We start from the raw sequence: 56864 nt of genomic DNA, 5'->3' as shown, positions 1-56864 counted from the left end.
CGCGGACCGGACGTACAAGCTGCCGAACCCGACGTACTTCGTCGGCTAGTCCTCGCAGCCCTCGTAGTCCTCGCAGCCCTCGCAGCCCTCGGACGGGGGACCGGTCCTCCTCGGGGTCGGTCCCCCGTCCAGCACGCCCGTTCCCCCAGCCCCCCAAAGCGTTGAATTCCGTTACCATCGGCTTCGCTTGACGCACAGGCGACGGGGGAGGCCGGTTATGCGCATCCGTATCGAAAGTGACGGCCACGCAAAGGATCTGACAGATCTTCAAGCGTGGCTGAGGCGCGACCCGGACGCCCGTCGGCTGCCCGTCGCCCCCGTCACCACCCCCGGCTCCACGATGGGCGCGCTCGACGCCCTCGACGTCGTGTTCAGCCACGGCCTGGACATCGCGAACTTCGCCGTCGCCTACGCCAGTTGGCGCACCGCCCGCGGCAGCACGGGCGCCCGGGGCGCTCGCACGCTGACGCACGGTTCCACGACCGTCGACATCAGCCACCTCAGCGTGGCGGAACTGACGGAACTGCTGCGCGGCCTGGAGAACGGGAGCTCGGACACCGGCACTCCCCGGTCATGACCGGGCAGCCGGCGCGCGGCTCCCGCGCGGTGTTCTTCGGCGTGCACGCCTTCAGCCACTTTCCCGAGCTCGCGGGCGTCAGCCTGAACATCCCGGCGCTGCATGCCCAGTTGACCGACCGGGACGTGGGGCCCCTCACCGCGGGGGACTGCGTCGTCCTGCCCGCGGACAGCGACCGCTCCCGTGTCCTCGACGCCGTGTACACCGCCGCGGAGGAGGCCGAGGACCTGCTCCTCGTCTACTACGCGGGGCACGGCCACTACGACCGCGACGGCCGTGAGCTGCTCCTCGCCACCGTGGACTCCAGCCACGCCCGCCGTGATCGCTCCGTCGAGTACGAGCGGATCCGCGAGGCCGTTGAGGCGTCCCCGGCCCAGCGGAAGGTCGTCATCGTGGACTGCTGCTACAGCGGTCTGGCGCTGCGCATGGGCGACGAGCCGTCGGACCGGGCCGCCGAGTCGTTGGCCATCGAGGGCGCCTGCGTCCTCACCTCGGCCGCCGACACCCAGGAGTCCCTGTGCGTCCCGGAGGGCAGCGTCTTCACGCTGGCCCTCGTCGAGGTGTTCCAGAAGGGCCTCGCAGGCGCCCTGCCGGACGGCCGCCGGGGCGAGGAGCAGCGCCACCTCAGCACCGCCGACGTCTTCGAGGGCATCCGCTCCCGGCTCAAGGGCCGCGTCGTGGAGAACCTGCGCGTCCCCGAGCCCCGGATCGCCACCCGCGGCGACGGACACAAGATCCCCCTCATCCGCAATCGGGCCTTCACCGGCATCCCGGTCCAGGTCACCGCCGACACCGCCGCCGAACGGACCCCGGCCCAGCCCGCCCCCGACCCGCTGGCCGCGGTCGTCGGCCAGCAGGACTTCGTCGACGGGCTCGGCGGCTTCAAGAAGAACCTCACCCCGGAGTGCCTGCCCTTCGTCTCCCCGGGCCAGGACCACAAGGCCGAACCCCACCGGCTGTTCGAGCGCCTGCGGAACACCGACGACCGCGGTGTCCTGCTGGTCGGCGCGGCCGGCACGGGCAAGACGCGCACCGGCCTCGAAGTCGGCCGGATCGCGCTGAGCGAGGGCTGGCGGGTGCTCCACGTCCGCCCCGGCCGGGAGTCGTCCGTCACCGGGCAGATCAGCCAGCAGGTCCTCACCCAGGGCGGACCGGTCCTCGTCGTCATCGACTACCTCAACGAGTACCTCAGGGACGACGACAACCACGACGCCCAGCTCGACCTGACCGCGCTGCGCCACCGCCTCCTGCCCGAGGCGCGCCGCCGGGGCATCCAGGTCGCCCTGCTCGCCTCGGTGCGCCCCGGCTGGCTGCAGAAGGCCGACCACGTCCCGCTGCACGACCTGTTCCACGAGGTCGTGCTGCGCCAGGACGAGGAGTTCCAGCGGCTCGTCGCTGACCACGCGCTCGCCACCGTGGCACCCCGGGCGATCGACAGCCTCGGCATCGACTGGATGCGGGAGATCTGCGGCCACCGCCCCATCATCACGCTGCTGATCGCCCGGGAACTGGAGCGCCGGGTCGTCGAGGAACTCCCGATCCCCGACGCGGCCGGGCTGCGGGCGAGCGGCGACCTCGCACCCTGGCTGCGCAACCGGCTGGAGGAGGACGACCTCGCCGTCCAGCGCGAGCAGGAGGGCCGTAAAAGGACCGCCTTCGACGAGGTCACCGTCTCCGACAGCCTGGTGGCGGCGGCCGCCGCGGCAGCCGCCTGCCCGCAGGGGCGGGACGAGGTGATCGCGTCGGCGGCCGCCGCACTGGCCGCCGGTACGCCGAGCGGGGCGTCGCGCGCCGAGCGGATCGTCGACACCCTGATCGACCTCGGCTGGCTGGAGCGCGAAGGGGACGGCGACGTCCTGACCACCGCCCACGACGTGGTGTGCGACCAGCTCGTCGAGTCCGTGATCCTCCCTGCCAACAGCCGTACCCCGGACCGCCGGGGCACCCGTGTCCTCCTCGACGGCTGCCTCACCGGCCCGCGCACGGTCGGCCGGTACGCGACCAACCTGGCCCGGCTCGTGAACGACCTCGCCCTGGCCCAGCGCGTGGAGGCGGTGTCCGCGGCCCTGGACGAGTGGTTCGCCGACCACGCCCAGGCCATAGGCGACGTCATGCGCCTCGACGCCGACACCGGCGGCTACGCCCTCGGCGCGATCTGCTCGGGGCAGCCCTGGTCCGACGCGGCCGTGCAGAACTGGCAGGAGATCGTCGGCCCCTGGCTGGACGAGTTCGGGGACGGTGTCAACGCCCGGCACGTGCTCTACCGCGGGCTGTGGAACCTGCACACCGACGGCGCCCTGCTGCTCGTCCCGGCGGCGCTGCGCTGGCTGGAGCTGCACGGCTGGCGGCGCGAGGCCAGCTACGTCCTGGGCCCCTTGCTCAGCCGGACCGACATACCGGCCGACGAGCAGAAGCCGGCCCTGCGCAACGCGATCGGCTGGCTGCGGCGCAACGGCGACGTCCTGGAGTCCCACTTCGTGCTGAGGTCGCTGCTCGCCCGCACCGACCTCACCGCCCACCAGACGCGGAAGGCCGTCGCCGCCGCGCTGCAGTGGTCGGAGCACGACGTCACCATGCGCCAGGTGGCCTTCGTCCTGGTCCCGTTGTTCGCCCGTACCGACCTCACCGAGGACGAGGTGCGGCGGGTGGTCGCGCTCGCCCTCGAGTGGCTGCGGCACCACCGGACCCTGTCCGAGCCGCACAAGGTCCTGCGCACCCTGCTGAGCCGCAAGGACCTCACCGAGAACGAGGCCCGCCAGACTGCCTCGGTCACCCTCAGATGGCTGGAGGAGCACGCCACCGCACTGCCCGCCACCTATGTTCTGCCCCGGCTTCTCGCCCGGACCGAACTGGCCAGGAGCCAGCGGCGCCGGGCCGTCGAGTTCGCCGTGCAGTGGCTGGAGCAGCACGCCGGGACGGTCGAGGCGGACTTCCTCATCCGTTCGCTGCTGGAGCGACGCGACCTGACGGAGGGCGAGAGTCGGCGCGCGGTCGGCTTCGCCGTGCAGTGGCTGGAGCACCACGCCCCCACCGTCGAGGCCGACTTCCTCATCCGCGCCCTGCTGGAGCGGCGCGACCTGACGGAGGAGGAGAGCCTTCGTGCGGTCGGCTTCGCCGGCCAGTGGCTGGTGAACCACGCCACCACCCCGGGCGCCACCTTCGCGCTGGGCGCCCTCCTCTCCCGCCCCGACCTCGCCGACGAGCAGGCACAGCAGGCCATCGCCTGGGCGACGGCCTGGCTCGGCCACCACGGCGACACCGAAGAGGCGGGCTACGTCCTCAGGGCGCTGCTCGGCCGGACCGAACTGCCCGCGTACGAGGCCGAGCTGGCCCGTGCCTTCGCCGTCGACTGGCTGGGCCCGCGCGCCGAGTCCCAGGCCGCCAGCTTCACCCTCAACAAGCTGCTGTCCCGCCCCGACCTCGCCGACGAGCAGGCGCGGCAGGCCATCGCCTGGGCGACGACCTGGCTCGGCCACTACGGCCGTGCCGACGTGGCGGACTACGTCCTGCGCGCGCTGCTCTTCCGCCCCGACCTCACGGCGGACCAGGCCCAGTACGCCATCGGCTGCACGACCCGCTGGCTGGGGCGCTACGGCTCCGGCCGGGCCGCCGGCTACGCCCTGGACGCGCTGCTCTCCCGCACCGACCTCACCCGCCCCCAGGCCCGGGGAGCGATCACCACGACGCTGACCTGGCTCACCGAGCACGGCCGCGTGTCGGAGGCCGACTTCGTCCTGCGGGCGCTGCTGGCCCGCACGGAACTGTCCGACGACGAGCGCGCACGGGCGGTCGCCGCCACCACCTGGCGGCTGCAGCAGAACGGCACCACCTCGCGCGAGGCGAAGGCCCTCTCCCGCCGGCTGACCACCCACGACGGCCCCGCGGACGAGCAGATGCGCCAGGACCTCGCCTGGGCGGTGACCTGGCTGGAGGAGAACACCGAGCGCCCCGAGGCCGTACAGGTCCTCAGGGCCGTGTTCACCCATCACGAGCTGAGCGAGGAGCAGTTCCGGCCGGCCGTCCGCGCGGCGATGGACTGGCTGGGCCACCACGCGGCCCAGCGCGACGCCTCGTACCTGCTGCAACCCCTGATGTCGCTCCACGGGCTCACTCACGAGGAGGTCGACCAGGCGGCCGCCTACGCCTTCCAGTGGCTGGAGCACCACTCGGACAGCGCCCAGGCCACCTACACGCTGGGCGCGCTGATCGCGAACAAGAGGATCGGTCCGGACAAGCTCGACCGCAGCATCTCCGTGGCCGCGGACTGGCTCCAGCGCCGCGTCGCCACGCCCGACGCCCGCTTCGTCCTGGACAAGCTGCTCGCCCGCCGGGAGATCAAGGGGGACCGGGCCCAGGCCGTCGTCGCCTTCGCCCACCTGTGGCTCACCGCGCACGTGTCCCGGCGCGAGGCGCGCTTCGTCCTGGAACCCCTGCTGGCCCGCACCGACCTCACCCCGGACGAGACCCGCCGGATCATGACCCACGCCCTGAGCTGGCTGGACGACTACGGCGTCCTCAACGAGGCGCGCCACGTCCTGGGTCCGATGAACGCGCAGGAGCGGCTCACCGCCGACGAGATCGACCAGGCCTTCGACCGCACCCGGACCTGGCTGGGACGCAACAGCCCGCGCCACGCCCCCCATGTCCTGGGGCCCCTCCTCAGGCGCACCGACCTGAGTCCCGAACAGGCCGGTCGCTTCGCCGACTTCGTCCTCCACTGGGTGGCCGGGCACGCGGCTCCGGATTCCTGGCGGGTGCTCAACCCCCTCGTGCTGCGCACCGACCTGGCTCCCGAGCAGACCCGTGAGGTCATCCGCCTGGTCGTCGACACCGTGCGGGCGGACCCCCTGGCGTACGACGTCAGTTTCCTCCTGGAGCCGTACCTCACCCGCCCCGACCTCACCGCGGCCCAGCGGGCGACGGCGGCCGCCTGGGCGCTGTCCTGGCTGGACGAACACGTGCCCGTCTGGCGGACGCGCTTCGTCCTGATGGCACTGCTCCCCATGACCGATCTCGCCCCCGCCGAGGTCCGCCAGGTCGTCGCGTTGACTCTGGCCTGGCTGGAGCACAACGTCGACGGCACCACGGAGGGCTTTTTCGTCTCGGCCGCCGAGGCGGTGCTGGAGCCGCTGCTCGCGCGCACGGACCTCACCGAGGACGAGCGCCGGCAGGCCGAGGCCTTCCTGCCGCCGACCGAGCGCCCGGCACCGGCACCGGCACCGCCATCGGCACCGGAACCGGCACTGCCATCGACACCGGAACCGATATCAGAGCCGGCGTCGGAACCGGCCCTGGACTGAATGCGATTCCGTAACACGGAGAAAACCTGAAACCGGCTGATCGCGGGAACAATCCAGCCAACATCCGCGAGGCGACGAGGAGTTCAGCCATGTCCGAGACGCAGAAGGCGGCCGCGCGGCCGCGTGTCCAACCCCCGGGGAGAAGCGGCGTCGACCGGTACTTCAGGATCTCCGAACGGGGCTCCACCTTCGGCCGGGAGATACGCGGCGGCTTCGCCACGTTCTTCACCATGGCGTACATCCTCGTCCTGAACCCGATCATCCTGGGCAGCGCCAAGGACAAGTTCGGCCACACGCTCGACACCGGTCAACTGGCCACCGCCACCGCGCTGGTGGCCTGTGTCATGACGGTCGCCATGGGCGTCGGCGGCAACCTGCCCCTCGCCATCGCCGCGGGCCTCGGCCTCAACGCCGTCGTCGCCTTCCAGTTGGCCCCGCTGATGAGCTGGGACGACGCGATGGGCCTCGTCGTCCTCGAGGGCATCCTCATCTGCGTCCTGGTGCTGACCGGCCTCCGGGAAGCGATCATGAACGCGATCCCGCAGCAGCTCAAGCAGGCCATCGGCGTCGGTATCGGCCTGTTCATCGCCTTCATCGGCTTCGTCGACGCCGGATTCGTCAGCCGTATCCCGGACGCGGCGCACACCACCGTGCCCGTGCAGCTCGGCATGACCGGCCGTCTGACCGGCTGGCCCGTGCTCGTCTTCTGCCTCGGCGTGCTGGTGACCGTCGCGCTGGTCGCGCGGCGGGTGAAGGGCGCGATCCTGATCAGCATCGTGGCGATGACGGTCGTCGCCATGGTCGTCAACGCCGTCGCCGACATCAAGAGCTGGGGGCTGACCACCCCCACCGTGCCCGACAAGGTCGTGGCCGCCCCCGACTTCGGACTCGTGGGCCACGTCGACCTGTTCGGCGGCTTCGCCGCGGCCGGGGTGCTCACCGCCGTGCTGCTGGTGTTCACCCTGGTGCTGTCGGACTTCTTCGACGCCATGGGCACCATCGTCGGCATCAGCGCGGAGGCCGGACTGCTCGACGAGCGGGGCCAGGTGCCGGGCATCGGCCGTGTCCTGTTCATCGACGGCGCCGCCGCGGTCGCCGGCGGTCTGGGCTCCGCCTCCTCCAACACCGCCTACATCGAGTCGGCGGCCGGTGTGGGCGAGGGCGCCCGCACCGGCTTCGCCAACCTGATCACCGGCGGTCTCTTCGGCCTCGCGCTGTTCCTGACCCCGCTGCTGACCATCGTCCCGCTCCAGGCGGCGGCGCCCGCGCTGATCGCGGTCGGCTTCCTGATGATGACCCACGTCAAGCACATCGACTGGGACAAGTACGAGATCGCCATCCCGGCCTTCCTCACCATCGCCGCGATGCCGTTCACGTACTCCATCACCGACGGCATCGGCGCCGGCTTCCTGGCGTACGTCGTCATCAAGACCGTGCTCGGCAAGGCCAGGGAGGTCAACTGGCTGCTGTGGGGCGTCTCCGCGCTGTTCCTCGTGTACTTCGCGATCGATCCGGTGGAGCAGATCCTCGGGGTGAAGTAAGGGCCAGGGGGCAGGGGATCGACCGTGTCGCCGCTCAGGCCCGGTCGCCCGGACGGTCCGTGAGACGGGAGCTGAGCGCGCAGGTCAGCGCGAACAGGGCCGCGCTGACGATCAGGCTCGCGCGCATGCCCGCCGTGAAGCCGCCGGAGACCAGCGCCCCGAACACGGCGATCCCCAGCCCGCCGGCCACCTGCCGCGCGGAGTTGAGCACCCCAGCGGCGAGTCCCGCGCGCTCGGCGGGCACGGCGTCCAGCATCACGGCCGTCAGCGGCGGGACCGTCAGCGCGCAGCCGAGGGCCATCGGTACGAGGTGGCCCGCGCGTGCGGTCTCGGTACGGCCGACTCGCTCCGTACCCATCTGGTCCGCCGTACCGGCCTGACGCCGAGCGCGTACCGGACACAGTTCGGCCGTCTCGCAACCGCCCCGGGCGCCGGCACGTCTTCCGCTGCATGATCAGAGCGCATCGGACCGTCGAGTCCCTCGTGATCAGGACGGCCCTGTCCGTCGAAGCCGAAACCGTCGCCGAGCTGATGGTGCGAGCCCGGTCCACCTACTACCCGGACGGCCTCCCGGACCCCGGGACCGACTGGCCGGCCGTGTGGCGGGCGGCCATCGAGCGCCCCGACGGCCAGGTGCTGTGCGCCGTCCGCGACGCCCGCGTGGTGGGCATCGCCTCCTTCCGCACCCCGGAGGGCGCCCCCGCCGACACGGTCGGTCTGCTGCAGTTCCACGTCGACCCGGGCCACTGGCGCGGTGGCATCGGCACCGCGCTGCACGCCGCCTGTCTGGAGCAGTGGCGGGCCGACGGCAGGCGGACGGCGGTGCTCGACGTGCACGCCGGTAACCGCCGGGCCCAGGCCTTCTACGCCCGCCAGGGCTGGCTGCCCGACCCGGACCGGCCGCGCGCCGAGGGCGACCATCACGTCCGTCTGCGATTGGCGGTGCCCGGGGAATGAAGCCCGCTGTTTGAACGTTCACGCGCCTGACGGAGAGAAGCCGCGGCAAGCCGCGAACCGCACGACCTGGAGAGAGCCGAGAACATGCGCGTCGAGATCTGGACCGATATCGCCTGCCCCTGGTGCTATGTCGGAAAGGCCCGCTTCGACAAGGCGCTGGACGCCTTCCCGCACCGTGACCAGGTCGAGGTCGTGCACCGGTCCTTCGAGCTGGACCCGGGCCGCGCCAAGGGCGATGTCCAGCCGGTGCTGACGATGCTCACCCGGAAGTACGGCATGAGCGAGGCGCAGGCCCAGGCGGGCGAGGACAACCTGGGCGCGCAGGCCGCCGCCGAGGGCCTCGACTACCGCACCCGGGGCCGCGACCACGGCAACACCTTCGACATGCACCGCCTGCTGCACTTCGCCAAGGAGCAGGGCAGGCAGGACGAGCTGATCCAGATCCTCTACCGGGCGAACTTCGCCGACGAGCGGTCCGTCTTCACCGAGGGCGACGAGCGGCTGGTGGAACTGGCCGCCGAGGCCGGCCTCGACGCCGACGCCGCCCGCGCGGTGCTCGCCGACCCGAAGGCCTACGCCGACGAGGTCCGCGCCGACGAGCGCGAGGCCGCGCAGCTCGGGGCCACCGGCGTACCGTTCTTCGTCATCGACCGCACGTACGGCGTGTCCGGCGCCCAGCCCGCCGAGGTCTTCACCCGGGCGCTGACCCAGGCGTGGGGCGAGCGCCCGGCGCTGAAGACGCTCGACGAGACGGACACCGACGGCGTCGGGGCCTGTGGGCCGGACGGGTGTGCGGTGCCGCAGGGCTGAGGCGGAGACACCCGGCGCGCGGACGGGCGGGAAGCGCGGCTCGGCGGGGACGTATAAGCGTTGCTTCGGAGCTCCACGCAAGAATGCGCAATGGACGGAGACTTCGCCGGGCCGCACAGTGGTCCCATGGAGACCTTCGAGAGCCTCGTCCGAGCCGAGTTCGCCCCGAAGAACACCTATCTGAACACCGCGAGCACCGGGCTGCTGCCGGCCCGGGTCGTCACCGCCCTGCACGAGGCCGTGGCGCTGCGGGCCGAGGGCAGGCCGCTGGACCCGCTGTTCGCCGACGTGGAGAGCGCCCGGGCGTCCTTCGCCCGGCTCGCCGGTGTCCCGGCCGGCCGGGTGGCGGCCGGCCCGTCGGTCGCCGCCCACATGGGGCTGGTCGCCGCCGCGCTGGCCCCGGGCGCCGAAGTCCTCACCGCCGAGGACGACTTCGCCTCCGTCGTGACCCCCTTCCACGCCCGCGGCGACCTGAAGGTGCGCGCCGTACCGCTGGAGCGGCTCGCCGAGTCCGTCCGCCCCGGCACCGCGCTCGTCGCGGTCAGCGCCGCGCAGTCCCTCGACGGGCGGATCGCCGACCTGCCCGCCCTGCGTGAGGCGGCCCGCACCCACGGGGCGCGTACCTGCGTCGACTACTCGCAGGCCGCCGGCTGGCTGCCGATGGAGGCCGACGCGTACGACTTCACGGTCGCCACCACCTTCAAGTGGCTGCTCGGCCCGCACGGGGCCGCCTTCCTCGTCGTACCGGAGAACTTCGGCGGGCTGACGCCGGTGCTGGCGGGCTGGGTCGCGGCGGAGCGCCCGTGGGACAGCTGCTACGGCCCGGTCGCCGAACTCGCCCACTCCGCCCGCCGGTTCGACGTGAGCCCCGCCCTCTTCACCTACGCCGGAGTGCGCCATGCGCTCGCGCTGATCGAGGAGCTCGGTGTCGACGCCGTCCGCGCCCACGACGTGGCCCTCGCCGACCGCTTCCGCGCGGGGCTCGCCGCGCTCGGCCACGAGGCGCTTCCCGCGCCCGGCTCGGCGATCGTCTCGGTGCCCGGACTCGACCACCGCAAGCCCGAGCTGGACCGCGCCGGCATCCAGGTCTCCGTCCGCGCGGGAAACCTGCGCGCCTCGTTCCACCTGTACAACACGCCCACCGACGTCGACCGCCTGCTGGACGTGCTGTCCGGCTGACGACGCGACCGGGCCGGGGCCTTCCGTCCCACGAGAAGGCCCCGGCCCGGTGCTCGGGGGTCATGCCGGAAGGCGGGTCACTTCACCGGGGTGAAGTCCCTCGCCCCGATGAACTCCGGCCGCCGTACCGGCGCCGCGAACGGCTCGACCGCGGCGTTCTCCACGCTGTTGAACACGATGAAGACGTTGCTGCGCGGGAACGGCGTGATGTTGTCGCCGGACCCGTGCATGGCGTTGCAGTCGAACCAGGTCGCCGACCCGGCCTTCCCGGTGAAGAGCTTGATGCCGTGCTCGCTCGCCAGCGCGGTCAGCGCCTCGTCGGACGGCGTGCCCGCGTCCTGCATCTGCAGCGACTGCTTGTAGTTGTCCTTGGGCGTGGCTCCCGCGCACCCGAGGAACGTCTTGTGCGAGCCCGGCATGATCATGAGCCCGCCGTTGGTGTCGTGGTTCTCGGTCAGCGCGATCGAGACGGACACCGTGCGCATGTTCGGCAGGCCGTCCTCGGCGTGCCAGGTCTCGAAGTCCGAGTGCCAGTAGAAGCCGCTGGCCCCGAAGCCCGGCTTGACGTTGATCCGCGACTGGTGGACGTACACGTCCGAGCCGAGGATCTGCCGGGCCCGCCCCACGACCCGCTCGTCACGGACCAGGGACGCGAACACCTCGCTGATCCGGTGCACCTCGAAGACGGAGCGGATCTCCTTCGACCGCGGTTCGATGATCGAGCGCTCGTCGGCACGGATCTCCGGGGCCTTGATCAGCCGGTCCAGCTCCTGCTGGTACACGGCGACCTCGTCATCCGTGATCAGCTGGTCGATGGCGAGGAACCCGTCCCGCTCGAACGACTGGAGGCCGGCGGCGTCGATCGGGCCGGGCGCGTCGGGCGACCCCCACAGGACGGGGTCCTGACGGGGTACGGCCACCTCGGTGGCGCCACGGCTGGGGTAGAGGTCGGTTGCGGTCATGGTGCTCAGACCTCCTCGGGCTCGGTGAGCAGGGGGTAGACGCCGTTCTCGTCGTGGTCCTCTCGTCCGGTCACGGGCGGGTTGAACACGCAGATGCAGCGGAAGTCCTCCTTGATGCGGAGCGTATGCCGCTCGTGCCCGTCGAGGAGGTACATCGTCCCGGGGGTGATCGTGTGGACCTTCCCGGTCTCGAGGTCGGTGAGCTCGGCCTCGCCCTCGACGCAGACGACGGCCTCGATGTGGTTGGCGTACCACATCGACGTCTCCGTCCCGGCGTACAGCACGGTCTCGTGCAGAGAGAAGCCGACCCGCTCCTTGGCGAGGACGATGCGCTTGCTCTCCCAGGTGCCCGACGCCGCCTTCACATGGCGGTCGGTGCCTTCAATCTCCTTGAACGAACGGACGATCACGGTGGTGCACTTCCTCCTTGCGGAATGGACGGCCGGCCGCCGGGCCGGCGACCGGCCTGCCGTACGGATCGCTAGGGATCGCTAGACGGTCTCGCGGACGGCGCGGGCGAGGACGCTCAGTCCCTCGTCCAGCTCCTCGGGGGTGATGGTGAGCGCGGGCAGCAGCTTGACGACCTCGCTCTCCGGTCCCGACGTCTCGATGAGCAGCCCGAGTTCGAAGGCGCGGCGCGCGACCCGGCCGGCCCGCTCCTTCTCGTGGAACTCCAGCCCCCACACGAGTCCCCGGCCGCGGTACTCCTTGATGTCGGCGAGGTTCTCCTCGGTGATGTTGATCAGCGCCTGCTCGACCTGCTCGCCACGGGCCCGCGTCTGCTTCTCCATGGCGGAGCCGTCGCTCCAGTATGTCTCCAGGGCGGCGGCGGCCGTCACGAACGCGGGGTTGTTGCCGCGGAAGGTGCCGTTGTGCTCGCCCGGCTCCCAGACGTCCAGCTCGGGCGTGAACAGGCACAGCGACATGGGCAGTCCGTAGCCGCTGATGGACTTCGACACCGTGACGATGTCGGGCACGATGCCGGACTCCTCGAAGGAGAAGAAGGCGCCGGTACGGCCGCAGCCCATCTGGATGTCGTCGACGATCAGCAGCATGTCCTGCCGCTCGCACAGCTCCTTGAGGGCGCGCAGCCATTCGGGCCGGGCGACGTTGATGCCGCCCTCGCCCTGCACGGTCTCCACGATCACCGCGGCCGGCTTGTTGAGACCGGAGCCCTGGTCCTCCAGCAGCCGCTCGAACCACAGGAAGTCCGGCACGGTGCCCTCGAAGTAGTTGTCGAAGGGCATCGGCGTGCCGTGCACCAGCGGAATCCCGGCCCCGGCCCGCTTGAAGGCGTTGCCGGTCACGGCCAGCGACCCGAGCGACATGCCGTGGAAGGCGTTGGTGAACGACACGATCGCCTCGCGCCCCTTCACCTTCCGCGCCAGCTTCAGCGCGGACTCCACGGCGTTGGTGCCGGTCGGCCCGGGGAACATGACCTTGTACGGCAGGTCGCGCGGCCTGAGCACCAGGTCCTGGAAGGCCTGGAGGAAGGAGCGCTTGGCCGTGGTCGACATGTCGAGCCCGTGGGTGACCCCGTCACGCTGCAGGTAGTCGATCAACGCTCGTTTGAGTACGGGGTTGTTGTGGCCGTAGTTGAGCGAGCCCGCGCCGGCGAAGAAGTCGAGGTACCGGTGCCCGTCCTCGTCGTACATCAGGCTGCCCTGTGCACGGTCGAAGACAGTGGGCCAGCCGCGGCAGTAGCTGCGCACCTCGGACTCAAGGGTCTCGAAGACGCTGAGGTCGGGCTGGGTGATGGTCACGGTGATTCGCTCCTCAATGCGACGGGCGGGCCGACGTGGGGGTCAACGGGCCGATGACGTACAGGACTTCGGGCTCGTGGGGGCCGTCCGGGAACAGCGCCGCGTCGAACAGCACCTCGCGGGTGACCGAGGCGCCGTGGCGGGCTGCGTACGAGGTGAACAGACGCGCGGACGCGGTGTTGTCCGGCGTGATGGTCGTCTCGACGTGCGTGATCTGCCGCTCGCCGCCGACCCGTTCGGTCAGTCCGTCGAGCAGTGCGGCCGCGATGCCGCGTCCCCGGTAGGCCGCGTCGACCGCCACCTGCCAGACCAGCAGGGTGTGCGGACGATCCGGCCGTACGTATCCGGTGACGAAGCCGACGGGCTCACCGTCCGCCGCACGTGCCACCACCGAGGTGGCCGCGAAGTCCCGGCACCACAGGAGATAGCTGTACGAGGAGTTCAGATCGAGCGTTCCGGAGTCCTTGGCGATACGCCAGAGCGCGGCGCCGTCGGTCACCGACGGGCGGTCGATGAGCAGGTCTGCTTGTGCGGCAGTCATGCGGATTGAATTTAGCGAGGCAAATTCAAAAATGCACGGGCGCAGGGACCGGCGCACTGGCGCGCGGCGGATGAATGTGGTGGTTTGTCCCACCATAAAAGGGACAAATAAGACGGTTATGTGGAGTACATCACATGATTGAAACCCGGGCGAAAAGTCATCTTGTTTAGTCCCGAAAAACGGGGGAAGAAGAACCAGGGAAAGCTATCCATGAAAGGAATTCCCGAATTTCCTTGAATTCAGGCTCCGGTCACCCCGTCGATACGCTCCCGCAGGATGTCGGCGTGGCCGTTGTGCCGCGCGTACTCCTCGATGAGGTGAAGGAGCACCCACCGCAGGCTGACCTCGCACCCGGCCATCGGCCCGTCGGGGATCCGTCCGGTGTCGTCCAGCGACCGCCCGGCGCACAGCTCCCGGCCCCGGGCGACCTCCCGCCGCCAGAACTCCAGAACCTCGTCGAGCCCCCGCTCCGGGTCCAGGGCGTACCCGGTCTCCTCCTCGAACAGCGGCGGCACGTCCAGCCCGCCGAACACCCGCTGGAACCAGTTCCGCTCGACCTCGGCGACGTGCTGGACCAGCCCCAGCAGCGTCAGCGTCGACGGCTCGGCGGGGGCGAGCCGCAGCTGCGCGTCGTCGAGCCCCGCGCACCGCTGCTCCAGCGTGGCCCGGTGAAAGGCCAGCCAGCTCTCCAGCATGGCCCGTTCGTCGCCCGTCATGAGCGGGACGGGGCGGCCGTCGGGGAGGGTACGGGGGGCTTCGGGGACGTCGGCGGTCGTCATGCCCGGAGGATGACACGGCGGCCGGGCCGCCGCATGTGACTTGCGCGTACCCGGCCGCTCACCGCTGACCGCCCTGCCGTTTACCGCCAGGCGGACTCCACGGCCCGGCGCGCGCCCTCGACGTCCACGCCCGCGTCGTTGCCGTCCAGGGCCTCGCCGAGTGCCGTCAGGGAAGCCCGCACCGCCTGCGCCGTCGCGTCCGCCCCGTAGTGGTTGACGCGGATCATCTCCTTCGCCAGGGCGCCCCCGCCCGCGGCCAGCGGCAGCGTGGGGTCGCTCTCCAGCGCCCGGGCGACCAGTTCCGACGCGACCACGCCGGACGGCACCCGCAGGGTCGTCGCGACCGGCGCCGCGTCCGCAGCCTCGTACACATACGGCTCCAGGCCCCCGCCCAGCGCGAGCGCGCCCGCCCGGGTGGCCAGCGCGGCGCTTCGGTGCCGGCTCATCACCGTGTCCAGGCCCACCGACTCGATCCGCTCCAGACACGCCTCCAGCGCCAGCATCTCCAGCTGGGCCGGCGCGTGCAGCAGCACCTTGCGGCCGCCGTCGACCCAGCGCTCCTTCCAGTCGAGCAGCGACAGGTACGACCGGCGCGGCGCCCGCGGGTTCGCGGCCATCCGGGCCCACGCCCGCTCGCTCACCGACACCGCCGAGACGCCCGCCGGGCCGCCCATCGCCTTCTGCGCCCCGATCACGCACAGGTCCACGCCCCATGCGTCCGGCAGCACCGGCTCGGCGCCGACGGAGGCGACCGCGTCCAGGTAGAACAGCGCGCCGTGCTCCCGCACCACCTCGCCGATCTCCGCGACCGGGTTGGTGTTGCCGGTCGCCGCCTCCGCGTGCACCAGGGACACGAAGTCGATCTCCGGGTGCTCGGCGAAGGCCTCCCGGACCTGGTCGGCGGTCACCGCCGTGTGGAAGGGCACCGACAGGTCGATCACCGTGGCGCCGCAGTCCCGCAGCCAGTCGCCGAAGGTCTGCCCGTACGGACCGGTGATCACGTTCAGTGCGGTCGTGCCCGGTCCCGCCGTGCCGCGGATCGCGCCCTCCAGCGGCAGCAGCGCCTCGCCCTGCATGATCACGACGTCCCGCCGGGTGTCGAGCAGCCGGGCCACCCGGTCCTCGACGGAGGCGAAGCGTGCGGCGCTCAGCGGGGGCAGTTCGAGGAAGGGGTGGGTCACGGCGGTGCTCTCTCCGGTCGGTCGCGTGGGTCGGCTCCGACGAGGGTATGACGAGGGCCTGCGCCGCCGGCGCGGCGGCCGACTTCGGAGGCCGTACGGCCCCTGGATCACGGGTTTGATTTGAGAGACTCAAACATCTCCTTATAATCGGAAGCCGCACAATCGGAATCCAATGCTCCTCACAGGAGGTCCCGTGACCACGCTCCTCGGGCGCCGGGCCCGTGTCCTGGCCGCCATCACCGCCGCGGCCGGGCTGGCTCTGGTAGCCGGCTGCTCGTCGAGCGACAGCGGCGGCGGCGCCAAGAAGACCGCCGCCGGCGGGGTCCAGCTCGTCAAGGCCGGCCAGCTCACCACCTGCACCCACCTGCCGTACCCGCCGTTCCAGTCGGAGATCGGCGGCAAGGTCCAGGGCTTCGACGTCTCCCTGATCGACCTGGTCGCCAAGGACCTCGGCGTGAAGCAGCAGATCCTGGACACGCCGTTCGAGAACTTCAAGACCGGCGCCTTCCTGAACTCCGGCCAGTGCGACCTGGCCGCCGCCGGCATGACCATCACGCCCGAGCGCAAGAAGAACGTCGACTTCTCGGTGCCGTACTTCAACGCCACCCAGGCCGTCCTGGTCGACAAGAAGAGCGGCATCAACTCGCTGGCCGACGTCAAGGCCAAGCACAAGAAGCTCGGCGCCCAGGCGCAGACGACCGGCGAGGACTACGTCAAGAGCAAGGGCTACGACCCGATCTCCTTCCACTCCTCCGACGCGGTCCTCAACGGCCTGCGCAGCGGGCAGGTCCAGGCCGTCGTCATCGACTACCCGGTCGTCCAGGGCTGGCTGAAGGACAAGGCCAACGCCGACGCCTTCAAGGTGGTCGGCAACCTCAACACCGGTGAGCAGTACGGCTTCACGGTGAAGAAGGGCAACACCAAGCTGCTCGCCGCCATCGACAAGGCGATCAAGGACGCCAAGGCCGACGGCACGTACAAGAAGATCTACGAGAAGTGGATCGGCCCGTACGACGAGTCGGCCGCGTCGCCGGCGGCCTCCTGACCTCATGACGACCGATACCGACGTAGCACTCCAGCCCCGCAAGAAGGGCCTGAGCCGCCGCCAGAAGCGCACCCTGTCGCGTGGCATCCAGTACGCCGTCTTCGTCGCCGCCGTGGCCGCCTTCGCGGCCTCGGCCGACTGGGGACGGCTGCAGAACCAGTTCGCACAGCTGGCCATCGCCAAGCAGATGTTCCCGGACGTCATCACGCTGGCGCTGAAGAACACCGTGCTGTACACGCTGTCCGGCTTCGTCGTCGGACTCGTCCTCGGCATGGTCGTCGCGCTGATGCGGCTGTCGTCCGTGGGGCCCTACCGCTGGATCGCGGGCATCTACATCGAGATCTTCCGCGGGCTGCCCGCCCTGCTGATCTTCATCTTCGTCGGCGTCGCCGTGCCGCTCGCCTTCCCGGGGGTCGAGTTCCCGGGTGGGACGTACGGCAAGGTCGCCGTCGCGCTCGGCCTGGTCGCGGCCGCCTACATGGCGGAGACGATCCGCGCGGGCATCCAGGCCGTGCCCAAGGGGCAGATGGAGGCGGCCCGTTCACTGGGCTTCTCCCCGGCCAAGGCCATGATCTCGATCATCCTGCCGCAGGCCTTCCGCATCATCCTGCCGCCGCTCACCAACGAACTCGTCCTGCTCTTCAAGGACTCCTCGCTGGTGCTGTTCCTCGGCGTCACCCTGGAGGAGCGCGAACTGTCCAAGTTCGGCAACGACCTGGCCAGCACGACCGCCAACTCCACGCCGATCCTGGTCGCGGGCCTGTGCTATCTCCTGGTCACCGTGCCGCTCAGCTTCGTCGTACGCCGCATGGAGTCCAGGAGCCAGGAGGCCGTCCGGTGACCCGCCCCGAGATCCAAGTCCGCGACCTGCACAAGTCGTTCGGCGACAACCAGGTGTTGCGCGGCATCGACCTGGAGATCAACCAGGGCGAGGTCGTCTGCGTCATCGGCCCGTCGGGCTCGGGCAAGTCGACCCTGCTGCGCTGTGTGAACCTCCTGGAGGAGCCCACCAAGGGCCAGGTCTTCGTCAGCGGTGCCGAGATCACCGACCCCGACGTCGACATCGACGCCGTACGCCGCCGCATCGGCATGGTCTTCCAGCAGTTCAACCTGTTCCCGCACCTGTCGGTGACCGAGAACCTCACCCTGCCCCAGCGCCGGGTGCTCGGCCGGGACAAGGCGACGGCCGCGAAGGTCGCCGCGGAGAACCTGGAGCGGGTCGGCCTCGCGGAGAAGGCGGACGCCTACCCGTCCTCCCTCTCCGGCGGCCAGCAGCAGCGCGTCGCCATCGCCCGCGCGCTGGCGATGGGGCCCGAGGTGATGCTCTTCGACGAGCCGACCTCGGCGCTCGACCCCGAGCTGGTGGGCGACGTCCTCGCCGTGATGCGCAGGCTCGCGAACGAGGGCATGACGATGATGGTCGTCACCCACGAGATGACCTTCGCCCGCGAGGTCGCCGACCGGGTCGTCTTCATGGACGGCGGCGTGATCGTCGAGGACGGCACCCCCGACCAGGTCATCACCAACCCCCAGCACGAACGCACCCGCCACTTCCTCTCCCGCCTCCTCGACCCGGCGATGGCCGAGGTGGAGGAGGAGACGTCGGAACAGGTGGGTGAGGGCGCGTAGTTCCCCGCTCGGTGAACGAGGACTCGAGGGCTGCGACGGCGAATGGTGTGGTGAGCGCCTGCGGGGACTCATGTCCACGTGGGTGAGGCGCCAGTTAAGGTGCGGGGCATGAGCGATCACGCGGTGCTGCACGTGAAGGGGCGGATCCTCGTGGGTCCGCAGGAGGTGCGCGACGAGCTGTGGGTCGTCGGGGGGCGGATCACCTACGACCGTCCCGCCGGTGCCCGTGACGTGCGGACCGTGGCGGGGTGGGCGCTGCCCGGTCTGGTCGACGCGCACTGTCATGTGGGACTCGGGGCGGACGGGCCGGTGGACGCGGACACCGCCGAGAAGCAGGCGCTGGCCGACCGCGAGGCGGGGACGCTGCTGATCCGTGACGCGGGCTCGCCCTCCGACACCCGCTGGGTCGACGACCGCGACGACCTGCCGAAGATCATCCGCGCCGGGCGGCACATCGCCCGAACCCGCCGCTACATAAGGAACTACGCCCACGAGGTCGAGCCGGACGAACTGGTCGCGTACGTCGCCCAGGAGGCGCGCCGCGGCGACGGCTGGGTCAAGCTCGTCGGTGACTGGATCGACCGCGGCCTCGGCGACCTGGCCGCCTGCTGGCCGCGCGAGGCCGTCGAGGCGGCCATCGCCGAGGCCCACCGGCTCGGCGCCCGCGTCACCGCGCACTGCTTCGCCCAGAGCTCCCTGCGGGACCTCGTCGAGGCCGGCATCGACTGCATCGAGCACGCCACGGGGCTGACCGACGATCTGATCCCCCTCTTCGCCGAGCGCGGTGTCGCGATCGTCCCCACCCTCGTCAACACCGCCACCTTCCCCGGCCTCGCCGCGGGCGGCGACGCCAAGTACCCCACCTGGTCGGCACACATGCGGCGGCTGTACGAGCGGCGCTACGACACGGTGCGCGGCGCCTACGACGCCGGGATCCCGGTGTACGTCGGCACCGATGCCGGGGGCCACCTCGCCCACGGCCTGGTCGCGGGCGAGGTCGCGGAACTGGTCACCGCCGGGATCCCTCCCGTCGACGCCGTGTCCGCGACCAGCTGGGGGGCGCGGGCCTGGCTCGGCCGACCCGGCCTGGAGGAGGGCGCGGCGGCCGACCTCGTGGTGTACGAGGGCGATCCGCGAGCGGACGTACGGGTCCTGGCGGCGCCCAGCCGCGTGGTGCTCAACGGGCAGGTCGTCCAGTAGCCAACGCCTCGTCGAGGGCCCGCAGGAAGGCGTCCGTCGTCCTTCTGTCCCGCACCGCCAGCCGCAGCCACTCCGCGTCGAGGCCGGGGAAGGTGTCCGCCCGCCGTACGGCGAAGCCGAGTTCGCGCAGGCGGCGCCGTACGGCCGCGGCATCCGGCATACGGACCAGGAGGAACGGGCCCTCGGCGGGCTCCGCCGCCCGTACTCCTCGGTCGGCGAACGAGGTCAGGCCCCCCAGCAGGTGGGCCCGGTCGGCCGCGACGCGGTGGGCCGCGTGGGCCGCCTCGGCCAGGGCGCGCGGGGCCACGCATGCCTCGGCGGCCGCGAGTGCGGGGGTGGACACCGGCCACAACGGCTGGGCCCGCTCCAGTGCGGCGATCGTCTCCGGGGCGGACAGTACGTAGCCGATCCGCAGGCCGGCCAGGCCCCACGTCTTCGTCAGGCTGCGCAGCACCACCAGGCCGGGGATGTCCGTGCGCCCGGCCAGCGTCTCGCGTTCACCGGGCACGGCGTCCATGAACGCCTCGTCCACCACCAACGTCCGCCCGGGGCGGGCCAGTTCGGCGATGGCCGCGGCCGGGTGCAGGACCGACGTGGGGTTCGTCGGGTTGCCGATCACCACCAGGTCGGCGTCCTCGGGAACGGCCGCCGGGTCCAGCCGGAAGCCGTCCGCCGCCCGCAGCAGCACCCGGTCGACCGTGTGCCCCGCGTCCCGCAGCGCCGCCTCCGGCTCCGTGAACTGCGGGTGCACCACGACCGGTTGCCGTATCTTCAGGGCGCGCGCCAGCAGCACGAACGCCTCGGCCGCACCCGCCGTCAGCAGCACCCGCTCCGCCGCGACCCCGTGCCGCGCCGCCACCGCAGCCCGCGCGGCACGGCCGTCCGGGTAGGCCGCGAGACGCGTCAGCGACTCGGCGATATGGTCGCGCAGCCAGGCCGGGGGAGTGTCGGCGCGGACGTTGACGGCCAGGTCGACCAGGGCCGAGCCGTCGTCACGGACCTCGGCGTCGCCGTGGTGGCGCAGGTCGTGCCCGTCCTCGCGGCTCTCCGGTCTCCCCGAGCCCTCAGTGCGCATGCGCGTGCCCGTCGTGGTGGTGATGCCCGTGGCCATGTCCGTGGCCGTGGGCGTGCCCCTCGTCGTCCGGGTGGAAGTGCGGCTGCTGCAGCAGGCCCACCTTGTCCTCGAAGCCCGGCAGCGCGATGCGGTACACACACGAGTCGCAGTTCATCCGCAGGTCGCCCCGGACGGCCTCCTCGTACCGTTCCCACACGAGGTCGAGCAGCTCCGGCTCGGGGCCGATCACGTCCGCCGAGCGCACCTCCACCTCGGGGTGCGCCCGCGCCCAGTCCTCGGTCTGCCGCCGCACCCGGTCCGGGAGGATGCCGGTGAAGAGGAAGTAGGGGAGCACGACGATCCGCTGCGCGCCCAGCCGGGCGCACCGCTCCAGCCCGCTCGGCACGTCCGGCGCCGCCAGCGACACGAACGCCGTCTCCACGCCCGCGTACCCGCGCCCCTCCCACAGCAGCCGCGCCGCCTTGTGCACCTCGGCGTTGGCGTCGGGATCGGTCGAGCCGCGGCCGACCAGCAGCACGGTCACGTCGGCCCGGTCCGCGGCACCCCCGAGCGCCTCGTCCAGCCGCCGCTCCAGCACGTTCAGCAGCGCCGGGTGCGGGCCCAGCGGGCGGCCGTACGTGTACGAGATACCGGGGTGCCGCTCCTTCTCGCGGGACAGGGCCGCCGGTATGTCGCCCTTGGCGTGCCCGGCGGACACCAGCATCAGCGGAACGGCGGCGAACCGGCGTACGCCCCGCTCCACCAGCTCGGCGACGGCCTCGCCGAGCGGCGGCGGGGACAGCTCGATGAAGCCGCCCGCGACGGGCAGTTCGGGGTGACGGCGCCCCAACTCCTGTACGAACGAGCGGAACGCCTCGGCTCCGGCGTCGTCCCGGGTGCCGTGGCCGGCGATGAGCAGGGCGGGCGGCGGGGTGGTCACGGGTTCTCCTCCGGTGACGGTGTCGGTGAAAGGGGTTGGTACAGCAGAGCGTTGAGCGCGGCGGCGGCGACCGCCGAGCCGCCCTTCTCGGACACGTTGCTGACGGCGGGCAGCCCGCTGTCGCGCAACGCGGCCTTGGACTCGGCCGCGCCGACGAAGCCGACGGGCAGGCCGATGACGAGTGCGGGCCGGGCGTCCAGCGTCAGCAGTTCCTCCAGGGCGGTCGGGGCACAGCCGATCACCCACAGCGCGCCGGATCCGACCTCCTCGTAGGCCAGCCGGATCGCGTGCGCCGAACGTGTCAGCCCGGGACCGGACCTGGCGTCCTTGAGGCGGCAGACGGTATCCCGCCGGGTGATCCCGGCCGCGACCATCTCGACGTCGACCACCACCGGCGCCCCGGCGTGCAGCGCCGCGTGCGCGGGCCTCAAGTGGGCCTCGTCCAGGACGAGATCGGTCGCGTACTCCAGATCGGCGGCGGAGTGGATGACCCGCTCCACCACCGCCCGGGTCAGCGGCGGGAGGTGCGAGGTGTCCAGGCGGGCGCGCAGCCGCCGGAAGGACTCCTGCTCGATCGGGTGGACCACGCGGGGCACCTCGGTCACTTCGGCTCCTCCTGCCAGCGGTAGCCGCGCGGCGTGACCATCCGCCCCGCGATCGTGCGGGTCGCCGTGTTGCCCACGGTCACGACCGTCATCATGTCGACCGTCGCCGGGTCCAGCGCGGTCAAGGTCGTCAGCCGGCTGGACTCGTCCGGCCGCGAGGCGTTGCGTACGACACCGACGGGCGTCGTCGGCGCGCGGTGCTCGGCGAGGACGGCGAGGGCCTTCGGCAACTGCCAGTCGCGGCCCCGCGAACGGGGGTTGTAGAAGGTGACCACGAGGTCCGCCTCGGCCGCCGCCCGTACCCGCCGCTCGATGACCTCCCACGGCGTGTGCAGGTCGGAGAGGCTGATCGACACATGGTCGTGCCCGAGCGGCGCACCCAGGATCGCCCCGGCGGCCAGCGCCGCCGTCACGCCGGGCACGCCGACCACGTCGATGTCGTCGGACGCCTCGGCGAGCGCGGGGGAGGCCATGGCGTACACGCCCGCGTCCCCGCTGCCGATCAGCGCGACCGCGTGCCCCTCGCGGGCCTCGGCGACCGCCGTCCGCGCCCGCTCCTCCTCGGCGCCGAGCCCGGACTCCAGGACCCGGGTGCCGGGCCGCAGCAGATCGCGGATCTGATCGACGTACTGGTCGAGCCCGACGAGCACGGAAGCGCGGCGCAGCTCCGCCTCGCCGCGCGGGGTGAGCAGATCGCGGGCGCCGGGACCGAGCCCGACCACCGCGAGCCGTCCGCGCCCCGGCCGCCGTACGACGGCACAGGTGGCCCTCGCGGGCTGCCCGTCCGCACGCACCGACTTCCGCTTGGGGACGAGGAGTTCGCCCCCGCGGACCAGGGCGGCGGCCTCCGCGACCGACGGGGTGCCGACGGCGGCCAGCGGCGCGTCGGAGGGGTTGGGCACCCCTACCGCCGCCAACTCCTCGGCGGAGTACGTCACCAGGGGCACGGCGAGGCGTGCGGCGGCCTCGACGATGCCCGGTTCGGCCGACTTGGCGTCCACCGTGGCCAGTTCGGCGAGCGACGCCACCGACAGACCGGCGTCCCGCAGCGCGGCCTCCACCAGCCCGAGCACCTCCTCGACGGGCGCCCCCTTGGAGGCGCCGACGCCGACGACGAGGGACGGCGGCCGCAGCAGCACCTCGCGCTCACCGGCCTCGACCACGCGGTCGGTCAGCCGGATGGTGTACGACCCCTGCGGAGCCGCGTTCGCCACGGGCAACGGCGGCAGCGGCCAGGGCAACTCGGCGTCCAGGGCGACGGGTTCGCCGTCGAGCAGCGCCCGCGAGACGCTCGCGACGGCGCCCTCGAGGGGGAACCCGAGCGTGTCCAGGCCGGGCAGCCCGACGCTGTCGGTCGCGGTCGTCACCACCGGCTCCGCGCCCAGCAACCCGCCCACCTCATGAGCCAGTTCGTTGGCGCCGCCGCCGTGGCCGCCCACCAGGGACACGGCGAACCGCCCGCCCTCGTCGACGCACACCACGCCCGGATCGCGGGTCTTGTCGCCGAGCAGCGGGGCCAGCAGCCGTACCACGGCCCCCGTGGCCAGGAAGCACACCAGCTGCTCGCACTCCGCGAACGCGGCCCGGACGGCGTCCCCGACCGGTCCGCCGTACACCCGCGTGCGCTCCGGCCAGGCCGCCGCCAGCCGGTCCCGCGCCGCCGCCCCCGCCGCGGTGGTGGATATCAGGCCGATCACTGTGCAACTCCTTCGGTACGGGCTCGGGGCCTCTCGCCCCACAGCAGGAAGACGGGATTGGTCGCCGCGAGCCGGGTCACGTCGCCCGGCAGCGGCGCCAGCCGCGACGACTGGAGCAGCACCCCGTCGCAGGAGAACCCGGCGCCGGTGAGCGCCTCGCGCGCCGCCGGCACCCGGTCCAGGGCGGCCACGGCGACCACCACAGTCCGCCGGGCGCGCCGTGCGCACGCCGTGACGACGGCGGGCAGTTCGGCCCCTCCGCCGCCCACGAACACCGCGTCGGGATCGTCCAGGCCGGACAGCGCCGCCGGCGCCGCCCCGTGCACCACGCGCACATCGACGCCGTGCGCCTCGGCGTTGGCGCGGATGCGCCCGACCCCGTCGGGGGTCTTCTCGACGGCGACGACGGCGGCGCCGAGCCGCGCGCACTCGACCGCCACCGACCCGGAGCCCGCCCCGACGTCCCAGACCAGGTCGCCCGGCCCGGGCCCGAGCCGGGCCAGTGCCAGCGCCCGCACCTCGAACTTGGTGATCATCGAGTCCCGGTGCGCGAACTCGCCCTCCTCCAGGGCCCAGCGAGCGGGCCGCTCGGGCACCCCGGCGACCGTCCGCACGGCGCCCACCGCCCGGGCCTCGTCCAGGCACAGCACCACGCTCACCGCCGTACCCCAGTCCCGGGCCGCGGCCTCGGCGGGCGTCACCCGCTCCACGCGCTCGTGCTCCGGATCGCCGAGCGCGCTCGCCACCACGAGGACCCGCCCGCCGTCGAGCGCGGCACCCAGCTCGGCCGGCCCCGCACCGGGCCCGGTCAAGACGGCGACCTTGGGATGCGCCCGGCAGACGTTGACGGCCGTGCGCAGGTCACGCCCGTGTGCGCTCACCACGACCGCGTCGTCCCAGGGCAGCCCGAGCCGCGCGAACGCCGTGGCGACCGACGACACACCCGGCCGCACGTCGAGACGCCCCGCCCCGAACCGCTCGGCCAGCGCCCGCACGATCCCGAAGAACCCGGGATCCCCGGAGGCCAGCACGACGACCGGCCGCTCCTTCTCGACGTACTCCGCGATGGTGTCGAGCGCGGGCGCCAGTGGGCCGAGTACCACGTGCTCCGCGGACTCCGGGAGCCGCGTGGCCGTCAGGTGCCGTCGGCCGCCGACGACCAGTTCGGCCGCCGCGAGGACATCCTCGGGGACCGGCGCCCCCGTGCCCGTACCGACGACCGTGATCACGTGCTCGCCCCCCGCTCGCGCAGGGCCCTGCGGGCCGCCGGGTCGGCCTTGCGGAAGCCGTGGAAGTGGCCCGGGTGGTAGAGGTGCGAGCGCGTACCGCGGGAATCCAGCGCCGGGCCGACCAGGAAGAGCGTGTGCTTCCAGAGCTTGTGCTCCTTGACCGTCTCCTCCAGCGTGCCGATCGTGCACGTCACGATCAGCTCCTCCGGCCAGGTCGCCTGGTACGCGACGACGACCGGCGTGGTCGTCGGGTAACCGCCCTCCAGCAGCTCCCGGACCAGCTGGCCGCTGCGGGCCGCGGACAGGAAGACCGCCATGGTGGTGCCGTGCCGGGCGAACTCGCGCACCTCCTCGCCGGGCGGCATCGGCGTCTTGCCGCCGCCGAGCCGGGTGAGGACGACGGACTGCGCCACCTCGGGGATGGTCAGCTCGCGCCGGGCGAGCGCGGCGACGGCCGAGAAGGAGGAGACGCCGGGCACGACCTCCGTCGCGATGCCGAGCTCGGCGCACCGGTCGAGCTGCTCCTGCGTGCCGCCCCACAGCGCCGGGTCGCCGGAGTGGATACGGGCGACGCGCAGCCCCGCCGCGCGGGCCCGCTCGTACACGGCGACGACGTCCTCCAGCGACATCGTCGCCGAGTCCAGGATCTCAGCGTCCTCGCGCGCGTGATCGAGGACCTCCGCCTGGACCAGGCTCGCCGCCCAGATCACCACGTCCGCCTCGGCGATGGCGCGCGCGGCACGGAACGTCAGCAGGTCGGCGGCGCCGGGGCCGGCACCGACGAAGGTCACCTTGCCGGTGGGGGCATCGGCCATGGGAAAGGTCCTCTCGTACGAAAACTCATGAAAAATCGCGGGGAGTACGGGCGAAGCACGGGCCGGCGCGTGGTCCGGGACGCGGCCTGAGGTGCGCGACCGGGGTCCGATCGGATAGCAAGGGCCCATGGCGGTCCTCATTGCGCTCGGCGCGTTCCTGATGACGTTGGCCGGCGGCTGGACGGCACAGCATGTGACCGACCGCCGCCACCTGGTCCTGGGCCTGGCCGGCGGGCTGATGCTCGGGGTGGTCGGCCTGGACCTGCTCCCGGAGGCGCTCAGAACGGCGGGCAAGGAGGTGTTCGGCGTACCGGCGGCCCTGCTGCTGTTCGTGGCCGGCTTCCTCATGGCCCATCTGGTGGAACGCCTGCTGGCCACCCGGCAGGCCGCCCACGGCGCCGAGGAACACGTCGACGCGTGCACGCACGGCGCCGACGACCACCGTCACCGGACACCTGAGGTGGGTCTCGTGGCGGCGGCCGCGATGGTCGGCCACAGCGCCATGGACGGCGTGGCGATCGGTGCGGCCGCCCAGGTGGGCGGCGGCATGGTCGCCTCGGTCGCGCTCGCCGTGATCGCGCACGACTTCGCGGACGGATTCAACACGTTCACCATCACGAGCCTGTACGGCAACGCGCGCCGCAAAGCCATCGCGATGCTCGTCGCCGACGCCTGCGCACCGGTCGTGGGCGCCGCCTCGACCGTCTTCGTCACCATCCCGGAGCCCCTGCTCGGCGGCTACCTCGGCCTCTTCGGCGGCGCGCTCCTCTACCTCGCCGCGGCCGAGATCCTCCCCGAGGCCCACCACCAGCACCCCGCCCGCTCGACCCTGCTGTGCACGGTGGCCGGGGCGGCGTTCATCTGGCTCGTGGTGGGCGTCGCCGGCTCCGGCTGACGCGGCCGAAGGACTCACAGCTTGCCGCCCCGCCCGCCCTCGCGCCGCGCGGGCGCGATGAGCGTGGACAGGTACGGCAACGCGGCCCCGTCCAGCTCGGCGGCCGGCCGGATGGACTCCTCCGCCAGCCCGAGCGCCGACCCCCACACCGCGTCCTCGATGCGCCCGCTCTCCCGCAGCGCCTCGGCGACCTCGCCCGCCTGCCGCCCGAACTTGTACGCGACGACCGTCCCCGGCCCCCCGAGCGCGTCCTTCAGCACGGTGGCCCCCGCGGTCACCGGCACGAGCGTGAGCGGCTCGGTCCCCTCCGTCAGCACCGCCCCGGAGCGCGCCGCGAGGTCCTGCATGGCGGTGATACCCGGCACCGTCTCCACTACGACGCCCGGCACCAGGGCGGCGATCGTCTGCGCGAGATACGTGAAGGTGGAGTACACGTTCGGATCGCCGATGGTCGCGAAGGCGACGCGGCCGTGCTCACGCAACAGCCCGGCGACCCGCTCACCGGCCGCGTCCCAGGCGGCCTCCCGCCGCGCCCGGTCGGACCGCTCGTTGAGCGCGAACACCACCCGGACGACCTTGTCCCCGGGCACGTAGTGCAGCACGGTCGCCTCGGCACGCCCCGGCTCCCCGCCGTCCGTCCCGTCCGCCCCGGCCATCACCGGTACGACGACGACATCGGCGCCGCGCAGGGCGTTGACCCCCTTGACGGTCACCAGCTCGGGGTCGCCCGGCCCCACCCCGACTCCGATCAGCCTGCTGCTCATGACGTACGGCACCTCTCCACGAACCGATGGGCCACACCGGGCTCGGACGCCCAGTGCGTGTGCAGGTAACTCGCGTGCACGCCCTGCTGCACGAAACCTTCGACGCGCGGCCGCCCCGGCCCGCGCACGCCCCAGGCGGGCGCCGCCCCCGAGCCCGGCTCGACGACCGTCCGGTGGAACTCGTGCCCCCGCATCCGCGTCCCGGCGACCGCGAGCACGCTGTCCCCGACGGCGACCGCGTCCCGGTATCCCAGGGTGAGCCGGTCCGTCATCCGTGCGCCCGCGTCCAGCACCCCGCACATGGGGAGCCCGTCCAGCTCCCGGCACAGATAGAGCAGCCCGGCACACTCGGCGGCGACAGGAGCACCCGACTCCGCGAGCACCGCGACGGCCTTGCGCAGCGACTCGTTGGCGGACAGCTCGGCGGCATACACCTCGGGGAAGCCGCCGCCGATGACCAACCCCGCCGTGTCCGCGGGCAGTTCCTCGTCCCGCAGCGGGTCGAGGACGACGACCTCGGCACCGGCGGCGGTGAGCAACTCGGCGTGCTCGGCGTAGGAGAAGGTGAAGGCGGGACCGCCGGCGACGGCGACCGTCACCTTCGAGCCCGATCCGGCTGAATTCAGCCCGTCCGGCGTTTGAGGACGAGGCCGTTCAGGCCGAAGGCGGGGGTCTGGGGGCGCAGCCCCCAGGGACGGGACGGGTAGGGTCGGCGGGGGCGAAACCACCATGGCCTCGGCCGCATCCCAAGCCGCACCTGGCACTGCTCCCGCACTCCGCGCCAGCGCGACCAACGCCTCCAGATCGCACCCCTCGAAGACCTGCGAGGCCATAGCCGCTACCGCCTCCGTCGCGGCAGCACGTCGCTCGGCGACCGGCACCAGCCCCAGATGCCGGGACGGCGTGTCCACCTGCGGAGCCCGCCGCAGCACCCCCAGCACCGGCACCCCGGCCGAGTCCAGCGCCTCCCGCAGAAGCTCCTCGTGCCGGTCCGACGCGACCTTGTTCAGGATCACGCCCCCGACCCGCACCTCCGGATCCCAGGACGCGAACCCGTGCACCAGCGCGGCCACCGACCGCGACTGCGACGACGCGTCGACCACGAGCACCACCGGCGCCCGCAGCAGCTTCGCCACGTGTGCCGTGGAGGCCAACTCCCCTTCACCCGCGGCCCCGTCGTACAGCCCCATCACCCCCTCGACGACGGCGATGTCGCACCCGCGCGCACCGTGCGCGAACAGCGGAGCGATCAACTCGGACCCGCACAGGTACGCGTCGAGGTTGCGTCCCACGCGCCCCGTGGCCAGCGCGTGGTACCCGGGGTCGATGTAGTCCGGCCCGACCTTGTGCGGGGACACGGCGAGCCCCCGCGCGGCGAGCGCGGCCATCAGTCCCGTGGCGACGGTGGTCTTGCCGCTGCCGGAGGACGGCGCGGCGATGACCAGCCGAGGCACCGACGCCATCACCACTCGATGCCCTTCTGACCCTTCTGCCCCACGTCCATGGGGTGCTTGACCTTGGACATGTCGGTCACGAGGTCCGCGAAGTCCACCAGCTTCTCCGGCGCGTTCCGCCCGGTGATCACGACATGCTGGGTACCGGGCCGGCTTCGCAGCACGTCGACCACCTCGTCGGTGTCGACCCACCCCCAGTGCATCGGGTAAGCGAACTCGTCCAGCACGTACAGCCCGTACGTCTCCGCCGCCAGGTCCCGCTTGACCTGCTCCCAGCCCTCCCGCGCCTTCTCCTCGTTGTCCATCTGGGCGTCCCGCTGCACCCAGGACCAGCCCTCGCCCATCTTGTGCCAGTCGACCGTGCCACCCTCGCCCGAGTCGCCGAGCACCCGCAGCGCCCGCTCCTCGCCGACCTTCCACTTCGCCGACTTGACGAACTGGAACACCCCGATGGGCCACCCCTGGTTCCAGCCGCGCAGCGCCAGCCCGAAGGCGGCCGTGGACTTGCCCTTGCCGACGCCCGTGTGCACGACGACCAGCGGACGGTTGCGCCGCTGGCGGGTCGTCAGCCCGTCGTCCGGTACGACACTCGGCTGTCCCTTCGGCATTACGCCGCCCTCCTGTTGCCCTGAACTTCCCTGACCAGCCCGGCGATCGAGTCCGCCCGCAGCTCGTCCAACGTCACCGCCGCAGCGCCCAGCTCCTTTGCGAGCCGCCCGGCCAGCCCCAGCCGCACCGGCCCCGACTCGCAGTCCACGACCACGGAGGCGACACTCTCGGCCGCGAACAGCCGCGCCGCCCGCCCGGCCAGCGCGACCGGCTCCGGCCCGCCGGTGGCCCGCCCGTCGGTCACCACCACGACCAGCGGCCGCCGCGCCGGATCCCGAAGCCGCTCCACCCGCAGCACCTCGTGCGCCTTGAGCAGCCCGGCGGCCAGCGGCGTACGCCCACCCGTGGGCAGCGACTCCAGCCGGACCGCGGCCGCGTCCACGGACGAGGTGGGCGGCAGCGCGACCTCGGCGGACGAGCCCCGGAAGGTCACCAGCCCCACCTTGTCCCGCCGTTGATAGGCGTCGAGCAGCAGCGACAGCACGGCGCCCTTCACGGCACTCATCCGCTGCCGCGCCGCCATCGAGCCGGAGGCGTCGACGACGAAAAGGACGAGGTTGCCCTCACGCCCCTCACGGGTCGCCTGCCGCAGATCGTCCCGGCGGACGACCAGCCCAGGACCGGACCGGCCCCGCGCCCGCTGATGCGGCGCGGCCGCCTGCACGGTCGCCGCCAAATGCAGCTTGGTCAGGGCGCCTTGGGGGCGGCGTGCCCCCGTCGTCCGCCCGTGCTCGGTCCGCGCCCGCGAACGTCGCCCGGCCGCGCCCTCGCCGATCCCGGGCACGCTCAGCACCTTGGTACGGAAGGGCTCGGCGGCCCCCACCGGCGACCGCTCACCCGAACCGGCACCGGCGGTCTGCGGCTCCCCGCCCTCACCGGCCTCGGGCTGCGCGCCGGAGTCACCGCCCTGCGGCCCCTCGTCGGGCGACGGCTGCCCACCGCCTCCGCCGGGGCCGTCCGGATCGGGGTCCGGGTCGGGGTCCGGATCGTCGTCCCCGGAGAAGGCCTCCAGGGTCTCGTCGAGCTTGTCCTCGTCAAGTCCCGGAGCGTCGAAGGGGTTACGACGCCTGCGGTGCGGCAGCGCGAGCAAGGCGGCCTGCCGTACGTCCTCGGCGAGCACGTCGGTGCGCCCGGCCCAGGCGGCCAGCGCGGTGGCGGTGCGCGCCATCACGATGTCGGCACGCATGCCGTCGACCTCGAAGGCCGCACACGTCGCCGCGATCTGCCGGAGCGCCCCGTCACCGAGCCGCACCTTCGGCAGCAACTCTCGTGCCGCCACGATCCGTTGCCGGACGGCGGCCTCCTCGTCGGCCCAGCGCGCGGCGAAGTCGGCGGGATCGTCGTCGTACGCCAGCCGCCGCCGTACGACCTCCACACGCTGATCGGGCTCGCGCGAGGCCGCGACCTCCACGGTCAGCCCGAACCGGTCGAGCAACTGCGGCCGCAGTTCGCCCTCCTCGGGATTCATGGTCCCGACGAGCAGGAAGCGCGCCGCATGCCGTACGGAGACACCCTCGCGCTCGACGTACGAGGCGCCCATGGCGGCGGCGTCCAGCAGCAGGTCGACCAGGTGGTCGTGGAGGAGGTTGACCTCGTCGACGTACAGGATCCCGCGGTGCGCGTCGGCCAACAGGCCCGGCTCGAACGCCTTCACGCCCTCGGCGAGCGCCCGCTCGATGTCGAGGGCGCCGACCAGCCGGTCCTCGGAGGCGCCGACCGGCAGTTCGACCATGCGCGCCTGCCGGGGCCGGGACGCCCCCGACGCGTGCGGGCCGTCCGGGCAGTCGGGGTCGGGGGAGCTGGGGTCGCAGGAGAAACGGCACCCGGAGACCACGTCGACCTCCGGTAGCAGCGCCGAAAGGGCGCGTACGGCCGTGGACTTGGCGGTACCTTTCTCGCCGCGCACGAGGACGCCGCCGACCGCCGGAGAGACCGCGTTCAGCAGCAGTGCGAGCCGCAGGTCGTCCTGGCCGACGACGGCCGTGAACGGAAACGGGGTGGTCACTTCTCGTCGCCCTCCAAGTCGCCTTCCAGCTCCAGGTAGGTGGCCCGCAGCCGCTCCAGCGTGTCCGCGTCCGGCTCGGCCCACAGCCCCCGGTCGGCCGCCTCCAGCAGCCGCTCCGTGATGCCCCGCAGGGCCCAGGGGTTGGACTTCGTCATGAAGTCCCGGTTCTCGGCGTCGAAGACGTACTCGGCCGACAACTTCTCGTACATCCAGTCGTCCACGACCCCGGCCGTGGCGTCGTACCCGAACAGGTAGTCAACGGTCGCCGCCATCTCGAAGGCGCCCTTGTAGCCGTGCCTTCTCATCGCGCTCATCCAGCGCGGGTTGACCACACGGGCGCGGAAGACCCTGTGCGTCTCCTCGCCGAGCGTCCGCGTCTTCACCTGGTCCGGTACGGCGGAGTCGCCGACGTACGCCTCGGGGCTCGCGCCCGTCAGATGGCGCACCATCGCCACCATGCCGCCGTGGTACTGGAAGTAGTCGTCCGCGTCGACGAGATCGTGCTCCCTCGTATCGACGTTCTTCGCCGCCACCGCGATCCGCCGGAACGCCGTCTCCATGTCCCCGCGCGCCGCCCGCCCGTCGAGCCCGCGCCCGTAGGCGTAGCCGCCCCAGACGGCATACACCTCGGCCAAGTCGGCGTCGCTGCGCCAGTTGCGGGCATCGATCAGGGGCAGCAGGCCCGCGCCGTACGCGCCGGGCTTGGAGCCGAAGACGCGGGCCGTGGCGCGCCGCCGGTCGCCGTGCTCGGCGGTGTCCTCGTCCACGTGCGCGCGGACGTAGTTGGACTCGGCCGGCTCGTCCAGCTCGGCCACCGCCCGGACCGCGTCGTCGATCATGCCGACCACGTGGGGGAACGCGTCCCGGAAGAAGCCGGAGATGCGGACCGTGACGTCGATGCGCGGGCGGCCCAGCTCCTCCAGGGGGATCACCTCGAAGCCGGTCACCCGGCGCGAGGCGTCGTCCCACACCGGGCGGCAGCCCAGCAGCGCGAGGATCTCGGCGATGTCGTCGCCCTGGGTGCGCATCGCGGACGTGCCCCACACCGTCAGGCCGACGGACTTCGGGTACGCGCCCGTGTCGGCCAGGTACCGCTGCACGAGCGAGTCGGCGAGCGACTGGCCGACCTCCCAACTCAGCCGGGAGGGAATGGCCTTGGGGTCGACGGAGTAGAAGTTGCGGCCGGTCGGCAGGACGTTGACGAGACCGCGCGTCGGTGAGCCCGACGGGCCGGCCGGGACGTAACCGCCGTCCAGCGCCCGCAGGATGTGACCGATCTCGTCCGTGGTCCGCGCCAGCCGGGGCACGACCTCCTCGCACGCGAACTCCAACACCGTGACGGCGTCAGGAAGTTCGGTGTCCACCGCCTCACGGACGAGAGCCGGGGCCGCCGTGACGTCCCAGTCCCGGGACTCCATCCCCTCCGCGAGCCTCCGGCACAGTTGCTCCAGCAGGTCGATCGCGTCGGCGCCCGTCCGCGCCGGACCCTCCACCAGGTCCGTCAGCTCCGCCGGCACCTTCACCGGCGCGCCCGGCTCGGCCAGCAACTCCTTCTCCACCAGGCCGAAATGAGCGGCCAGCGAAGTCCGCAGGCCCGGCAGCGCGTTCGCCTGGCCGCCCCACACCTGGGAGGCGCGCAGTACGGCGAGGACGAGGTTCACGCGTGGCTCGCCCACCGGTCCGCCGCCCAGGATGTGCAGCCCGTCGCGGATCTGCACGTCCTTGATCTCGCACAGATAGCCGTCGATGTGCATGACGAACTCGTCGAACTCGTCGTCCTCCGGCTGCTCGTCCACGTGCAGGTCGTGGTGCAGCTCGGCGGCCTTGACCAGCGTCCAGATCTGGGCGCGCACGGCCGGTGCCTTCGTCGGGTCGAGGTCGCTCACCAGCGCGTACTCGTCCAGCAGTTGCTCCAGCTTCGCCAGATCCCCGTACGTGTCCGCCCGCGCCATCGGCGGCACCAGGTGGTCGACCACGGTGGCGTGCCCGCGCCGCTTGGCCTGGGTGCCCTCGCCGGGGTCGTTGACGATGAACGGATAGATCAGCGGCAGCTCGCCGAGCACCGCGTCCGGGGCGCACTCGCGCGACAGTCCGAGCCCCTTGCCCGGCAGCCACTCCATCGTGCCGTGCTTGCCCATGTGGACGATCGCGTCCGCGCCGAAGCCCCCCTCCGATGCTGCGGCTTCCAGCCACCGGTAGGCGGCCATGTAGTGGTGCGATGGCGGCATGTCGGGGTCGTGGTAGATCGCGATCGGGTTCTCGCCGAAGCCGCGCGGCGGCTGGATCATGACCACGACGTTCCCGAACCGGAGCGACGCCAGCACGATGTCGTCGCCGTCCACGTACAGGCTGCCCGGCGGTTCACCCCACGCCTCCAGCATGGCGTCCCGGAGTTCAGGGTCGAGCTTGTCGAACCAGGCCCGGTAGTCGGCCAGCGGCACGCGCGCCGGCGCGGCGGCGAGCTGCTCCTCGGTGAGCCATTCGACGTCGTGTCCGCCGGCCTCGATGAGCCGGTGGATCAACTCGTCGCCGTTGTCCGGGTATTCGGTGACGCCGTAGCCGGCCTCCTTGAGCGCGTCCAGGATGCGGACCGCCGACGCGGGCGTGTCCAGGCCGACCGCGTTGCCGACGCGGGAGTGCTTGGTCGGGTACGCGGTGAAGACGAGCGCGAGCTTCTTGGCGGCGTTCGCCTTGTGCCCCAGCCGGGCGTGCCGTACGGCGATTCCGGCGACGCGTCCGGCCCGCTCGGGGTCGGCGACGTACACCGGCACGTCGTCCGGGCCCTGCTCCTTGAAGGAGAACGGCACCGTGATCAGACGCCCGTCGAACTCCGGGATCGCGACCTGCATCGCCGCGTCCATGGGGGAGAGGGCCGCGTCGGACGCGTCCCAGGCGGCACGCGAGGACGTGAGGCACAGCCCTTGCAGAACAGGGACGTCGAGATCCGCCACGGCTCCGATGTCCCAGGCCTCCTCGTCACCGCCCGCCGAGGCCTGCGAGGCATGTGTGCCGCCCGCGGCCAGCACCGTGGCGACCAGGGCGTCGGCCCTCCCCAGCAGCTCGTAGAGCCCGGGATCCGCGCCGCGCAGCGAACCGCAGTACACCGGAAGGGCGTTGGCGCCGTGCGCCTCGATCGCGTCGCACAGGGTGTCGACGAAGGCGGTGTTGCCGCTCATTTCGTGGGCCCGGTAGAAGAGCACGCCGACGGTCGGGCGGCCCGCCACGACGGCACGCTCGCCGTGGACGCCGTACCCGGGCATCTTCCGCGGCTCCTCGAAGCCCTCGCCGGTCAGCAGCACGGTGTCGGAGAGGAACCGGGCCAGCTCGGTGAGGTTCGCCGGTCCGCCCTCGACCAGGTAGCGCAGCGCCTCGGCCACGACACCGGCGGGGACGGACGACTCGGCCATCAACTCGGCGTCGGGCACGGCCTCCCCGCCGAGCAGCACGGTCGGGATGCCGGACGCCTTCAGCGCGGCCAGCCCGTCCTCCCAGGCCCGCTTGCCGCCGAGCAGCCGTACGACGGCGAGGTCCGCGGCCTCGATCAGCCCGGGAAGCTCCTCGGTGACGTCGACCCGGGTCGGGTTGCCGATGAGATAGGAGGCGCCGGAGGCACGGGCCGCCAGCAGATCGGTGTCGGCGGTCGACAACAACAACACTGTGCTCATGCGGGTGCTCCCGGGGGAATGAAAGGCAGTCCTTGCGGCGCGCCCGACTCGATGAGCCGCCACAGCGCGTCCGTGTCCGCGTGCTGTTCGATCAGGTCGCCGAGCCGGTCGAGCTGCTCCTCGCGCAGCGCGGCGAACGAGGTGTCGGGGGCCGGGACGAAGCGGCGGCCCGCGGCGGCCGCCACCTCGCGCAGGAAGGCCCGCCGGAAGCCGTCCGACTCCAGCGAGCCGTGCCAGTGCGTGCCCCAGGTGTGGCCGACCCGGCAGCCGTCCAGGAAGGGCTCACCGGCGCTGACTTGGGCGACGCCGTGGTGGATCTCGTATCCCTCGACGGGTTCGCCGAGGGCCTCGCCGACCGGCCGGGTGAGCGTCTTCTCGCGGGCGAAGCGCACGCGGACGGGCAGCACGCCGAGCCCGTCGACCAGGCCCGCCCGGCTCTCGACCTCGTCCTCGATCTGCTCGCCGAGGATCTGGAAGCCGCCGCAGACGCCGAGGACGGGGCGTCCTTCCGAGGCCCGGCGCACGATCGCGTCCGCCAGCCCGCGCTCGCGCAGCCAGGCGAGCGCCTTGACCGTCCCCCGGGTGCCCGGGATCACGACGAGATCGGCGTCGGCCAGTTCCTCGGGCCGGTCCACGAACCGCACCACGACGCCCGGCTCGGCGGCCAGGGCGTCCACGTCGGTGAAGTTGGACATGAGCGGGATCGCGCAGACGGCGACCCGCAGCACGTCCTCACCGACGGGCGGGGCGACGGTGGACTCGCGGACCGCTCCCCGCAGGGACACGCGCAGTCCGTCCTCCTCGTCGATGCCGAGCCCGTGCTGGAAGGGCAGCACGCCGTACGTCCGCCGGCCGGTGAGCGCGTGCAGCATGTCGAGGCCGGGTTCGAGCAGCGAGACGTCCCCGCGGAACTTGTTGACCAGGAACCCGGCGACCAGTTCCTGGTCCTCGGGCGCGAGCAGGGCGACGGTGCCGAAGAAGGAGGCGAAGACGCCGCCCCGGTCGATGTCGCCGACGACGAGCACGGGCAGCCGGGCGCCGCGCGCGATCCCCATGTTGACGATGTCGGTGCGCCGCAGATTGATCTCGGCGGGGGATCCGGCCCCCTCGCAGATCACCGCGTCGTAGGTGCCGCGCAGTTCGGCGAGGCTGTCCAGCACGGTGCCGAGCAGCTGCTGCTGCCGCCCGCCGTGATAGCCGCGCGCGCTCAGCTCGCCGACCGGCTTGCCGAGCAGCACGACCTGGCTGCTCCGGTCGCCGCCGGGCTTGAGCAGCACGGGGTTCATCAGCGCCGTCGGCTCGACGCGGCAGGCCTGGGCCTGCATGGCCTGCGCCCGGCCGATCTCCGCGCCCTCGCGCGTCACGAACGAGTTGAGGGACATGTTCTGCGCCTTGAACGGCGCGACCTTGACGCCCTGCCGCACCAGCCACCGGCAGATCCCGGCGGTGACGACGCTCTTGCCGGCGTCGGAGGTGGTGCCGGCGACGAGGAGTCCACCGCTCATGAGGCACGCCCCTTCGCTCGTGCCGCGGCGGTGACGGCCGCGCGCACGGCGACGGCGGCGCCGAGCGCGAGCCAGCCCACGCGCCGCGAGAGCCGTACGGCCCGTTCGATGTCCGGGGCGGTGACGGTGCGGCCGGTGCTGTTGAGCACCGGGCGGTGCTCGACGCGGCCCGCGTAGGACAGGGTTCCACCGAGCCGTACCCCCAGGGCGCCCGCGAAGGAGGCCTCGACCGGACCGGCGTTGGGGCTCGGGTGGCGGCGGGCGTCGGTGCGCCAGGCGCGCAGGGCGCCGCGCGGGTCGGGGCCTGCGGCCGCGGCGAGTACGGCGGTGAGCCGCGCCCCCGGCCAGCCGGCGGCGTCGTCGAGCCGCGCCGAGGCCCAGCCGTACCGCAGATAGCGGGGGGACCTGTGCCCGACCATGGCGTCGAGGGTGTTCACGGCGCGGAACCCGAGCAGCCCGGGCACGCCGCCCACGGCCCCCCACACCAGGGCGCCCACGACGGCGTCGGACGTGTTCTCGGCGACGGACTCCACGACGGCCCGGGCGATCCCGTGGGCGTCGAGGGCCTGCGGGTCCCGCCCGCACAGCCGCGGCAGCCGCGCCCGGGCCCCGGTCACGTCGCCGGCCTCCAGGGCGCGCCCGATGCCTCGGGCCTCCCGGGCGAGCGACGTGCTCCCGACGACGGCCCAGGTGGCGGCGCCGGTGAGGGCGAGGGATGCGGCGGGAGACGTACGTACGGCCCGGTCGGCCACGGCACCGAGGGCGACGGCGCCGCCGGCACACACGGCGGTGTGCAGCGCGCCCCATCCCCGGTGATCCCGCCACAGCTTCCGCTCCACGGCCCCGGCGGCCCGCCCGAAGGCGGCGACGGGATGCCCATGGCGCGGATCGCCCAGGAGGAGGTCACCGAGGAGGCCGGCGGCGGCGCCGTACGCGAAGACGCGATCGGCACGCATGCGGTCAGCCGGTCGTGGTGTCAGATGCAGTAGGCCTGGTTCGGAACGATCGGCAGCCGAGCATGGCGGTATGTCCTCACTCAGGGTGTCCACGCCCTGGTTCGACGAGACCGGCGGCGAGAGTTCCTGGCTCCCGGGAGTTGTCTCCCGGTGACAGTGGCGGGACCGCGCCGGATTCGCACCGGCTTCCTCTCCTGCCGCCGTATATGGCTTGGGCAGTCCACCACGCGCTCGGAAGGGCCGTCAACTGCCCGTTGACCTGCGAGGGAGAGTGTGCTGAGCCCCACAGACACGCGTAAGGCCCCTCCCTGATGCATCGGGTGCATCGAGGAGGAGCCTTGCGGACCTCGACGAGGTGGTGGGACGAGGCGGCGCCGGTGACCCTTCGGTCAGGCCTTGGCCATGATCAGGTAGATCCCGTACGCCACCGCGGCCGCGCACGCCGCGAAGCACACGTACGCACCGGTCACCGCCAGGGCAGCGGAGTCGCCCTGCGCGGCCGCCCGCTCGCGCCGGGACAGGCCCGACACGCCGAGCGTGAAGAGGGCCACGAGGCCGACGGTGACCGCGAGGCTGACGCCGAAGACGGAGCCGATGGCTGCCCAGTCGATGTTCATCGTGTTGCTTCCTTAGATACCGGTTGGGCGGGGCTCAGACGGTGGCGGCCGGGGAGGTGGCCGTTTCCTTGGCGGAGGTGGTGGCACTGGCGTGCGCCGGGGCCCGGTCCGAGGTCGAGGCCGTGGGCTGCGACGGGATCGCGGCCGTCCGGTCCTCGGTCGTCCGGTCCTCGGTCGTCGTGCCCGCCGGAGGCGGCGTCACGGCGGCCACGGCCGCGGTCACCACACCGGGCGACTCCTCGGTCTCGTTGACGTTGCTGTGGTCGACCACCTCGCGGCGGGAGACCTTCCAGATCGCGGCGCTGGCGGCGACCAGGAAGACGGCGACGAGCGCGGTGCCCCAGTCGCCCAGGCTCGTCACGCTCTCCGCGAGCGCGCCGACCAGGGCGGCGGCCGGAAGCGTCAGCACCCAGGCGACGACCATGCGGGTCGCAGTCGACCAGCGGACGGTGCCGCCCTTGCGGCCGAGACCCGCACCCATCACCGAGCCGGAGACGACGTGGGTGGTGGAGAGGGAGAAGCCGAGGTGGGAGGAGGCCAGGATGGCCGTGGCCGCGCTGGTCTGGGCGGCGAAGCCCTGCTGCGGCTGGAGCTCGGTCAGGCCCTTGCCCATGGTGCGGATGATGCGCCAGCCGCCGATGTAGGTGCCGAGCGCGATGGCGAGACCCGCGGACAGGATGACCCAGGTGGGAGGGTTCGAGCCCGGGGCGATGGCGCCGCCGGCGATCAGAGCCAGGGTGATGATGCCCATCGTCTTCTGCGCGTCGTTCGTGCCGTGCGCGAGGGACACCAGACCGGCGGAGGCGATCTGGCCGGCGCGGTAACCCTTGCGGGTCGCCTCGCCGTCGGCCTTCTTGCCGATGCCGTAGGAGAACCGGGTGGCGAGCATCGCAGCGAGGCCCGCGACGATCGGGGCCGCCACGGCCGGGAGCAGGACCTTGGTGACGAGCACGTCACCGTGGACGGCGCCGGTGCCCGCGGAGGCGATGGCGGCGCCGATCAGGCCGCCCATGAGGGCGTGCGAGGAGCTGGAGGGGAGGCCGACGAGCCAGGTCAGGAGGTTCCAGAGGATCGCGCCGACCAAGGCGGCGAAGATGACCTCGGGACGGATGCCGGTCTCGTCGACGAGACCTTTGGAGATCGTGTTGGCGACCTCCAAGGAGAGGAAGGCGCCCAGCAGGTTCAGAGCGGCGGACATGGCCACCGCGACCTTGGGCTTGAGCGCACCGGTCGAGATGGTCGTGGCCATCGCATTGGCGGTGTCGTGAAAACCGTTCGTGAAATCGAACGCGAGTGCGGTTACCACCACAATCGCGAGGATCAGCGAGAAGTTTTCCATTTACCCAGGCAATCGTTCGAGGTCATTGGCTGGTTGACCGTAAGGAACCTGAGTGAACGGAAGGTGAACTGAGACAGGCATCGTGGTGTCACAAAGAGAGGGGCCTCGCTCCACTTCGACACGTCGGCCCAGGCATGCCTTGGCCGGCGGCCGCGAGCGAACGTTTTCAGCCACCTCATCGAGCCGTTGAAGAGATTCTGGTCACCCGGACCCGCGGTGCGCGAGCCGTATGCGGTCTTCCGGAGGTGTGGGTTCCGGCCTGAAGTGCGTCGCCGTCACGGCCGGTCGAGGCGCCGGCTGGCAGGATCGCGGCATGACGGAACAGCGGCGGGATCAGCGGGACGAGCGCGACGTGCGGGCTGTCGCGGAGGGTGCGGGCGCTGCGCACGGTGCGCCGGAGACGGGGCGGAGGCACGCGTCCGACGAGGAGGTGCACGCCTGGGAGGCGCTGGTCGCGACGGCACGGCGGACGGTGTCCGACGGGCTGGTCGTCGGCACCTCCGGCAATGTGTCGGTGCGCGTCGGGGACACGGTGCTGGTCACGCCGTCGGGGGTGCCGTACGACCGGCTGGCGCCGGACGACCTCACCGGCGTCGATCTCACCGGCCGCCAGGTCCTCGGCACCCTCGTCCCGACCAGCGAACTGCCCATGCACCTCGCGATCTACCGCAGCACCGACGCCGGTGCGGTCGTCCACACCCACGCCGTGCACGCGACGGCCGTCTCGACGCTCGTCTCCGAGCTGCCGTCGATCCACTACATGACCAGCGCGCTCGGCGGGCCCGTCCGGGTCGCCCCGTATGCGACCTACGGCACCGAGGAGCTGGCCGAGAACATGCTCCGCGCCCTCACCGACCGCTTCGGCTGCCTCCTCCAGAACCACGGCACGATCACCTACGGCGCCGGCCTCGACCAGGCCTACGACCGCACGGCCCAGCTGGAGTGGATGTGCCGGCTGTGGCTGACGGCCTCGTCCATACCGGGCCGGACCCCGAGCCTCCTGTCACCGGAGCAGGTGGCCCAGGCGGGCGAGCGACTGCGGGGGTACGGCCAGCGGGGGTGACGCTCGCTGCCGGTGCGCCGTCGTCCCGCTCCCACTGGCCGGGGCGCCAGAGCGCCGGGACACTGGACGGGTGCGCACTGTCAAAGCGGCGGCTGCCGTCGTCACCGCGGCCCTGGCGGTCGTCGCGGTGGCCGTGGCGGCCGGGCGGAGGGCCAGCAGCGCCGCGCTCAAGGCGTCCCCGGGCCGGCCGCTGGCCACCGAACCCCGGCTCACCGTGCACGGCACGGCCGATGACCGCATCACCCTCACCCGCGATCTGGCCTCCCTGTACCCCGGCGTCTACGGCCTCGCCGGCGACGGCTCGCACGCCGTGGTCGGGGACATCCTGGAGTCCGCCCCGCACACCGCCGACACCGTCGTACGCCGCCTGGAACGCGTCACGCACGGCACCCTCCAGCCCGGCGACAAGGTCTGGCTCACCCCGAACGTGCACATCGGCGACCCGAGCTCCGCCCTCGGCCTCGACCACGCCGACATCGACGTGCCCGGCGAACTCGGCCCGCTGCCGGCCTGGTTCGTCCCCGGCTACCGGGACACCTGGGTGATCATGGTGCACGGCCTGGGCACCACCCGCGAGCTCGCCATGAACGTCATGGAGTTCCTGCACCGCAGGCGCCTGCCGGTGCTCGCCCTCTCCTACCGCGGCGACCTCGGCGCGCCCCGCCCGCCCGACGGGCTGAGCCACCTCGGCGAGACCGAGTGGCGCGACCTGGACGCGGCGATCCGCTACGCCGTCCGCTACGGCGCCCGCCGCGTCGTCCTCCACGGCTGGTCCACCGGCGCCACCATGGCCCTGCGCGCCGCCGCGGACTCGCCGGTGCGCGACCGCGTCGCCGGGCTGATCCTGGACTCGCCGGTGCTCGGCTGGGAGGCCACGCTCCGCGCTCTCGCGGCGGCCCGGCACATGCCGGGAGCCGTGCTGCCCCTCGCGGTGCGGGCCGCGCAGGGCCGCGCCGGCCTGCACGCCGACCAACTGGCCGAGACCGCCGACCCGGCACGGCTTACGGTGCCCACCCTGATCATCCACGGCCCGGACGACACCGTGGCCCCCTGGGAACTCTCCCAGCGCCTCGCCGCAGCCCGTCCCGACCGGGTCGCCCTCCACACCGTGCCGAACGCCCCGCACGGGGCGATGTGGAACGTCGACCCGAAGGAGTACGAGGAGCGGCTGCGCCGCTTCCTGACCCCGCTGATGTGAGCGCTGACGCGAGAGCCGATGTGCGTCCCGGTGTGCGCGCTGACGTGAGCGCCGGACGCGAGCCGTGTGAGGCTCGTCCGCGGCTCGACACCGGTCCAGGGGCCGGGTCCCCGACGACGCTCACGACGTGCGTCCACGCCTCCGCTTCCGTCTCCGTCCCGGACTCGGCCCCGGCCTCCGTCCAAGGCCGAACGAGTGGCCTGAACATGTCTCTCCGGCCGTCCTCGGACCGCGTGCGTTGGCCACCTCTGTAGCCCGCCGTGACATTCCGTTTGGGTTTTCGGACCGTCAACCGGAAGACTGCACCCGTGACGTCCCGTATCCCGCGCGACTCAAGGCTTCGACTCGTCCGACCGCGACCCCTGGCCGCCGCCCCCCGAGCGATGAACCAGCGGCCCGCGCGCCGCCCCGTACCCCGGCCCCCGGAGGGCACACCCGCCCCCGCCGAACTGGCCAGAATGGCGCGCTCCGGCCTGGCCGGCGCCGTCCGTGTCGCCCGCTGGGCCGACGCCGCCCTCGGCCCCGGCCGCGACGGCGCCACGCACGACGGCAAGGCCACCCTCTCCGCCGCGACCGCCGAACAGGCGGCCGGCGACCTGGGCCTGACCGTGGCTCAAGTCCGCGCCGACTGGGACACGGCCCGCCTCGCCGGCCTCGTCGAGGTGCACGGCGACACCGCCCGTCCCGGCTGGCGGCTGCACGCCTGGAACCGCGACGACAGCGCCGTGCTGCGCGGCTGGGTCGCCCTCTTCGACGCCTGGTCGCTCGCCAGCCCGGAACCCGCGGACCACGAGCCGGCCACCGTGTCCGAGGTCGTCTCGGCCATGCCCCAGGTGCTCTCCTTCCTCCAGCTGTCCGCCGGTCCCGTCCCGGTGGAGCAGCTCCTCGACCTGCTCCAGCAGCGGGTCACCGAGCTGCGCACCGCGCGCTGCGAAGTCCCCTACGAGGCCGCGTCCGCGGCTTCGGGGGCCGCCGGACCCGCCGGGGCCGGACCCGTGGCCACTGTGGCCACCATGACCTCCGCGGCGTCCGGTCCGGTGAGACCCGTGGTCGTCGCCGCGCCCGCCGACGCTCACGCGGTGGGACCCGTGGCCGCCGCGGACACCTCGCTCGCTCCCCTCCTCGACTGGTCCCTGCACGCCCTCTCCTCCGTCGGCGCACTCACCTGCGGCACCGGACAGGCCACCCTCACCCCGCTCGGCAGCTGGGCGGTGTGGGTCAAGCTGGAGCAGATCTGCGTGGCCGCGCAGAGCCCCGCCGGGAACATCGAGCAGTCGGCCGAGGACATGCTCCGCGGCTGCGCCCAGCTCCGCCCCAACGCCGCCCGTGCCGAATACCGCGCCTGGCTCGCCGCCCGCCCCGTCGGCAGCGCCGTCACCGAGCTCATCGACGCCGCCCGCGGCGAGGACGCCCTGCTGCGCGGCCTGGCCTTCGAGGCGCTGCGCGTCGTCGGCGCCCCGGCCGAACCCGACGTACACGCCGTCCTGGACGAGCCGACGCTGCGGCCGTACGCCCTGCTGTGGCTCACCGAACACGACGGGGTCGACCCGGAGGACGCCCACGAGGCCCTCACCCGGGAAGAGGCCACGTGGCTGTGGGTGGACACCGCCGCCGCCGTCGCCGACCACGGCGAGGCGCCGATGCTCGTACGGCACCTGGAGTCGGCGGTGCAGCCCACCGTCCCGCAGCTGCTGAACGAGGTGCGCGCGGTCGGGCACCCCCGCACCGTGCAGGTCCTGGTCGCCCTCGCCGCCGCCCACCCCGACCCGGCCCTGGCCAAGGCCGTGCGCCGGGCGGCCTTCCAGGTGCACACCGGGGGATAAGCGGCTCCGGCACGGGAACACCGGTCAGGCTCCTGTTCCGGAGGCGTCAGGCCCGCACCTCGGGGGTGGCCGGCCGTATCCCTGGGGTGTCAGACCCGTATCTCCGGGGCGTACGTGCCGAAGCTCCAGACGTTGCCCTCGGCGTCGCGGGCCATGTAGTCCCGGGAGCCGTAGTCCTGGTCCGTCGGGGGCATCAGGATCTCCGTGCCGTGGTCCACGGCACGCTGGTGGTGTGCGTCGACGTCGTCCACGACGACGTACACCCCGGTGGGGCCCGCTTCCTTCATCACCGTGTCGAAGACGCCGCCGCGGCCCTTGGAGCCGAGCATCACGCCGCCGTTGCCCTGGACCAGCTCGGCGTGCAGCACCGAGCCGTCCTCTCCCTCGTAGACCGACAGCTCGGTGAATCCGAAGGCCTCCGTGAGCTGCTTGATCGCCGCCTTCGCGTCGGCGTACAGCAGGGTCGGGAAGATGCTCGGCCGTCCGCTGCCCGTGTCCGTCATGTCGATCACTCCGTTGTGCGTCGATGCGGTCGGTGGGGGAGAAGCGGCCGGAAAATCCCGGATTCCGGCCCGTTGTTCAGTCTGGCACCCGCCACTGACAACAGGCCTCGTGCCCGGATAAGGCCCGGCGGCGAGGCCCTGGAGCGGTGCCGGAGCGGTGCCGGAGTGGTGATCGAACACCCGGACGCAGAAAAAGCGCTTGCATCGCCCCGCTAGAATCGACCCATGGCCATTCTCCTCGCGCATTAGACGGCGGAAACGTCCTCAGCCGCCCATCCGCCACATCACCAGCCCTGGAGTATGTCCGTGATCTCCGCCTCCGGCATCGAGCTGCGCGCCGGCGCCCGCATCCTCATCGAGAACGCCTCCTTCCGTGTCGCCAAGGGCGACCGCATCGGTCTGGTCGGCCGCAACGGTGCAGGCAAGACCACCCTCACCAAGGTCCTAGCCGGCGAGGGCATCCCCGCCGGGGGCACCGTCACCCGCTCCGGCGAGGTCGGCTACCTCCCGCAGGACCCCCGCACCGGCGACCTCGACGTGCTCGCCCGCGACCGCGTCCTCTCCGCGCGCGGGCTCGACGTACTGATCCGCAAGATGCGGGACAACGAGCAGCGCATCGCCAACGGCTCGGGCGCCACCCGCGAGAAGGCGCTCAAGCAGTACGAGCGCCAGGAGACGGAGTTCCTCACCAAGGGCGGGTACGCCGCCGAGGCCGAGGCCGCCACCATCGCCGCCGCGCTCAACCTGCCCGACCGGGTGCTCGGCCAGCCGCTGCACACCCTCTCCGGTGGTCAGCGGCGCCGTATCGAGCTGGCCCGGATCCTGTTCTCCGACGCGGACACGCTGCTGCTCGACGAGCCGACGAACCACCTCGACGCGGACTCGATCATCTGGCTGCGCGACTACCTGAAGACGTACCGCGGCGGCTTCATCGTCATCTCGCACGACGTCGAGCTGGTGGACACGGTCGTGAACAAGGTGTTCTACCTGGACGCCAACCGCTCCCAGATCGACATCTACAACATGGGCTGGAAGCTCTACCAGCAGCAGCGCGAGGCCGACGAGAAGCGCCGTAAGCGCGAGCGCGCCAACGCCGAGAAGAAGGCCGCCGCGCTCCACTCGCAGGCCGACAAGATGCGCGCCAAGGCGACGAAGACCGTCGCCGCGCAGAACATGGCCCGCCGCGCGGACAAGCTCCTCTCCGGGCTGGACGCCGTCCGCCAGTCCGACAAGGTCGCCAAGCTCCGCTTCCCGGAGCCCGCGCCCTGCGGCAAGACCCCGCTGACCGGTGAGGGCCTGTCGAAGTCGTACGGCTCGCTGGAGATCTTCACCGACGTCGACCTGGCCATCGACAAGGGCTCCCGGGTCGTCATCCTCGGCCTCAACGGCGCCGGCAAGACGACCCTGCTGCGGCTCCTCGGCGGAGTCGAGAAGCCCGACACCGGCGAGGTCGTCCCCGGTCACGGCCTCAAGCTCGGCTACTACGCCCAGGAGCACGAGACCCTCGACCCCGACCGCACGGTCCTGGAGAACATGCGCTCGGCCGCCCCCGACATGGACCTCGTCGAGGTCCGCAAGGTGCTGGGCTCGTTCCTGTTCTCCGGCGACGACGTCGACAAGCCGGCCGGCGTGCTCTCCGGCGGCGAGAAGACCCGGCTCGCGCTGGCCACCCTCGTGGTGTCCGCCGCCAACGTCCTGCTCCTCGACGAGCCGACCAACAACCTCGACCCCGCCAGCCGCGAGGAGATCCTCGGCGCGCTGCGCACCTACAAGGGCGCCGTCGTCCTCGTCACCCACGACGAGGGCGCGGTGGAGGCGCTCCAGCCGGAGCGGATCATCCTGCTGCCGGACGGCGTCGAGGACCTCTGGGGCGCGGACTACGCAGATCTCGTCGCCCTCGCTTGATCGAATATGTGATCCACTGCGTATGGATCATTCGGCCCATCCGTGATCCATCATCTGTGTGAGATCTCCTCGTATCGAGGTGTGTCCTCCACCGATAGGGCGGCCGATCCCTTTGTCGACAAGGGATCGGCCGTTTCGCGTCCGTGACCTGGACCTTCACGGAACAACCCGTTCGGCCGCAGGGTCCCCATCGCTCGGAAGATTGAATTCCGCATGTGGGGATGTGCTCCCACCGTCAAAACCGTGTCTCACGGACCTTGCCGAATGGGTGGCCATGAAGGCCCGGAGGGGTGATCATGAGGGGACCAGAGCGCACTTCCCATGAGGAGGCACGGGTGGCCGAGACTCTGAAGAAGGGCAGCCGGGTGACCGGCGCCGCGCGCGACAAGCTCGCGGCAGACCTGAAGAAGAAGTACGACTCCGGTGCAAGCATCCGGGCGTTGGCCGAGGAGACCGGCCGCTCGTATGGCTTCGTACACCGGATGCTCAGCGAGTCGGGCGTCACGCTTCGTGGGCGTGGCGGAGCGACCCGGGGCAAGAAGGCCGCATCGTCCTGACCTCGGGCGGCCCCTCGGCTTCGATGGTGGCCACCCGGTCGGTCCGGTGATCGGTCGGGTGGTTACTGTGCAGTCACTTAGCTTGCTCTGCTGACCGCACCCATCGGAGGCGCCCCATGGCTTCGCCCGAGCAGGACCACGCTCCCGTACTCGACAAGGACGGCGTACGGCTCACTGTCGACGACGCGCTCGCCACGGTGACGCTGACCAACCCGGCCAAGCGCAATGCCCAGAGCCCCGCCCTGTGGCGGGCGTTGGCCGAGGCCGGCCGGCTATTGCCGGGCTCCGTCCGGGTCGTCGTGCTGCGCGGCGAGGGCAAGTCCTTCTCCGCCGGGCTGGACCTGCGGATGTTCTCCCCGGAGGGAATCCCGGGCGAGCCCAGGTTCACCGATCTCGCCCAGCGTGACGATGCCGGGCTGGACGCTGCCATCGCCGAGTACCAGGAGGGTTTCACCTGGTGGCGACGGAACGACCTCGTGACCATCGCGGCCGTCCAGGGGCATGCCATCGGTGCCGGCTTCCAGCTCGCCCTCGCCTGTGACCTGCGCGTCGTCGCCGACGACGCGCAGTTCTCCATGCGCGAGACCAGCCTGGGGATCGTGCCCGACCTGACGGGCACGCATCCATTGGTGGAGCTCGTCGGCTACGCCCGTGCGCTCGAGATCTGCGCGACCGGACGGTTCGTCCAGGCCGAGGAGGCCGTGCTGTCGGGGCTCGCGAACCTGGCGGTGCCGGCGGCCGAACTCGACGGCGCGGCGCGGGACCTGGCCGCGGCGATTCTGGCCGCGCCCAGGGACGCCGTCGTGGAGACCAAGGCGTTGCTGCGCGGGGCGGCGGGACGGACGTACGAGGAGCAGCGCGCCGCCGAACGGCAGGCCCAGGCCCGGCGCCTGCGGGACCTGGCGGGCCTGGGCGAGTAGGCCCGCCGGGGCGCCTGTCCGTGCGCGAAGCGACGCGCGACCCAGCCCCCATCCCACCACCCGGTTCGGCTCTCACCCCACCGTCGTGACCAGGACCGCCACCGTCGGGTGATCGTCCAGCGCCTCTCCCACCGCGGGACGGACCTGCCGGGCCACGTCCAGGGGGCGGTGGTCGCCGCTCACGGCCACCTCCACGCGTACGTGGCGGTGCGGCAGCGAGGCGGACCGGGCCGGGTCCTGGCGTGCGTCCTCGATGTACACCGCCCGGCCCAAGCCGCCGAGCGTGCCGGTCAGATGGGTCACGCCCGGTACGGCGAGCGCCGCCGCGGCCGCGCGGGCCTCGTCGGGGCCCGTGGCCTCACGAGCCCGCGGCGGCTCCGGGGAGCGCACCTCCCCGGCCTCCGTCTCCGCGTCCAGCAGCTCGGTCACCCGCAGGTCGACCTCCGCGACCGTGAGGCCGAGGCGCTGCTCCGCAGCCGTCGCCAGGGCCGTACGCAGCCGGGACGTCGTGACCGGCAGCGGCTCGGCGGCCGTGGCCGCGACCTCCGCCGTCAGCCGGAGCGGACCCGGCGGGAGCGCGCTCGGCGGCGCCGGTACGACGGGGTCGTCCACGTCCTGAGGGTCGGCGAGCGCGATCCGGAGCGCGCCCAGGCGCACGCCCGGTACCTCCGCCGCCGCGCGCCGCAGCACCGCCCCGGCCGCCCCCTCCGCGATCCAGGCGCCGTCGAGCGGGCCGCCGAGCGGAAGCAGCCTGCCCAGGCCCAGTTGATCCCGTACCGCCTGTGTCCACCGGTCCGCCGTCATTGCTCCAGCCTGCCCCATCTCCGAGGCGGGAGCGCGCATCCCCGCTTACCGTGGTCGAAGGAGACGACGTAAGACGCTCGGAAGGGATGAACGGCGATGACCGACATGACGGGGCCGAACCCGGCCGCGACCTCCCAGGGCGAGTACGAGGCCACCCTGCAGACCCGCAAGGCGACCAGGCGCGGCGGCGGTGATCCCGCGGCCCGGGGGCGGACGACCATCGCCGACGGCGTCGTGGAGAAGATCGCCGGGCTGGCGGCGCGGGACGTGCCGGGCGTGCACGCGATGGGCGGCGGACTGAGCCGCACCCTCGGCGCCGTACGGGACCGGGTGCCCGGCGGGGCCAAGTCCGTGACGCGCGGGGTGAAGGCCGAGGTCGGCGAGGTGCAGACCGCGCTCGACCTGGAGATCGTCGTGGTCTACGGCGTCTCCATCGGCGATCTCGCCCGCGCCGTACGGGAGAACGTGATCGCGGCCGTGGAGCGGATGACCGGCCTGGAGGTCGTCGAGGTCAATATCGCGGTGAGTGATGTCAAGCTGCCGGAGGAAGAGGAAGAAGAGCACGAGCCGCGCATCCAGTGACGCCCGGCGACCGGACGACGCGTGGCTGAGGAGCTGAGGAGCTGAGGTGGGCGGCATGAGTATGGCCGTGGTCGGCATGATCGCCGGGATGGCGCTGGGGTTCGCCGGGTATTTCGGCGGGTTCGGCGCCTTCCTGCTCGTGGCGGCGCTGGGTGCCATCGGGTTCGGCGTCGGCCGGTTCGTCGAGGGGGAATGGGAGTTGGGCGACTTCTTCCACACCCGCGACGGCAAGCGTGAACGGCGGCGGTGACCTCCGTGAGCGACGCGGCCGGTGTGGCGCGCGGGCCCGCGGCGGTCGTCGCGCCCGGCGAGCGCGGCGCCACCCGGATCGCCGACCGGGTCGTCGCGAAGGTCGCCGCGCAGGCGGCGCGTGAGGTGGTCGGAGCGCTGCCCCCGCACCTCGCACCACCGCACGCGACCGTGGTCGTACGCCCGCACGCTCCCGACTCCGCCCGAGCGGAGAAGGCAAGAAGAGAGAAGGCACGAGCCGAGGAGGCACGAGCAGGGGGGACACGACCGGAGGAGCCAGAAGAGCCGGAGGAGCCGGAGGAACCCCCCGTCGCCACGGCCCGGATCCGCATCCATCTCGAACTGGACTACCCGAGCGACATCGCCGCCCGGTGCGCCGCTGTGCGTCGCCATGTCGTCCAGCGGGTAGGTGCGTTGGTGGGTATGGCGGTACCGGAGGTCGCTGTCCAGGTGGAGCGGCTGGAGTCGGCGTCGGCGTACGGCGCGGCACACGGGAGGGCGCGATGAGCGAGTCCCAGGGCACCGAGAGCGGCACACAGCGCATGCCGGTCATCGAGAAGCCGACCGGCACGGAACTCGACCAGTCGGCCTCGGCCGCGGCCTTCGGGCCACCGGGCGCGGTGGACGCCGACGGCGGCCGGGGCGGCCGTTTCTGGTCCGCGCGCCGCGTCCCGGCGGGCATCGTCGCGCTGCTGATTCTGCTCGGCGCGGGCGTCTTCCTGTACGACGTCGTGGCCGTGCGAGTCCAGCGTCCCGCCCTCGGCTGGCGCCGCGAACTCGCGCGGCAACTCGCCCAGCGGCCCCTGGACGACGTCTGGGTGCTGGTCGGCGCGGGCGTCGCGGCCGCCCTCGGCCTGTGGCTGATCGTGCTCGCGCTCACGCCGGGCCTGCGGGACGTGCTGCCGATGCGGCGCACGCACGCCGACGTCCGGGCGGGGCTGCATCGGGCCGCCGCGGCCCAGGTGCTGCGCGACCGGGCCATGGAGGTGTCGGGCGTGCGGTCGGCGCGGGTGCGGATGGGGCGGCGCAAGGCCGATGTCCGCGCCGTCTCGCACTTCCGGGAACTCGACGCCGTACGGGCCGACTTGGACGTGGCGCTCGCCGACGCGATCCGCGGGCTCGGACTGACCCGGCCGCCCTCGCTGTCGGTGCATGTCGCACGGGTCGGACGGAAGAAGAAGGGGTGAGGGCGGTGCTCAGGGGCGTCAACCGCGTGCTGATCGGAGTCGTCGGGCTGCTGCTGGTCGTGCTCGGCGGCTCGGTGCTGGCGGTGGGGCTGGGCGTGCGACCGCCCGCCTGGTGGATCTACGGCGGGCCGCACGACGTGCTGCTCGGCGTCGCCCGGCGCACGCGGTGGAGGGAAACCGGCTGGTGGTGGCCGACGGTCATCGCCGTGCTCGCCGTCCTCGTGCTGCTCGCGTTGTGGTGGCTGATCGCGGTGCTGCGCCGCCGCCGGCTGGCCGAGGTGCTCGTGGACACCGGCGACGGCGAGGGTGCGCTGCTGCGGGGGCGGGCCCTGGAGAGCGTGCTCACCGACGAGGCGACGCGGCTGGACGGCGTGGCCTACGCACAGGCCACGCTGACCGGCCGGCGCGGCGCCCCCAAGGCCCGCGTACGGCTGCGGATGGAGCCGGACGTGGACCCCGGGACGGCCCTGCACGAGCTGATCACGGAGCCCCTGACCCACGCCCGCGAGTCGGCGGGCCTGGCGGCGCTCCCGGCGGAGGTCCGGCTGAAGGCGGTCAAGCACCGTGCGGAACGGGTGAGTTGACCGCCGACGTACGGGACCTCCCCGGTGGGGTTCAGAACCCGTGCCGCATCCCGCCGTCGACCGGCACCATGATCCCGGTCAGATAGGAAGCGGCCGGAGACAGCAGGAACGCGGCCACCCGCCCGAACTCCTCGGGCGTCCCGTACCGGCGCAGCGGAATCCGCGACTCGTTGGCCGCCCGCGTCGCCCCCGGGTCAGCGGACAGCGCGTCCAGCTCGCGCACGCGGTCCGTGTCGATGCGCGCCGGAAGCAGTCCGACGACCCGGATGCCGCGCGGCCCCAGCTCGTCGGCGAGCGACTTGGCGAAGCCGGCCAGTCCGGGGCGCAGCCCGTTGGAGATCGTGAGCCCCGGGATCGGCTCGTGCACCGACCCGGACAGCACGAAGCCGATGGCGCCGCCCGGCGCCAGCTCCGCGGCCGCCGCGCGCGCGAGCCGCACCGCGCCCAGGAACACCGACTCGAACGACATGCGCCACTGTTCGTCGGTGTTGTCGGCGACGAAGCCGGCCGGCGGGCCGCCGACGCTGATGAGGACGCCGTCGAAGCCGCCGAACTGCTCGCGAGCGGCCGCGATCAGCCGCGCGGGAGCCTCGGGATCGGCGTTCTCGACCGCCACCCCGGCCGCGTTCGGGCCCAGCTCGTCCGCCGCGTCGGCGACGCGCTTCGCGTCCCGCCCCGTGATGACCACCTTCGCGCCGTCCGCGACGAGCTGACGCGCGGCGGCGTTGCCGAGGCCGCGCGTGGCCCCGGTGACGACGTACACCCGGTCCTTCAGTCCAAGATCCATGGCCCCTATCCTGCCTTGTCGCCCCCGAACAGGGCGAGGGCGGTGTTCACCAGGCCGATGTGGCTGAACGCCTGCGGGAAGTTGCCGAGTTGGCGGCCGCTGACCGGGTCGTACTCCTCGGCCAGCAGTCCCACGTCGTTGGTGAGGCGCACCAGGCTCTCGAACAGCTCCCGCGCCTCCTGCGTGCGGCCCGTCAGATGCAGCGCGTCCGCGAGCCAGAACGAGCAGGCCAGGAAGGCGCCTTCGCCGCCCGGCAGGCCGTCGACGGTGGTCTTCTCGGTGTCGTAACGGCGGACGAGGCCGTCGTAGCCCAGGTCCGCGCGCACCGCGTCCACCGTGCCGATCACCCGCGGGTCGTCCGGGGGCAGGAAGCCGAGGCGCGGGATCAGCAGCAGGGCAGCGTCGAGTTCGCGTGAACCGTAGTACTGCGTGAAGGTGTTGCGCTCCGGGTCGTAGCCCTTCTCGCACACCTCCCGGTGCACCTCGTCGCGCATCGCGCGCCAGCCGTCGATGTCGCCGTGCAGCTCCGGATGCGTCTCCAGCGTCCGTACGGCCCGGTCGGCGGCCACCCACACCAGCACCTTCGAGTGCACGAAGTGGCGGCGGCCGCCCCGCACCTCCCACAGGCCCTCGTCCGGCTGCCGCCAGGCCGACTCCAGGAACGTCATCAGCGCGCACTGCATGTTCCACATGTGCGGCCTGGTCGACAGCCCCGAACTCCGGGCCAGCCAGAGCGAGTCCATGACCTCGCCGTACACGTCCAGCTGGAGCTGGTCCACGGCGTCGTTGCCGACCCGTACGGGCGCCGACTCGGCGAAGCCGGGCAGCCAGGGCAGCTCGAACTCGGGCAGCCGGCGCTCTCCGGCCAGCCCGTACATGATCTGCAGGTCGGCCGGGGAGCCCGCGACCGCGCGCAACAGCCAGTCGCGCCAGGCCTCGGCCTCCTTGTGGTAGCCAGCGGACAGCAGGACGCCGAGCGTCAGCGTGGAGTCGCGCAGCCAGCAGTACCGGTAGTCCCAGTTGCGCACCCCGCCCAGCTCCTCGGGGAGCGAGGTGGTGGCGGCCGCGACGATGCCGCCCGTCGGGGCGTAGGTGAGCGCCTTGAGGGTGATCAGGGAGCGGACGACCGCCTCCCGGTACGGGCCGTCGTAGCGGCAGCGGGACGTCCAGCGCCGCCAGTCCCTGACGCTGGTGTGCAGCGCCTCGAAGGGGTCGACCAGCGGCGGGCGCGGCTCGTGCGAGGGGTGCCAGGTGAGGACGAAGGCGACCTTCTCGCCCTCCTCGACGGTGAACTTCGAGTGCGTGCCGAAGTCCTCGCCCCAGGTCCGCACGGCGGGTTCGCTGCGCAGCCAGACCGAGTCCGGTCCGGCGACGGCGACCCGGTGACCGCCGGACCGGCGCATCCACGGAGTGATCGAGCCGTAGTCGAAGCGGAGACGGAGCGTGCAGCGGACGGTGACGCGGCCGCTGAGGCCCTCCACGATGCGTACGACGTCGGGGGCGCGGTCGCGCTGCGGCATCAGGTCGGTGACCCGGACCGTGCCCTCCGGCGACTCCCACTCGGTGTCGAGGACGAGCGTGCCGGGGCGGTAGCCGCGGCGGGCGCAGGTGTCCGCGCCCTCGGGCGCGATCCTCCAGTGGCCGCTCTCCTCGTCGCCCAGAAGTCTGGCGAAGCAGGCGCCCGAGTCGAAGCGCGGCAGGCACAGCCAGTCGATGGACCCGTCCTTGCCGACCAGGGCCGCCGTCTGTTCGTCGCCGATGAGGGCGTAGTCCTCGATGCGGGGATACACGGGGTGCGGGTTCCCGGCAGGGTGGGGAGGCAATCAGCGGGTGCGGCCGGGTGGGTTATGACGGTCCCGCACCGGGAGGGTCGTGGCGGTGGCGGCCTGTTTCCGCCGGGCCGGGCGGGGGCTACGCCGTCGCCGGTTCGGTCTCCGTCGCCTGCTGCTCGGGTGTGGCCTCCACGCGGTCGCGGATCTCTCGTCGTACCAGGAACCACCAGCCGACCGGGACGCCCGCGGCGAACAGCCACCACTGGATCATGTACGCGTAGTTCAGCGGGGCGTCCTCGCTGCCGGGGTCGGAGATCTGCTCCGGAGAGCCGCCCTTCGGCGCGGGCGCCGTCTGCTCGATGTAGCCGCCGAGCACCCGGGCGCCGAGACGCCGGGCCTCGTCCTCGCTGTTGATCAGCATGATCTGCCGGGCGGGCAGGCCCCGGAGGTCCTTGATACCGCTCGCCGCCGTCGTCTCGTCGACCATCAGCCGCCCGGTGACGGTGGTACGGCCGCGGGGCGGCGCGGGGATCTTGGGGAACGCGGTCTGGCTGCCGTTCGCGGGGATCCAGCCGCGGTTGACCAGCAGCACGTGGCCGTCCGTCAGGACCAGCGGGGTGAGGACATGGAAGCCGACCTCCTCGTCGGCGTTGACGCGGCGCCGGACGACGACTTCCCGTGCGGTGTCGAAGGTGCCGGTCGCGGTGACGGTGCGGTACTTCTCCATGCGGGTCACGGCATGACCGGGGGAGGTCAGCTTCTCCACGGGCACCCGCTTGGCGTGCAGCGCGTCGGAGACCAGCTGGTTGCGGGCGGTGCGCATCTCGTACCGGCTCTGCTGCCAGAAGCCCAGCCGGATCATCGTCGGGATCAGTGCGATCGCGACGAGCGTGAGGATCACCCACTGGCGGGTCAACAGGAAGCGGTAGCGGTGCACCCCACGACCGTACAACTCGGTCGTGGGGTGCAATCAGGCGGGTACCGGCTCACACCCGGTCGACGATGCCCGCCTTCCCTTCCTCGCGGGCGCAGTGGGCACCGCAGTAGTAGTGGCCGTCGGCCTGCACGCCCTGGCCGATGATCGAGACGTTGCAGTGCTCGCAGATCGGGGCCATGCCCTTGATCGCGCAGGAGAAGCAGTCGAAGACGTGCACGGCGCCCTGCGCGTGCACCTCGAAGGACATTTCGTAGTCATTGCCGCAGACTTCGCATTTCGCCATGCGCCACAGGGTGAGTGGTCATCGCCACGTCGGCGAGCGGGTGTGGGGCGAGTCGCCGGGCAATCACCCGTCCGTACGGTCGCGCGTGCCGGTCCTGCCTACGGCGCCGTCGCAGGCTCGACGTCCGCGAGGAGCTGTCCGAACGCCGCCTCGTCGATCACCGGCGTGCCGTACTGCCGCGCTTTGACCACCTTCGACGTGCCCGAGTCGGGGTCGTTGGTGACCAGCAGGCTGGTCAGCCGGGACAGGCTCGTCGCCACGTGCAGGCCGGCCTCGGCCGCCCGGTCCTCCAGCAGCTCGCGGTCGACCGATGTGTCCCCGGAGAACGCGACCCGCATGCCCTGCTTGAGCGGTTCGCCCTCTTCGTACCGCCCCGGGTTCGGGTAGGGGCAGGCCGGCCGCTTGCGGCTGGCGCGCCAACTGCCGGGCCGCTGGCCGCCGTAGTCGCCGCCGGTCTGCCGGCCGATCCGGGCCGCGGGCCGGTCGCTGAACTCGGTCAGCGGGCGGCACTCCAGCAGCGGCAGCCGTACGCCGCCCGCCGCCGCGGCCCGCAGGCTCGGCCGGAACGCCTCCGCGAGCACGCGCGCGTCGTCGAGCGCGTGGTGCGCCCGCCGCTGTACGACGCCGAAGTGCGCCGCCAGCGTCGTCAGCTTGTGGTTGCGCAGCGGCAGGTCCAGCTCCTTGGAGAGCGCGATGGTGCACAGCCGCTGTCGCACCGGCGCCTCGCGCTTCGCGCGCGCGTACTCCCGCGCGATCATCTGCCAGTCGAAGACGGCGTTGTGCGCGACGAGCACCCGGTCCGCCAGCCGGTCCGTGAACTCGTCGGCGATGTCCTCGAAGAGCGGCGCCCCTTCGAGGGCCTCGCTCGTGAGGCCGTGGATCCATACCGGGCCCGGGTCGCGCTCCGGGTTGACCAGCGTGTACCAGTGGTCCTCGACCTCGCCGCGCGCGTCCACCCGGTAGACGGCTGCGGAGATGATCCGGTCGTGCCGGGCCAGTCCGGTGGTCTCCACGTCAACGACCGAGTACCCCTTCGGATACGCGGCCGGCCACTGAGTGGGGAGGGACGCTGCGGTCGCGCTGTCTTCGAGCATGGTCACTGAGGATACGGGCCATGACTGACAGCACCGTCCCCGAGGCGGGTCGGGCTTGGCGGGAGCGTTGACCCGGGCATCCCTTCGCGCACAAGGTACTTGGCGATAAATGTCCGAATGTGCGGCTATTGACCGCGCGTCATGGGGCGACCGGCGCCGAAGAGGCGCAGCTCGACTGTGCGATCCTCCCTCCTGTGACGGAACCAACCCATGACGAGGCCCACGGCGGCGCGCTCGGCTCCCGGCTGAACTGGCTGCGGGCGGCCGTCCTCGGCGCGAACGACGGCATCGTGTCCACCGCGGGAATCGTCGTCGGCGTGGCCGGCGCCACGGGTAACCGGGCCGCCCTGCTCACCGCCGGCCTGGCCGGACTGCTCGCCGGGTCGATGTCGATGGCGGCCGGTGAGTACGTGTCCGTGTCCACCCAGCGCGACTCCGAGATGGCCGCCCTGGCCGAGGAGAAGCGGGAGCTGAAGGAGCAGCCGGAGGCCGAACTGCAGGAACTGACCCAGCTGCTGGAGAGGCGCGGTCTGACCCGGGAGGTGGCGTGCGAGGCGGCCGTACAGCTCACGCAGCGGGACGCGCTGAAGGCCCACGCGCGCGTGGAGCTCGGTATCGACCCCGACCAGCTGACCAACCCGTGGCACGCGGCATGGGCGAGCTTCCTCGCCTTCACGATCGGCGCCCTGCTGCCCCTCCTCGCGATCGTGCTGCCCCCGGCGGCCTGGCGGCTCCCGGTCACCGTGGGGTCCGTCCTGGCCGCGCTCGTCATCACCGGGTGGAGCAGCGCCCGGATGGGCGCGGCGGAGCCGGGACGGGCCGTGCTGCGGAACGTGGCCGGCGGGGCCCTGGCCATGGGCGTCACCTATGCCGCGGGGACGCTGCTGGGAGCGGTCGGCGTCTAGGGCCTCTCGTTTGGATCAGGCCGGGCTCGCGGGGTCTGGCACGCACATCTGCGGCGTTGTCGTCGGTTGCCGACTCCCCCAAGCTCTCGGCTGCGCTC

At 72.5% G+C, this 56864-nt stretch carries 52 protein-coding genes, 2 pseudogenes and 1 riboswitch (1 of these 55 running past the window's edge); of the genes and pseudogenes, 25 read left to right on the top strand and 29 right to left on the bottom strand.

Features of this window, described 5'->3' with window-relative positions; genetic code table 11:
* The 4 genes from ABZ910_RS03025 to ABZ910_RS03010 form a co-directional block, all read left to right on the top strand.
* A protein-coding gene (locus ABZ910_RS03025) for an HAD family acid phosphatase (RefSeq protein WP_361358253.1) crosses the window boundary here: on the top strand, positions 1–49 show its 3' portion. 749 nt of this gene lie to the left of the window's left edge; only the last 49 of its 798 coding nucleotides appear in the window; its start codon lies off the left edge, out of view; the stop codon is at positions 47–49.
* Between the two features lie 168 nt (positions 50–217).
* Positions 218–577 carry a hypothetical protein gene (locus ABZ910_RS03020; RefSeq protein WP_361358250.1) on the top strand — a complete coding sequence of 120 codons (360 nt, stop codon included), beginning with the start codon at positions 218–220 and terminating at the stop codon, positions 575–577.
* On the top strand, positions 574–5877 hold the full coding sequence (locus ABZ910_RS03015; protein ID WP_361358248.1) for a caspase family protein: 5304 nt from the start codon (positions 574–576) through the stop codon (positions 5875–5877). Before ABZ910_RS03020 ends, ABZ910_RS03015 begins: the two co-directional genes overlap by 4 nt.
* Before the next feature lie 89 nt (positions 5878–5966).
* Positions 5967–7418, top strand: a complete 1452-nt coding sequence (locus ABZ910_RS03010) for an NCS2 family permease (protein WP_361358245.1) — start codon at positions 5967–5969, stop codon at positions 7416–7418.
* Between the two features lie 34 nt (positions 7419–7452).
* On the opposite strand, the pseudogene ABZ910_RS03005 reads toward ABZ910_RS03010, so the two are convergent.
* Positions 7453–7728 (bottom strand): annotated as a pseudogene (locus tag ABZ910_RS03005) (MFS transporter); the annotation flags it as partial.
* Here ABZ910_RS03005 and ABZ910_RS03000 point away from each other — a divergent pair.
* From ABZ910_RS03000 to ABZ910_RS02985, 4 genes and pseudogenes are all read left to right on the top strand, one after another.
* A pseudogene (locus ABZ910_RS03000) lies at positions 7726–7872 on the top strand (AraC family transcriptional regulator); the annotation flags it as partial. The pseudogenes ABZ910_RS03005 and ABZ910_RS03000 overlap by 3 nt on opposite strands.
* Entirely contained in the window at positions 7869–8375 is a 507-nt protein-coding gene (locus ABZ910_RS02995; RefSeq protein WP_361358242.1) for a GNAT family N-acetyltransferase, read from the top strand. The pseudogene ABZ910_RS03000 and the gene ABZ910_RS02995, both read left to right, overlap by 4 nt.
* 84 nt (positions 8376–8459) lie before the next feature.
* Positions 8460–9185: a DsbA family oxidoreductase gene (locus ABZ910_RS02990; protein ID WP_361358239.1), complete on the top strand. Its 726-nt coding sequence runs from the start codon at positions 8460–8462 to the stop codon at positions 9183–9185.
* Positions 9186–9311: 126 nt separating this feature from the next.
* Positions 9312–10364: an aminotransferase class V-fold PLP-dependent enzyme gene (locus ABZ910_RS02985; RefSeq protein ID WP_361358236.1), complete on the top strand. Its 1053-nt coding sequence runs from the start codon at positions 9312–9314 to the stop codon at positions 10362–10364.
* Between the two features lie 77 nt (positions 10365–10441).
* Here the strand turns inward: ABZ910_RS02985 and thpD are convergent, their stop codons facing one another.
* The 6 genes from thpD to ABZ910_RS02955 all read right to left on the bottom strand — a co-directional run bounded on the left by thpD (position 10442) and on the right by ABZ910_RS02955 (position 15590).
* Positions 10442–11335, bottom strand: a complete 894-nt coding sequence (gene thpD, locus ABZ910_RS02980; RefSeq protein WP_361359066.1) for an ectoine hydroxylase — start codon at positions 11333–11335, stop codon at positions 10442–10444.
* Positions 11332–11736, bottom strand: a complete 405-nt coding sequence (locus ABZ910_RS02975) for an ectoine synthase (protein ID WP_361358233.1) — start codon at positions 11734–11736, stop codon at positions 11332–11334. The genes thpD and ABZ910_RS02975 overlap by 4 nt, the downstream gene beginning before the upstream one ends.
* Positions 11737–11817: 81 nt before the next feature.
* Positions 11818–13089: a diaminobutyrate--2-oxoglutarate transaminase gene (gene ectB / locus ABZ910_RS02970; protein ID WP_361358230.1), complete on the bottom strand. Its 1272-nt coding sequence runs from the start codon at positions 13087–13089 to the stop codon at positions 11818–11820.
* Positions 13090–13102: 13 nt separating this feature from the next.
* Entirely contained in the window at positions 13103–13630 is a 528-nt protein-coding gene (gene ectA / locus ABZ910_RS02965) for a diaminobutyrate acetyltransferase (RefSeq protein ID WP_361358227.1), read from the bottom strand.
* 239 nt (positions 13631–13869) lie between these two features.
* Positions 13870–14409: a DinB family protein gene (locus tag ABZ910_RS02960; protein ID WP_361358224.1), complete on the bottom strand. Its 540-nt coding sequence runs from the start codon at positions 14407–14409 to the stop codon at positions 13870–13872.
* A gap of 80 nt (positions 14410–14489) precedes the next feature.
* Complete coding sequence (locus ABZ910_RS02955; protein WP_361358222.1) at positions 14490–15590, bottom strand: aminotransferase class V-fold PLP-dependent enzyme; 1101 nt, start codon at positions 15588–15590, stop codon at positions 14490–14492.
* Between the two features lie 193 nt (positions 15591–15783).
* Between ABZ910_RS02955 and ABZ910_RS02950 the strand changes: the two genes are divergently transcribed.
* From ABZ910_RS02950 to ABZ910_RS02935, 4 genes are all read left to right on the top strand, one after another.
* The gene (locus ABZ910_RS02950) at positions 15784–16635 is read left to right on the top strand and encodes a transporter substrate-binding domain-containing protein (protein WP_361358219.1); all 852 of its coding nucleotides are present in this window, start codon (positions 15784–15786) and stop codon (positions 16633–16635) included.
* Between the two features lie 4 nt (positions 16636–16639).
* On the top strand, positions 16640–17476 hold the full coding sequence (locus tag ABZ910_RS02945; RefSeq protein WP_361358216.1) for an amino acid ABC transporter permease: 837 nt from the start codon (positions 16640–16642) through the stop codon (positions 17474–17476).
* Positions 17473–18264, top strand: a complete 792-nt coding sequence (locus tag ABZ910_RS02940; protein WP_361358213.1) for an amino acid ABC transporter ATP-binding protein — start codon at positions 17473–17475, stop codon at positions 18262–18264. Before ABZ910_RS02945 ends, ABZ910_RS02940 begins: the two co-directional genes overlap by 4 nt.
* Positions 18265–18372: 108 nt before the next feature.
* The gene (locus tag ABZ910_RS02935; protein ID WP_361358210.1) at positions 18373–19464 is read left to right on the top strand and encodes an amidohydrolase family protein; all 1092 of its coding nucleotides are present in this window, start codon (positions 18373–18375) and stop codon (positions 19462–19464) included.
* On the opposite strand, the gene cobC is transcribed toward ABZ910_RS02935, so the two are convergent.
* From cobC to cobM, 6 genes are read right to left on the bottom strand one after another with little or no spacing between them, the layout of a single operon-like run.
* Positions 19442–20539, bottom strand: a complete 1098-nt coding sequence (gene cobC / locus ABZ910_RS02930) for an Rv2231c family pyridoxal phosphate-dependent protein CobC (protein WP_361359063.1) — start codon at positions 20537–20539, stop codon at positions 19442–19444. The two genes, ABZ910_RS02935 and cobC, sit on opposite strands and share 23 nt — an antisense overlap.
* Positions 20529–21458 (bottom strand): sirohydrochlorin chelatase, encoded by a 930-nt coding sequence (locus tag ABZ910_RS02925; protein WP_361358207.1) that lies wholly within the window; start codon positions 21456–21458, stop codon positions 20529–20531. The genes cobC and ABZ910_RS02925 overlap by 11 nt, the downstream gene beginning before the upstream one ends.
* Positions 21455–22054 carry a precorrin-8X methylmutase gene (locus ABZ910_RS02920; protein ID WP_361359060.1) on the bottom strand — a complete coding sequence of 200 codons (600 nt, stop codon included), beginning with the start codon at positions 22052–22054 and terminating at the stop codon, positions 21455–21457. The genes ABZ910_RS02925 and ABZ910_RS02920 overlap by 4 nt, the downstream gene beginning before the upstream one ends.
* A gap of 5 nt (positions 22055–22059) precedes the next feature.
* On the bottom strand, positions 22060–23760 hold the full coding sequence (gene cobJ, locus ABZ910_RS02915) for a precorrin-3B C(17)-methyltransferase (RefSeq protein ID WP_361358204.1): 1701 nt from the start codon (positions 23758–23760) through the stop codon (positions 22060–22062).
* A complete protein-coding gene (cbiE, locus tag ABZ910_RS02910; RefSeq protein WP_361358202.1) occupies positions 23757–24989 on the bottom strand; it encodes a precorrin-6y C5,15-methyltransferase (decarboxylating) subunit CbiE in 1233 nt (410 codons plus the stop codon). Before cbiE ends, cobJ begins: the two co-directional genes overlap by 4 nt.
* Positions 24986–25804: a precorrin-4 C(11)-methyltransferase gene (gene cobM / locus ABZ910_RS02905; protein WP_361358199.1), complete on the bottom strand. Its 819-nt coding sequence runs from the start codon at positions 25802–25804 to the stop codon at positions 24986–24988. The genes cbiE and cobM overlap by 4 nt, the downstream gene beginning before the upstream one ends.
* A 127-nt stretch (positions 25805–25931) precedes the next feature.
* Between cobM and ABZ910_RS02900 the strand changes: the two genes are divergently transcribed.
* Positions 25932–26699, top strand: coding sequence for a ZIP family metal transporter (locus tag ABZ910_RS02900; protein ID WP_361358196.1), 768 nt, complete (start codon positions 25932–25934; stop codon positions 26697–26699).
* A 14-nt stretch (positions 26700–26713) separates the two neighbouring features.
* On the opposite strand, the gene cobI is transcribed toward ABZ910_RS02900, so the two are convergent.
* The 9 genes from cobI to ABZ910_RS02855 form a co-directional block, all read right to left on the bottom strand.
* Positions 26714–27463 (bottom strand): precorrin-2 C(20)-methyltransferase, encoded by a 750-nt coding sequence (gene cobI / locus ABZ910_RS02895; RefSeq protein ID WP_361358193.1) that lies wholly within the window; start codon positions 27461–27463, stop codon positions 26714–26716.
* A complete protein-coding gene (locus tag ABZ910_RS02890; RefSeq protein WP_361358191.1) occupies positions 27460–28926 on the bottom strand; it encodes a cobyrinate a,c-diamide synthase in 1467 nt (488 codons plus the stop codon). The genes cobI and ABZ910_RS02890 overlap by 4 nt, the downstream gene beginning before the upstream one ends.
* Positions 28926–29525, bottom strand: coding sequence for a cob(I)yrinic acid a,c-diamide adenosyltransferase (gene cobO, locus ABZ910_RS02885; RefSeq protein WP_361358188.1), 600 nt, complete (start codon positions 29523–29525; stop codon positions 28926–28928). The genes ABZ910_RS02890 and cobO overlap by 1 nt, the downstream gene beginning before the upstream one ends.
* The gene (locus tag ABZ910_RS02880) at positions 29525–31531 is read right to left on the bottom strand and encodes a putative cobaltochelatase (protein ID WP_361358186.1); all 2007 of its coding nucleotides are present in this window, start codon (positions 31529–31531) and stop codon (positions 29525–29527) included. The genes cobO and ABZ910_RS02880 overlap by 1 nt, the downstream gene beginning before the upstream one ends.
* A complete protein-coding gene (gene cobN / locus ABZ910_RS02875; RefSeq protein ID WP_361358184.1) occupies positions 31528–35196 on the bottom strand; it encodes a cobaltochelatase subunit CobN in 3669 nt (1222 codons plus the stop codon). Before cobN ends, ABZ910_RS02880 begins: the two co-directional genes overlap by 4 nt.
* Positions 35193–36701, bottom strand: coding sequence for a cobyric acid synthase (locus tag ABZ910_RS02870; RefSeq protein WP_361358181.1), 1509 nt, complete (start codon positions 36699–36701; stop codon positions 35193–35195). Before ABZ910_RS02870 ends, cobN begins: the two co-directional genes overlap by 4 nt.
* Positions 36698–37657 carry a cobalamin biosynthesis protein gene (locus ABZ910_RS02865; RefSeq protein WP_361358178.1) on the bottom strand — a complete coding sequence of 320 codons (960 nt, stop codon included), beginning with the start codon at positions 37655–37657 and terminating at the stop codon, positions 36698–36700. Before ABZ910_RS02865 ends, ABZ910_RS02870 begins: the two co-directional genes overlap by 4 nt.
* Positions 37658–37754: 97 nt before the next feature.
* Positions 37755–37897, bottom strand: a riboswitch (cobalamin riboswitch).
* A gap of 149 nt (positions 37898–38046) precedes the next feature.
* Positions 38047–38274, bottom strand: a complete 228-nt coding sequence (locus ABZ910_RS02860; RefSeq protein WP_361358175.1) for a hypothetical protein — start codon at positions 38272–38274, stop codon at positions 38047–38049.
* 34 nt (positions 38275–38308) lie between these two features.
* Positions 38309–39613, bottom strand: a complete 1305-nt coding sequence (locus ABZ910_RS02855) for an inorganic phosphate transporter (protein ID WP_361358172.1) — start codon at positions 39611–39613, stop codon at positions 38309–38311.
* Between the two features lie 313 nt (positions 39614–39926).
* Here ABZ910_RS02855 and ABZ910_RS02850 point away from each other — a divergent pair, with 313 nt between their 5' ends.
* The 3 genes from ABZ910_RS02850 to ABZ910_RS02840 all read left to right on the top strand — a co-directional run bounded on the left by ABZ910_RS02850 (position 39927) and on the right by ABZ910_RS02840 (position 43697).
* Entirely contained in the window at positions 39927–40676 is a 750-nt protein-coding gene (locus ABZ910_RS02850; RefSeq protein ID WP_361358169.1) for a class II aldolase/adducin family protein, read from the top strand.
* A 70-nt stretch (positions 40677–40746) separates the two neighbouring features.
* A complete protein-coding gene (locus tag ABZ910_RS02845) occupies positions 40747–41874 on the top strand; it encodes an alpha/beta fold hydrolase (RefSeq protein ID WP_361358166.1) in 1128 nt (375 codons plus the stop codon).
* A gap of 383 nt (positions 41875–42257) precedes the next feature.
* Positions 42258–43697 (top strand): hypothetical protein, encoded by a 1440-nt coding sequence (locus tag ABZ910_RS02840; protein WP_361358163.1) that lies wholly within the window; start codon positions 42258–42260, stop codon positions 43695–43697.
* An 89-nt stretch (positions 43698–43786) separates the two neighbouring features.
* On the opposite strand, the gene ABZ910_RS02835 is transcribed toward ABZ910_RS02840, so the two are convergent.
* Positions 43787–44200 carry a VOC family protein gene (locus tag ABZ910_RS02835; RefSeq protein ID WP_361358160.1) on the bottom strand — a complete coding sequence of 138 codons (414 nt, stop codon included), beginning with the start codon at positions 44198–44200 and terminating at the stop codon, positions 43787–43789.
* A 306-nt stretch (positions 44201–44506) separates the two neighbouring features.
* On the opposite strand from ABZ910_RS02835, the gene ABZ910_RS02830 reads away from it, so the two are divergent.
* The 3 genes from ABZ910_RS02830 (at position 44507) to ABZ910_RS02820 (ending at position 47582) form a co-directional block, all read left to right on the top strand.
* Positions 44507–46105, top strand: coding sequence for an ABC-F family ATP-binding cassette domain-containing protein (locus tag ABZ910_RS02830; RefSeq protein ID WP_361359057.1), 1599 nt, complete (start codon positions 44507–44509; stop codon positions 46103–46105).
* A 335-nt stretch (positions 46106–46440) separates the two neighbouring features.
* Positions 46441–46662: a helix-turn-helix domain-containing protein gene (locus ABZ910_RS02825; protein WP_004002281.1), complete on the top strand. Its 222-nt coding sequence runs from the start codon at positions 46441–46443 to the stop codon at positions 46660–46662.
* A gap of 116 nt (positions 46663–46778) precedes the next feature.
* Positions 46779–47582, top strand: a complete 804-nt coding sequence (locus ABZ910_RS02820) for an enoyl-CoA hydratase/isomerase family protein (RefSeq protein WP_361358157.1) — start codon at positions 46779–46781, stop codon at positions 47580–47582.
* A 72-nt stretch (positions 47583–47654) separates the two neighbouring features.
* Here the strand turns inward: ABZ910_RS02820 and ABZ910_RS02815 are convergent, their stop codons facing one another.
* Positions 47655–48386 (bottom strand): nucleopolyhedrovirus P10 family protein, encoded by a 732-nt coding sequence (locus tag ABZ910_RS02815; protein WP_361358155.1) that lies wholly within the window; start codon positions 48384–48386, stop codon positions 47655–47657.
* 105 nt (positions 48387–48491) lie between these two features.
* Here ABZ910_RS02815 and ABZ910_RS02810 point away from each other — a divergent pair, with 105 nt between their 5' ends.
* Genes ABZ910_RS02810 through amaP form a run of 5 tightly spaced genes read left to right on the top strand, consistent with a single transcriptional unit; the run spans position 48492 to position 50988 of the window.
* On the top strand, positions 48492–48968 hold the full coding sequence (locus tag ABZ910_RS02810) for an Asp23/Gls24 family envelope stress response protein (RefSeq protein ID WP_361359054.1): 477 nt from the start codon (positions 48492–48494) through the stop codon (positions 48966–48968).
* A gap of 55 nt (positions 48969–49023) precedes the next feature.
* Positions 49024–49218, top strand: coding sequence for a hypothetical protein (locus tag ABZ910_RS02805; RefSeq protein ID WP_361358152.1), 195 nt, complete (start codon positions 49024–49026; stop codon positions 49216–49218).
* Positions 49215–49724 carry a hypothetical protein gene (locus ABZ910_RS02800; RefSeq protein ID WP_361358148.1) on the top strand — a complete coding sequence of 170 codons (510 nt, stop codon included), beginning with the start codon at positions 49215–49217 and terminating at the stop codon, positions 49722–49724. The genes ABZ910_RS02805 and ABZ910_RS02800 overlap by 4 nt, the downstream gene beginning before the upstream one ends.
* Positions 49721–50404 carry a DUF6286 domain-containing protein gene (locus ABZ910_RS02795; protein ID WP_361358145.1) on the top strand — a complete coding sequence of 228 codons (684 nt, stop codon included), beginning with the start codon at positions 49721–49723 and terminating at the stop codon, positions 50402–50404. The genes ABZ910_RS02800 and ABZ910_RS02795 overlap by 4 nt, the downstream gene beginning before the upstream one ends.
* Positions 50401–50988, top strand: a complete 588-nt coding sequence (amaP, locus tag ABZ910_RS02790) for an alkaline shock response membrane anchor protein AmaP (RefSeq protein ID WP_361358142.1) — start codon at positions 50401–50403, stop codon at positions 50986–50988. The genes ABZ910_RS02795 and amaP overlap by 4 nt, the downstream gene beginning before the upstream one ends.
* 31 nt (positions 50989–51019) lie before the next feature.
* Here amaP and ABZ910_RS02785 read toward each other — a convergent pair whose 3' ends face one another.
* From ABZ910_RS02785 to ABZ910_RS02765, 5 genes are all read right to left on the bottom strand, one after another.
* A complete protein-coding gene (locus ABZ910_RS02785) occupies positions 51020–51775 on the bottom strand; it encodes an SDR family oxidoreductase (RefSeq protein ID WP_361358140.1) in 756 nt (251 codons plus the stop codon).
* A 5-nt stretch (positions 51776–51780) separates the two neighbouring features.
* Complete coding sequence (locus ABZ910_RS02780; RefSeq protein ID WP_361358137.1) at positions 51781–53565, bottom strand: glycoside hydrolase family 15 protein; 1785 nt, start codon at positions 53563–53565, stop codon at positions 51781–51783.
* A gap of 121 nt (positions 53566–53686) precedes the next feature.
* Positions 53687–54484 carry an SURF1 family protein gene (locus ABZ910_RS02775; protein ID WP_361358135.1) on the bottom strand — a complete coding sequence of 266 codons (798 nt, stop codon included), beginning with the start codon at positions 54482–54484 and terminating at the stop codon, positions 53687–53689.
* A gap of 49 nt (positions 54485–54533) precedes the next feature.
* Complete coding sequence (locus tag ABZ910_RS02770; RefSeq protein ID WP_361358132.1) at positions 54534–54767, bottom strand: hypothetical protein; 234 nt, start codon at positions 54765–54767, stop codon at positions 54534–54536.
* 98 nt (positions 54768–54865) lie between these two features.
* Positions 54866–55861: a DEDDh family exonuclease gene (locus ABZ910_RS02765; RefSeq protein WP_361358130.1), complete on the bottom strand. Its 996-nt coding sequence runs from the start codon at positions 55859–55861 to the stop codon at positions 54866–54868.
* A 194-nt stretch (positions 55862–56055) separates the two neighbouring features.
* Between ABZ910_RS02765 and ABZ910_RS02760 the strand changes: the two genes are divergently transcribed.
* The gene (locus ABZ910_RS02760; protein ID WP_361358127.1) at positions 56056–56766 is read left to right on the top strand and encodes a VIT family protein; all 711 of its coding nucleotides are present in this window, start codon (positions 56056–56058) and stop codon (positions 56764–56766) included.
* Positions 56767–56864: the final 98 nt, after the last annotated feature.

This window comes from Streptomyces sp. NPDC046805 (assembly GCF_040645355.1).
Classification (GTDB): Bacteria; Actinomycetota; Actinomycetes; order Streptomycetales; family Streptomycetaceae; genus Streptomyces.
Note: the sequence above shows the minus strand (reverse complement) of the source record. Positions and strands in the feature narration are given on the sequence as shown.

Coding starts and splice junctions, on each gene's coding strand:
- ABZ910_RS02860 (WP_361358175.1), bottom strand. CDS start 38,274: ATGAACATCGACTGGGCAGCCATCGGCTCCGTCTTCGGCGTCAGCCTC.
- cobO (WP_361358188.1), bottom strand. CDS start 29,525: ATGCCGAAGGGACAGCCGAGTGTCGTACCGGACGACGGGCTGACGACC.
- ABZ910_RS02770 (WP_361358132.1), bottom strand. CDS start 54,767: ATGGCGAAATGCGAAGTCTGCGGCAATGACTACGAAATGTCCTTCGAG.
- ABZ910_RS02985 (WP_361358236.1), top strand. CDS start 9,312: ATGGAGACCTTCGAGAGCCTCGTCCGAGCCGAGTTCGCCCCGAAGAAC.
- ABZ910_RS02850 (WP_361358169.1), top strand. CDS start 39,927: ATGACGGAACAGCGGCGGGATCAGCGGGACGAGCGCGACGTGCGGGCT.
- ABZ910_RS02865 (WP_361358178.1), bottom strand. CDS start 37,657: ATGCGTGCCGATCGCGTCTTCGCGTACGGCGCCGCCGCCGGCCTCCTC.
- ABZ910_RS03010 (WP_361358245.1), top strand. CDS start 5,967: ATGTCCGAGACGCAGAAGGCGGCCGCGCGGCCGCGTGTCCAACCCCCG.
- ABZ910_RS02935 (WP_361358210.1), top strand. CDS start 18,373: ATGAGCGATCACGCGGTGCTGCACGTGAAGGGGCGGATCCTCGTGGGT.
- ABZ910_RS02855 (WP_361358172.1), bottom strand. CDS start 39,613: ATGGAAAACTTCTCGCTGATCCTCGCGATTGTGGTGGTAACCGCACTC.
- ABZ910_RS02840 (WP_361358163.1), top strand. CDS start 42,258: ATGAACCAGCGGCCCGCGCGCCGCCCCGTACCCCGGCCCCCGGAGGGC.
- ABZ910_RS03020 (WP_361358250.1), top strand. CDS start 218: ATGCGCATCCGTATCGAAAGTGACGGCCACGCAAAGGATCTGACAGAT.
- ABZ910_RS02835 (WP_361358160.1), bottom strand. CDS start 44,200: ATGACGGACACGGGCAGCGGACGGCCGAGCATCTTCCCGACCCTGCTG.
- ABZ910_RS02945 (WP_361358216.1), top strand. CDS start 16,640: ATGACGACCGATACCGACGTAGCACTCCAGCCCCGCAAGAAGGGCCTG.
- ABZ910_RS02995 (WP_361358242.1), top strand. CDS start 7,869: ATGATCAGAGCGCATCGGACCGTCGAGTCCCTCGTGATCAGGACGGCC.
- ABZ910_RS03015 (WP_361358248.1), top strand. CDS start 574: ATGACCGGGCAGCCGGCGCGCGGCTCCCGCGCGGTGTTCTTCGGCGTG.
- ABZ910_RS02815 (WP_361358155.1), bottom strand. CDS start 48,386: ATGACGGCGGACCGGTGGACACAGGCGGTACGGGATCAACTGGGCCTG.
- ABZ910_RS02805 (WP_361358152.1), top strand. CDS start 49,024: ATGAGTATGGCCGTGGTCGGCATGATCGCCGGGATGGCGCTGGGGTTC.
- ABZ910_RS02960 (WP_361358224.1), bottom strand. CDS start 14,409: ATGACGACCGCCGACGTCCCCGAAGCCCCCCGTACCCTCCCCGACGGC.
- ABZ910_RS02990 (WP_361358239.1), top strand. CDS start 8,460: ATGCGCGTCGAGATCTGGACCGATATCGCCTGCCCCTGGTGCTATGTC.
- ABZ910_RS02890 (WP_361358191.1), bottom strand. CDS start 28,926: ATGGCGTCGGTGCCTCGGCTGGTCATCGCCGCGCCGTCCTCCGGCAGC.
- cobC (WP_361359063.1), bottom strand. CDS start 20,539: ATGCGCACTGAGGGCTCGGGGAGACCGGAGAGCCGCGAGGACGGGCAC.
- ABZ910_RS02820 (WP_361358157.1), top strand. CDS start 46,779: ATGGCTTCGCCCGAGCAGGACCACGCTCCCGTACTCGACAAGGACGGC.
- ABZ910_RS02870 (WP_361358181.1), bottom strand. CDS start 36,701: ATGAGCGGTGGACTCCTCGTCGCCGGCACCACCTCCGACGCCGGCAAG.
- cobN (WP_361358184.1), bottom strand. CDS start 35,196: ATGAGCACAGTGTTGTTGTTGTCGACCGCCGACACCGATCTGCTGGCG.
- ABZ910_RS02900 (WP_361358196.1), top strand. CDS start 25,932: ATGGCGGTCCTCATTGCGCTCGGCGCGTTCCTGATGACGTTGGCCGGC.
- ABZ910_RS02795 (WP_361358145.1), top strand. CDS start 49,721: ATGAGCGAGTCCCAGGGCACCGAGAGCGGCACACAGCGCATGCCGGTC.
- cobM (WP_361358199.1), bottom strand. CDS start 25,804: ATGGCCGATGCCCCCACCGGCAAGGTGACCTTCGTCGGTGCCGGCCCC.
- ABZ910_RS02810 (WP_361359054.1), top strand. CDS start 48,492: ATGACGGGGCCGAACCCGGCCGCGACCTCCCAGGGCGAGTACGAGGCC.
- ABZ910_RS02765 (WP_361358130.1), bottom strand. CDS start 55,861: ATGCTCGAAGACAGCGCGACCGCAGCGTCCCTCCCCACTCAGTGGCCG.
- ectA (WP_361358227.1), bottom strand. CDS start 13,630: ATGACTGCCGCACAAGCAGACCTGCTCATCGACCGCCCGTCGGTGACC.
- cobI (WP_361358193.1), bottom strand. CDS start 27,463: ATGAGCAGCAGGCTGATCGGAGTCGGGGTGGGGCCGGGCGACCCCGAG.
- ABZ910_RS02785 (WP_361358140.1), bottom strand. CDS start 51,775: ATGGATCTTGGACTGAAGGACCGGGTGTACGTCGTCACCGGGGCCACG.